64 protein-coding genes, 2 pseudogenes and 1 other annotated feature (2 of these 67 running past the window's edge) are annotated in these 57,100 nt (G+C 31.2%); of the genes and pseudogenes, 8 read left to right on the top strand and 58 right to left on the bottom strand.

Annotation, left to right across the window (positions count from 1 at the left end; translation table 11 throughout):
* The 3 genes in view from KQI68_RS03380 to KQI68_RS03370 are tightly spaced (each overlapping or abutting the next) and all read right to left on the bottom strand, a layout consistent with a single transcriptional unit that may run on beyond the window.
* On the bottom strand, positions 1-527 hold the 5' portion of the coding sequence (locus tag KQI68_RS03380; protein ID WP_216548719.1) for an ABC transporter ATP-binding protein. Its footprint begins 265 nt before the window's first position; only the first 527 of its 792 coding nucleotides appear in the window; it begins with the start codon at positions 525-527; its stop codon lies off the left edge, out of view.
* On the bottom strand, positions 524-1,549 hold the full coding sequence (locus KQI68_RS03375) for a FecCD family ABC transporter permease (protein ID WP_216548718.1): 1,026 nt from the start codon (positions 1,547-1,549) through the stop codon (positions 524-526). The genes KQI68_RS03380 and KQI68_RS03375 overlap by 4 nt, the downstream gene beginning before the upstream one ends.
* The gene (locus KQI68_RS03370) at positions 1,546-2,682 is read right to left on the bottom strand and encodes an ABC transporter substrate-binding protein (protein ID WP_246541230.1); all 1,137 of its coding nucleotides are present in this window, start codon (positions 2,680-2,682) and stop codon (positions 1,546-1,548) included. The genes KQI68_RS03375 and KQI68_RS03370 overlap by 4 nt, the downstream gene beginning before the upstream one ends.
* A gap of 202 nt (positions 2,683-2,884) precedes the next feature.
* On the opposite strand from KQI68_RS03370, the gene KQI68_RS03365 reads away from it, so the two are divergent.
* Both KQI68_RS03365 and KQI68_RS03360 read left to right on the top strand, forming a co-directional pair.
* A complete protein-coding gene (locus KQI68_RS03365) occupies positions 2,885-3,682 on the top strand; it encodes an electron transfer flavoprotein subunit beta/FixA family protein (protein ID WP_216548716.1) in 798 nt (265 codons plus the stop codon).
* 8 nt (positions 3,683-3,690) lie between these two features.
* Complete coding sequence (locus tag KQI68_RS03360) at positions 3,691-4,686, top strand: electron transfer flavoprotein subunit alpha/FixB family protein (RefSeq protein ID WP_216548715.1); 996 nt, start codon at positions 3,691-3,693, stop codon at positions 4,684-4,686.
* A gap of 138 nt (positions 4,687-4,824) precedes the next feature.
* On the opposite strand, the gene KQI68_RS03355 is transcribed toward KQI68_RS03360, so the two are convergent.
* Genes KQI68_RS03355 through KQI68_RS03330 form a run of 6 tightly spaced genes read right to left on the bottom strand, consistent with a single transcriptional unit; the run spans position 4,825 to position 10,199 of the window.
* The gene (locus KQI68_RS03355; RefSeq protein WP_216548714.1) at positions 4,825-5,517 is read right to left on the bottom strand and encodes an LrgB family protein; all 693 of its coding nucleotides are present in this window, start codon (positions 5,515-5,517) and stop codon (positions 4,825-4,827) included.
* The gene (locus KQI68_RS03350; protein WP_216548713.1) at positions 5,507-5,860 is read right to left on the bottom strand and encodes a CidA/LrgA family protein; all 354 of its coding nucleotides are present in this window, start codon (positions 5,858-5,860) and stop codon (positions 5,507-5,509) included. Before KQI68_RS03350 ends, KQI68_RS03355 begins: the two co-directional genes overlap by 11 nt.
* A gap of 17 nt (positions 5,861-5,877) precedes the next feature.
* Positions 5,878-6,846: an electron transfer flavoprotein subunit alpha/FixB family protein gene (locus KQI68_RS03345; protein ID WP_216548712.1), complete on the bottom strand. Its 969-nt coding sequence runs from the start codon at positions 6,844-6,846 to the stop codon at positions 5,878-5,880.
* Between the two features lie 8 nt (positions 6,847-6,854).
* On the bottom strand, positions 6,855-7,625 hold the full coding sequence (locus KQI68_RS03340) for an electron transfer flavoprotein subunit beta/FixA family protein (RefSeq protein ID WP_216548711.1): 771 nt from the start codon (positions 7,623-7,625) through the stop codon (positions 6,855-6,857).
* Positions 7,626-7,627: 2 nt separating this feature from the next.
* Positions 7,628-8,764 (bottom strand): acyl-CoA dehydrogenase family protein, encoded by a 1,137-nt coding sequence (locus KQI68_RS03335; RefSeq protein ID WP_216548710.1) that lies wholly within the window; start codon positions 8,762-8,764, stop codon positions 7,628-7,630.
* 22 nt (positions 8,765-8,786) lie between these two features.
* A complete protein-coding gene (locus KQI68_RS03330; protein WP_216548709.1) occupies positions 8,787-10,199 on the bottom strand; it encodes an FAD-binding oxidoreductase in 1,413 nt (470 codons plus the stop codon).
* Between the two features lie 149 nt (positions 10,200-10,348).
* Between KQI68_RS03330 and KQI68_RS03325 the strand changes: the two genes are divergently transcribed.
* Entirely contained in the window at positions 10,349-11,794 is a 1,446-nt protein-coding gene (locus KQI68_RS03325) for a hypothetical protein (RefSeq protein WP_216548708.1), read from the top strand.
* Between the two features lie 48 nt (positions 11,795-11,842).
* Here the strand turns inward: KQI68_RS03325 and KQI68_RS03320 are convergent, their stop codons facing one another.
* The 13 genes from KQI68_RS03320 to KQI68_RS03260 form a co-directional block, all read right to left on the bottom strand.
* The gene (locus KQI68_RS03320; protein WP_216548707.1) at positions 11,843-12,535 is read right to left on the bottom strand and encodes an LrgB family protein; all 693 of its coding nucleotides are present in this window, start codon (positions 12,533-12,535) and stop codon (positions 11,843-11,845) included.
* A complete protein-coding gene (locus KQI68_RS03315) occupies positions 12,528-12,878 on the bottom strand; it encodes a CidA/LrgA family protein (RefSeq protein ID WP_216548706.1) in 351 nt (116 codons plus the stop codon). The genes KQI68_RS03320 and KQI68_RS03315 overlap by 8 nt, the downstream gene beginning before the upstream one ends.
* Before the next feature lie 519 nt (positions 12,879-13,397).
* Entirely contained in the window at positions 13,398-13,784 is a 387-nt protein-coding gene (gene rplL, locus KQI68_RS03310) for a 50S ribosomal protein L7/L12 (RefSeq protein ID WP_216548705.1), read from the bottom strand.
* Positions 13,785-13,830: 46 nt separating this feature from the next.
* Positions 13,831-14,367: a 50S ribosomal protein L10 gene (gene rplJ / locus KQI68_RS03305; RefSeq protein ID WP_216548704.1), complete on the bottom strand. Its 537-nt coding sequence runs from the start codon at positions 14,365-14,367 to the stop codon at positions 13,831-13,833.
* Positions 14,368-14,374: 7 nt separating this feature from the next.
* Positions 14,375-14,502 (bottom strand) — a sequence feature (ribosomal protein L10 leader region).
* 39 nt (positions 14,503-14,541) lie between these two features.
* Positions 14,542-15,213 (bottom strand): helix-turn-helix domain-containing protein, encoded by a 672-nt coding sequence (locus tag KQI68_RS03300; protein WP_216548703.1) that lies wholly within the window; start codon positions 15,211-15,213, stop codon positions 14,542-14,544.
* Between the two features lie 409 nt (positions 15,214-15,622).
* The gene (gene rplA / locus KQI68_RS03295; protein WP_216548702.1) at positions 15,623-16,324 is read right to left on the bottom strand and encodes a 50S ribosomal protein L1; all 702 of its coding nucleotides are present in this window, start codon (positions 16,322-16,324) and stop codon (positions 15,623-15,625) included.
* A 39-nt stretch (positions 16,325-16,363) separates the two neighbouring features.
* Positions 16,364-16,789 (bottom strand): 50S ribosomal protein L11, encoded by a 426-nt coding sequence (gene rplK, locus KQI68_RS03290; RefSeq protein ID WP_216548701.1) that lies wholly within the window; start codon positions 16,787-16,789, stop codon positions 16,364-16,366.
* Positions 16,790-16,837: 48 nt separating this feature from the next.
* Positions 16,838-17,380, bottom strand: a complete 543-nt coding sequence (nusG, locus tag KQI68_RS03285) for a transcription termination/antitermination protein NusG (RefSeq protein ID WP_216548700.1) — start codon at positions 17,378-17,380, stop codon at positions 16,838-16,840.
* A 14-nt stretch (positions 17,381-17,394) separates the two neighbouring features.
* Positions 17,395-17,610 carry a preprotein translocase subunit SecE gene (gene secE / locus KQI68_RS03280; protein WP_216548699.1) on the bottom strand — a complete coding sequence of 72 codons (216 nt, stop codon included), beginning with the start codon at positions 17,608-17,610 and terminating at the stop codon, positions 17,395-17,397.
* A 9-nt stretch (positions 17,611-17,619) separates the two neighbouring features.
* The gene (gene rpmG / locus KQI68_RS03275) at positions 17,620-17,769 is read right to left on the bottom strand and encodes a 50S ribosomal protein L33 (RefSeq protein WP_216548698.1); all 150 of its coding nucleotides are present in this window, start codon (positions 17,767-17,769) and stop codon (positions 17,620-17,622) included.
* A 103-nt stretch (positions 17,770-17,872) separates the two neighbouring features.
* Positions 17,873-20,164: an ATP-dependent DNA helicase gene (locus KQI68_RS03270; RefSeq protein WP_216548697.1), complete on the bottom strand. Its 2,292-nt coding sequence runs from the start codon at positions 20,162-20,164 to the stop codon at positions 17,873-17,875.
* Positions 20,165-20,172: 8 nt separating this feature from the next.
* Complete coding sequence (gene trmL / locus KQI68_RS03265; protein WP_216548696.1) at positions 20,173-20,637, bottom strand: tRNA (uridine(34)/cytosine(34)/5-carboxymethylaminomethyluridine(34)-2'-O)-methyltransferase TrmL; 465 nt, start codon at positions 20,635-20,637, stop codon at positions 20,173-20,175.
* Entirely contained in the window at positions 20,630-22,186 is a 1,557-nt protein-coding gene (locus KQI68_RS03260) for an NAD(P)/FAD-dependent oxidoreductase (RefSeq protein ID WP_216548695.1), read from the bottom strand. Before KQI68_RS03260 ends, trmL begins: the two co-directional genes overlap by 8 nt.
* Before the next feature lie 84 nt (positions 22,187-22,270).
* On the opposite strand from KQI68_RS03260, the gene lepB reads away from it, so the two are divergent.
* Complete coding sequence (gene lepB / locus KQI68_RS03255; RefSeq protein ID WP_216548694.1) at positions 22,271-22,780, top strand: signal peptidase I; 510 nt, start codon at positions 22,271-22,273, stop codon at positions 22,778-22,780.
* 28 nt (positions 22,781-22,808) lie between these two features.
* On the opposite strand, the gene KQI68_RS03250 is transcribed toward lepB, so the two are convergent.
* Positions 22,809-23,840 (bottom strand): YeiH family protein, encoded by a 1,032-nt coding sequence (locus KQI68_RS03250; RefSeq protein WP_216548693.1) that lies wholly within the window; start codon positions 23,838-23,840, stop codon positions 22,809-22,811.
* A 131-nt stretch (positions 23,841-23,971) separates the two neighbouring features.
* On the opposite strand from KQI68_RS03250, the gene KQI68_RS03245 reads away from it, so the two are divergent.
* The 4 genes from KQI68_RS03245 (at position 23,972) to KQI68_RS03230 (ending at position 27,446) form a co-directional block, all read left to right on the top strand.
* Positions 23,972-24,850: a LysR family transcriptional regulator gene (locus KQI68_RS03245; RefSeq protein WP_216548692.1), complete on the top strand. Its 879-nt coding sequence runs from the start codon at positions 23,972-23,974 to the stop codon at positions 24,848-24,850.
* Between the two features lie 30 nt (positions 24,851-24,880).
* A complete protein-coding gene (locus tag KQI68_RS03240; protein WP_216548691.1) occupies positions 24,881-25,906 on the top strand; it encodes a YeiH family protein in 1,026 nt (341 codons plus the stop codon).
* 118 nt (positions 25,907-26,024) lie between these two features.
* Positions 26,025-26,768: an SDR family NAD(P)-dependent oxidoreductase gene (locus KQI68_RS03235; RefSeq protein WP_216548690.1), complete on the top strand. Its 744-nt coding sequence runs from the start codon at positions 26,025-26,027 to the stop codon at positions 26,766-26,768.
* A 282-nt stretch (positions 26,769-27,050) separates the two neighbouring features.
* Complete coding sequence (locus KQI68_RS03230) at positions 27,051-27,446, top strand: acyl-CoA thioesterase (RefSeq protein WP_216548689.1); 396 nt, start codon at positions 27,051-27,053, stop codon at positions 27,444-27,446.
* 212 nt (positions 27,447-27,658) lie between these two features.
* Here the strand turns inward: KQI68_RS03230 and KQI68_RS03225 are convergent, their stop codons facing one another.
* From KQI68_RS03225 to KQI68_RS03055, 35 genes and pseudogenes are all read right to left on the bottom strand, one after another.
* Positions 27,659-28,525, bottom strand: a complete 867-nt coding sequence (locus tag KQI68_RS03225) for a MetQ/NlpA family ABC transporter substrate-binding protein (RefSeq protein WP_216548688.1) — start codon at positions 28,523-28,525, stop codon at positions 27,659-27,661.
* 38 nt (positions 28,526-28,563) lie between these two features.
* Positions 28,564-29,394, bottom strand: a complete 831-nt coding sequence (locus KQI68_RS03220) for a MetQ/NlpA family ABC transporter substrate-binding protein (protein ID WP_216548687.1) — start codon at positions 29,392-29,394, stop codon at positions 28,564-28,566.
* A 44-nt stretch (positions 29,395-29,438) separates the two neighbouring features.
* Positions 29,439-30,092, bottom strand: coding sequence for a methionine ABC transporter permease (locus KQI68_RS03215; RefSeq protein ID WP_216548686.1), 654 nt, complete (start codon positions 30,090-30,092; stop codon positions 29,439-29,441).
* Positions 30,092-31,096: a methionine ABC transporter ATP-binding protein gene (locus KQI68_RS03210; RefSeq protein ID WP_216548685.1), complete on the bottom strand. Its 1,005-nt coding sequence runs from the start codon at positions 31,094-31,096 to the stop codon at positions 30,092-30,094. Before KQI68_RS03210 ends, KQI68_RS03215 begins: the two co-directional genes overlap by 1 nt.
* A gap of 355 nt (positions 31,097-31,451) precedes the next feature.
* A complete protein-coding gene (locus KQI68_RS03205) occupies positions 31,452-32,537 on the bottom strand; it encodes a 1-propanol dehydrogenase PduQ (RefSeq protein ID WP_216548684.1) in 1,086 nt (361 codons plus the stop codon).
* Positions 32,538-32,552: 15 nt separating this feature from the next.
* Entirely contained in the window at positions 32,553-33,404 is an 852-nt protein-coding gene (locus KQI68_RS03200; RefSeq protein WP_216548683.1) for a MerR family transcriptional regulator, read from the bottom strand.
* Between the two features lie 14 nt (positions 33,405-33,418).
* The gene (locus tag KQI68_RS03195) at positions 33,419-34,057 is read right to left on the bottom strand and encodes a DUF4125 family protein (protein WP_216548682.1); all 639 of its coding nucleotides are present in this window, start codon (positions 34,055-34,057) and stop codon (positions 33,419-33,421) included.
* Positions 34,050-34,961 (bottom strand): DUF4037 domain-containing protein, encoded by a 912-nt coding sequence (locus KQI68_RS03190; protein WP_216548681.1) that lies wholly within the window; start codon positions 34,959-34,961, stop codon positions 34,050-34,052. The genes KQI68_RS03195 and KQI68_RS03190 overlap by 8 nt, the downstream gene beginning before the upstream one ends.
* Positions 34,958-35,749 (bottom strand): tetratricopeptide repeat protein, encoded by a 792-nt coding sequence (locus KQI68_RS03185; protein ID WP_216548680.1) that lies wholly within the window; start codon positions 35,747-35,749, stop codon positions 34,958-34,960. The genes KQI68_RS03190 and KQI68_RS03185 overlap by 4 nt, the downstream gene beginning before the upstream one ends.
* A gap of 9 nt (positions 35,750-35,758) precedes the next feature.
* The gene (eutM, locus tag KQI68_RS03180) at positions 35,759-36,034 is read right to left on the bottom strand and encodes an ethanolamine utilization microcompartment protein EutM (RefSeq protein WP_216548679.1); all 276 of its coding nucleotides are present in this window, start codon (positions 36,032-36,034) and stop codon (positions 35,759-35,761) included.
* 28 nt (positions 36,035-36,062) lie between these two features.
* Positions 36,063-37,694 (bottom strand): acetaldehyde dehydrogenase (acetylating), encoded by a 1,632-nt coding sequence (locus tag KQI68_RS03175; RefSeq protein WP_216548678.1) that lies wholly within the window; start codon positions 37,692-37,694, stop codon positions 36,063-36,065.
* Between the two features lie 34 nt (positions 37,695-37,728).
* A complete protein-coding gene (locus KQI68_RS03170; protein WP_216548780.1) occupies positions 37,729-38,010 on the bottom strand; it encodes a BMC domain-containing protein in 282 nt (93 codons plus the stop codon).
* 172 nt (positions 38,011-38,182) lie between these two features.
* On the bottom strand, positions 38,183-38,731 hold the full coding sequence (gene pduL / locus KQI68_RS03165) for a phosphate propanoyltransferase (protein WP_343221650.1): 549 nt from the start codon (positions 38,729-38,731) through the stop codon (positions 38,183-38,185).
* 11 nt (positions 38,732-38,742) lie between these two features.
* Entirely contained in the window at positions 38,743-39,060 is a 318-nt protein-coding gene (locus KQI68_RS03160; protein ID WP_216548677.1) for a cupin domain-containing protein, read from the bottom strand.
* Positions 39,061-39,074: 14 nt separating this feature from the next.
* On the bottom strand, positions 39,075-39,341 hold the full coding sequence (locus KQI68_RS03155) for a EutN/CcmL family microcompartment protein (protein WP_216548676.1): 267 nt from the start codon (positions 39,339-39,341) through the stop codon (positions 39,075-39,077).
* A complete protein-coding gene (locus tag KQI68_RS03150) occupies positions 39,335-39,625 on the bottom strand; it encodes a BMC domain-containing protein (RefSeq protein WP_216548675.1) in 291 nt (96 codons plus the stop codon). The genes KQI68_RS03155 and KQI68_RS03150 overlap by 7 nt, the downstream gene beginning before the upstream one ends.
* Positions 39,625-40,464, bottom strand: coding sequence for an ethanolamine utilization protein EutJ (eutJ, locus tag KQI68_RS03145; RefSeq protein ID WP_216548674.1), 840 nt, complete (start codon positions 40,462-40,464; stop codon positions 39,625-39,627). Before eutJ ends, KQI68_RS03150 begins: the two co-directional genes overlap by 1 nt.
* Positions 40,448-40,981, bottom strand: a complete 534-nt coding sequence (locus tag KQI68_RS03140; protein WP_216548673.1) for a hypothetical protein — start codon at positions 40,979-40,981, stop codon at positions 40,448-40,450. Before KQI68_RS03140 ends, eutJ begins: the two co-directional genes overlap by 17 nt.
* On the bottom strand, positions 40,965-41,420 hold the full coding sequence (locus KQI68_RS03135; RefSeq protein WP_216548672.1) for a EutP/PduV family microcompartment system protein: 456 nt from the start codon (positions 41,418-41,420) through the stop codon (positions 40,965-40,967). The genes KQI68_RS03140 and KQI68_RS03135 overlap by 17 nt, the downstream gene beginning before the upstream one ends.
* The gene (locus KQI68_RS03130; protein ID WP_216548671.1) at positions 41,417-41,752 is read right to left on the bottom strand and encodes a BMC domain-containing protein; all 336 of its coding nucleotides are present in this window, start codon (positions 41,750-41,752) and stop codon (positions 41,417-41,419) included. Before KQI68_RS03130 ends, KQI68_RS03135 begins: the two co-directional genes overlap by 4 nt.
* Before the next feature lie 9 nt (positions 41,753-41,761).
* Entirely contained in the window at positions 41,762-42,712 is a 951-nt protein-coding gene (cutD, locus tag KQI68_RS03125) for a choline TMA-lyase-activating enzyme (RefSeq protein WP_216548670.1), read from the bottom strand.
* Between the two features lie 18 nt (positions 42,713-42,730).
* A complete protein-coding gene (cutC, locus tag KQI68_RS03120) occupies positions 42,731-45,271 on the bottom strand; it encodes a choline trimethylamine-lyase (protein WP_216548669.1) in 2,541 nt (846 codons plus the stop codon).
* 8 nt (positions 45,272-45,279) lie between these two features.
* Positions 45,280-46,719, bottom strand: coding sequence for an aldehyde dehydrogenase family protein (locus tag KQI68_RS03115; protein ID WP_216548668.1), 1,440 nt, complete (start codon positions 46,717-46,719; stop codon positions 45,280-45,282).
* Positions 46,720-46,730: 11 nt separating this feature from the next.
* Positions 46,731-47,006 (bottom strand): annotated as a pseudogene (locus tag KQI68_RS03110) (BMC domain-containing protein); the annotation flags it as partial.
* Between the two features lie 36 nt (positions 47,007-47,042).
* Positions 47,043-47,336: pseudogene (locus KQI68_RS03105) on the bottom strand (BMC domain-containing protein); the annotation flags it as partial.
* An 8-nt stretch (positions 47,337-47,344) separates the two neighbouring features.
* Positions 47,345-47,608, bottom strand: coding sequence for a hypothetical protein (locus tag KQI68_RS03100; RefSeq protein WP_216548667.1), 264 nt, complete (start codon positions 47,606-47,608; stop codon positions 47,345-47,347).
* On the bottom strand, positions 47,608-48,696 hold the full coding sequence (locus KQI68_RS03095; RefSeq protein ID WP_216548666.1) for a hypothetical protein: 1,089 nt from the start codon (positions 48,694-48,696) through the stop codon (positions 47,608-47,610). The genes KQI68_RS03100 and KQI68_RS03095 overlap by 1 nt, the downstream gene beginning before the upstream one ends.
* A 390-nt stretch (positions 48,697-49,086) precedes the next feature.
* On the bottom strand, positions 49,087-49,653 hold the full coding sequence (locus tag KQI68_RS03090) for a TlpA family protein disulfide reductase (RefSeq protein ID WP_216548665.1): 567 nt from the start codon (positions 49,651-49,653) through the stop codon (positions 49,087-49,089).
* Positions 49,637-50,515 (bottom strand): 4Fe-4S binding protein, encoded by an 879-nt coding sequence (locus tag KQI68_RS03085; RefSeq protein WP_216548664.1) that lies wholly within the window; start codon positions 50,513-50,515, stop codon positions 49,637-49,639. The genes KQI68_RS03090 and KQI68_RS03085 overlap by 17 nt, the downstream gene beginning before the upstream one ends.
* Entirely contained in the window at positions 50,508-50,630 is a 123-nt protein-coding gene (locus KQI68_RS03080) for a CD1871A family CXXC motif-containing protein (RefSeq protein WP_425516607.1), read from the bottom strand. Before KQI68_RS03080 ends, KQI68_RS03085 begins: the two co-directional genes overlap by 8 nt.
* Positions 50,631-51,073: 443 nt before the next feature.
* Positions 51,074-52,201 carry an ABC transporter permease subunit gene (locus tag KQI68_RS03075; protein WP_216548662.1) on the bottom strand — a complete coding sequence of 376 codons (1,128 nt, stop codon included), beginning with the start codon at positions 52,199-52,201 and terminating at the stop codon, positions 51,074-51,076.
* Entirely contained in the window at positions 52,194-53,270 is a 1,077-nt protein-coding gene (locus KQI68_RS03070) for an ABC transporter permease subunit (protein WP_216548661.1), read from the bottom strand. Before KQI68_RS03070 ends, KQI68_RS03075 begins: the two co-directional genes overlap by 8 nt.
* On the bottom strand, positions 53,263-54,855 hold the full coding sequence (locus tag KQI68_RS03065; RefSeq protein WP_216548660.1) for a sugar ABC transporter ATP-binding protein: 1,593 nt from the start codon (positions 54,853-54,855) through the stop codon (positions 53,263-53,265). The genes KQI68_RS03070 and KQI68_RS03065 overlap by 8 nt, the downstream gene beginning before the upstream one ends.
* Before the next feature lie 67 nt (positions 54,856-54,922).
* A complete protein-coding gene (locus KQI68_RS03060; protein ID WP_216548659.1) occupies positions 54,923-56,254 on the bottom strand; it encodes a DUF3798 domain-containing protein in 1,332 nt (443 codons plus the stop codon).
* Positions 56,255-56,504: 250 nt separating this feature from the next.
* Positions 56,505-57,100, bottom strand: the 3' portion of a protein-coding gene (locus KQI68_RS03055) for a gamma-glutamyl-gamma-aminobutyrate hydrolase family protein (RefSeq protein WP_216548658.1). The gene runs 160 nt beyond the window's last position; 596 of the gene's 756 nt are visible here — the last part of the coding sequence; its start codon lies off the right edge, out of view; the stop codon is at positions 56,505-56,507.

The following is a 57,100-nucleotide window of genomic DNA, read 5'->3' as shown; positions in this document are numbered from 1 at the left end:
ATCTGATTTTTAAAGTCAAGTCCGCTTTCTGGCTCATCGAGTATTATAATCTTTGGATTATTTACTAGTGCTCTTGCAATTAAAACCATTTGAAGTTCTCCACCGCTCATTTCATTGCAACTCTTAAAAGATAACTTTTCTATTCCAATTCTCTTCATTATTTCTAGAGCGTCATCTCTATCTTTTTTACTTGGAGTTTCGAAAGCATTTAACTTTGAAGACTTTCCTAAAATTACCATTTCAAGTCCAGTGTATGCAAATACAAAATTTCTCTTTTGAGGAATATATGAAATTTCTGACCAAAGTTTTTTCGTATTAATATTCTTTATGTCTTCGTTATTAATTAAAGTTTTTCCGCTGTTCCATTTTAATAGTCCAGTTATGCATTTAATAAGTGTTGTTTTTCCCGCTCCATTAGGCCCCAAAACCGAAAGTATATTTGACTCTTCAAGAGAAAAGTTTATGTCTTTTAAAATAAAATCATCTTTATTAAATTTGAAAAATCCCTTTTCAACTTCTAATCTCAATGAAAACTACCTCCAGTCCTTCTTAATAATAGTATAAATATTGGAGCTCCTATAATTGCAGTAAGTATTGATATTGGAAGCTCGATTACAGAAACTGTTCTTGAAAGAGCTTCAATTAAAACCATAAATGATGCCCCTAGACTTAAACCAAAGGGAAGAGTGTAAACATTATTGGCACCTACAAACATCCTCGCAAGATGGGGAATAATCAAACCAATCCAACCAATTTGACCACAGATTGAGACGGCGCTTGCAGTTATAATGGTCGAAAGTAAGATAAAGGTAAATCTAGTCTTTCTTATATCTATTCCCAATGATTTAATTTCATCTTCCGATAAAGATAAAATATTTAGTCTCCATCTCATTTTGTAAATTAAAATTGAAGAAATTAAAATAATAGGACCAGCCAATAGAAGATTTTTATATGAAGCTCTGCCAAAGGAGCCCATCAACCAATATGTAATTTGCGGAAGCTTATCCATGGGATCAGCCATATACTTAAGAAGTGATGAGAAGGCATTAGACAGTGATGAAATTATAATCCCCACCAAAACAAGCATTATAATAGAAGACTCTTCTCTTTTTATAATTCTTATAGTTATAAAAATTGACAAAAGTCCTGTAATAAGTGCTATTAATTGTATGCCAAAGGAGTTTAAATTTAAAAGTATTGCAATAATTGCACCAAGACTTGACGCACTAGACACTCCAAGTACATCTGGTGTTGCAAGTGGATTTGAAAATAGGGATTGAAAAGTTATTCCAGCAACTGTAAGACCACTTCCCACAATAATTGCAGTTATAATTCTCGGAAGTCTAAGTTTTAAAATTACAGACTCCATAATTGGATCAATTTCTCTATTTCTTATCAAATTAGAAAAGAATTCAATTGTATCTTTGAAATTAATTTCCATTCTGCCCATATTAACTGCAGCAAGTGCAGCTAATATAGGTAGAATGATTAAAATTATATAGACATAAAAATGGATTTTTCCATTTTTTACGCAATAATTTTTTATCATATATTAAACATTTCCTTTAATTCATCTTCTGATAAATCATAATTATACCATTTAGAATAATATTCTTTGATTTTTGCATTTAAATCATATTCTTTAAATTCTTCAGGATAAGTTGATTTTGCCATCCATGCATATACAAGTGGTGCATCTGGATTTGGTGTAAACCAGTTCCACATTCCAAGTCTTGTGTTAAAAACTCTCTTATTCTTAACTGCATCTAAATTAGAAAAATCAATTCCTTCAACAGAATTATTGTAAACATCATCTGTTGTGATATCTAGAAGTCCTGGCCCATCTAAGAAAAGTACTTCTGGATTCCAGCTGTAAATTTGTTCAGCATTTACTTGTGGGTATCCCTTTTCTTCAGCGGCTACATTTTTTGTACCAATTCTTTGTTGCCAAAATCCTCCAAAAGATCCAGTACCTGCAACAATAGGCACTCCTTGATTGTATTTCCATAAAATCATAGAAGTAGGTCTTTTATCTTCAGGAACTTTTGCAATTCTTTCTTCAACTTCAGACACAATTTCTTCGCCAGCCTTTACATAGTCATCCATCTTGCCCTTTTCATTAAAGACATCTTCTAATAGTCTAAGCCATTCATTGTTTCTATTAATTGGGTCAGCTGGAGTTTCTCCACCTACAGTTGCAAAACCAATGAGTGGAATACCTGTCTTTGAAAGTGCTTCATATCTATCAGCATTTTTTGCATTGTAGAAGATTACATCTGGTTTTAATTTTATAATTTCTTCAACATTTAAATCAGATTGACCTTCCACAGTAGTTTCTGCATCTAAAAGTTCAGGTGCAATGTCTTTTAAAATTGATTTTGAAACAGCTGCTTTAAGTGAGCCTGCATATCCGACTATGTGAGGAGCCTCTCCCTTATGATATGCCATATAAGTAGACATAATAGGCACTTGATCAATTACTATTCTCTCAATATTATTCGGAAGCTCAACTTCGTGACCTGCATGGTCTACTACTTTATGAGTTCCTGTGGACTCTTCTGTAGTTGTTTCTACTTTAGTATTATTATCAGTTTTTGCAACTTCATTTTTGTTTTGACAACCTGTTAAAAGTCCAAAACTAAGAGCAAGAACTAATAGTAAACTTAATAATTTCTTATTCATCTTACATCCCTTTCTTGTATTGAATAAATTTGCCATTTAAATTTAATTAAACAGTTATTTCCATTATAAACCATAATATAATAAATCAAAAGTTGTTTATCGATAATGTTTTTCAATATTTGCAATTAGAAATTTATATATCCTTTGTATTTTCAATTATTAGGGGGTATACTAATAATATATGGGAAATAAAGGAGGAACTATGAAAATATTATTATTAATGAAAACTGTTCCTGATACGACAAATGCAAAGATAGATCCTGAAACTAATAATTTAATTAGGGATGGAGTTAAAACAATTATAAATCCATCAGATTTATGTGGATTGAAATTTGCATTAAATGTCAAGGAACAAGTTGACGAAGATGTTGAAATTTCAGTTTTGACAATGGGACCACCAAGTGCTGAAAAATTCTTGCGTGAATGTATACAAATGGGTGCTGAAGAGGCATACTTGCTTGAGGGGTTAGAGTTTAAAGGCTCTGATACAATTGCAACTTCCTATGCACTTTCAGAAGCAGCAAAGAGCATAGGAGATTTTGATATAATCTTTGCTGGTGACCAAACAATGGATGGAGACACAGGACAAGTTGGATCTCAAGTTGCTGAAAATCTTGGCATGAATCAAGTCACTTATATAACTGATATAAATTATGTAGATGGGGAATACGAAGTAAAAAGAAATATTGGAGAAGGCGTAGAAACTGTAAAAATTAAAGCACCATTTGTGGCAACAGCTCTTAAAGGCTCTGTAAATAAACCATCTAAATTCGCTTTAAAAAGAAGTAAAATCGCAAAAGAAAAAGAAATTCACGATTTAACAGCAGAATCAGTTGGACTAGACCTTGATAAAATTGGTCAAAAGGGATCACTTACAATAGTTAAAGATTTAAGTGCTCCAGAAAAATCAGAAACTGGAATTATAATAGATGAAGGTTCAGCTGAAGAAAATGTAAATAAAATGATAGATATCCTTGTTGGTAAAAAATTATTAGTGTAGGTGATAAAATGAAAAAAGGAAATATTTGGGTAATAAACGAAAATTCTGGCAATTCACTTTCACTTATATCTCAAGAAATAATGTCTAAGGCGAAAGAACTTTCAAAAACATTAGATAAGGAATTTGTCGGAGTAGAACTTGGTTATGAAAACGACGAAATAGTAAAAGAATTAGCTCGCTACGGCGCAGACAAAGTAATACAAGTAGATGATGAAAATCTAAAACACTACAATACTTTAGGATTTGCAAAAGTTCTAGATAAATTAATAGATAAATACGATCCTGCAATAATTATGCTTCCTGCAAGTCACAATGGACGTGACCTAGCTGGTAGAATCTCTGCAAAAAGACATATTGGACTTGTAGCAGACTGCTCATCAGTAGAACTTACTGAAGACAAGGAAGACATCAAATGGGTTAGACCATCTTTCGACGGAAAATTATTCTGTGATGTTAGAATACTTTCAGAAACAATGATGGCTACAATAGGCAGAGGCGCTTTTGTAAAAGCAGATTACAACGAAAATAAAGTTGCAGAAGTAATAAAAGAAGAATCTGGACTTACTGCAGAAGATATAAAAACTGAATTCGTAGATTATGAAGAATCTGACATAGATCCAGCACTAGACAAATTATTAAATTCAAAAGTAGTAGTAGCTGGCGGCAGAGGACTTGGTGGCCCAGAAAACTGGCACTTAGTAGAAGAGTTAGCAGAAGCACTTGGCGGATCAGTAGGTGCAACAAAAGCTGTTACCGATTTAGGTTGGTGCGAAAAATCACTTCAAGTAGGAGTAACTGGCGCTAATGTAAAACCAGACCTTTACATTGCTCTTGGTATCTCAGGTGCAATTCAACATACTAAGGGAATGGAAGATTCAGCAACAATTATTGCAATAAATAACGATCCAGATGCTCAAATTTTTAAAACTGCTCATTATGGAATCGTTGATGATTTATTTAATGTAGTTCCTAAACTTATTGAAGAAATTAATAATAGAAAATAATTCATATAGACCTTGGCAATGCCAGGGTTTATTTTTTTGCAATAAAAGAACCTATCTCACTATGAAATAGGTTCTGGAAGTACGATTATTTATATTTTGTTTATATGTTATTATTTGATTTTGATTATTTAGAGTATTCTAGAATAAGATTTCTATAAACTTTATTGCAACTGGCATAAGTATAACTGTTACAAGTCCTGCCACTGCAATAGAAAGTCCACTCATTGCTCCTTGGATTTCTCCAAGTTTTCTAGCTTCAGATGTCCCTACAGCGTGGGATGAAGTGCCAATTGCTACCCCTTGAGCTGTTGGATCTTTAATTCTGAAGATTTTCATTATTATTGGAGCTATTACTGCTCCTGTAACTCCTCTTAAAACTACAAGCACTGCAGTGATTGCAGAATTTCCACCATATTCTTCCGATAAAGATATGGCAATGGCCGTAGTTATAGATTGTGGTGTAGATGAAACAACTAAATTTTCATCTAATCCCACAAACTTAGATACAACTATTGCAAATAAAAGTGAAATAATTGAACCTAATATAGTGCCAGTAAAGATAGGTACTAAATTTTTTTTGAGTTCACCGAAGTTTTCAAATAAATCAACTACCATGGCAACTGTAGCAGGCGCTATAAAAAATACTATAAAGTCTCCGCCTTGCTTATATGTTTCGTAAGGTATACCCGTAACCTTTAAGAATAAAATACACAAAGCTATAGATATAAGAAGGGGATTTGCAATAGGAGTTTTTAACTTATTATTAATAAATTTACCTATCTCATAAGTTGCAAATGTTAAAATTATACCAAAATATTTATTATCTAACATTGTTCCTCCTTTGCAATAATTCTATTATCTTTCCTGTTAGACCCATAGTGATTGCAGTACCTGCTACAACTACAAGAACAAGCACTAAAGTCTTGCCTTTTATTTCATCGTAGCTATTAATAATACCTACTCCTGCTGGCACAAAAAGAATTGCTAAGTTATGAAGTATTCCATTTGAAGTTTTCTTTACATCATCTGGTTTTATAATCTTCAAGGTGAAAGCTATGAAAAGATAAATCATCCCATATACAGCTTCAGGAATTGGAAAGCTAATAAAGTGTTTTGTTATAATTCCTAAAAATAAGCAAGTACATAGGATAACAAATTCTTTTAAATAATTCATAACTACCTCCTATCTATTTAGTTGTTTCTTATTTTTTTAACTTCTTCAATAAATAATGGTAAAATTTTCGCACAGTCACCTACTATCCCAATATCTGCGATATTAAAAATAGGTGCATCTTCATCCTTATTGATTGCTATAATAAAGTCTGAATTTTCAATACCAGAAACATGTTGAACAGCTCCACTTACTCCACAACCGATGTAAAGTTTAGGTGAGACAATCTTTCCTGATTGTCCTATTTGTGAGTTCTTAGGAAGTACGCCATCATCGATTACAGGTCTTGTTCCTGATATTGGTGCATCAAAGGCATCAGCTAATTCTTTTACAAGTGGGAAGATTTCATCAGATGATGCCCCTCTACCACAAGCAATAATTATTGGTGCATCTTCTAAATTAATTTCAGCTTCATTAGAAGTTACAATATCTCTAATAATCGCTTTTAAATCAGCTAGTTTTTCTATATTTTCTTCTACCACTTCACCTTTTCCATTAAGGTCTTCTCTCTTATTAAATGCTCCTGATCTAGTTGTTATAATTCTAGGTGCTTTTTTAATAGTAGAAATATTTAAAACTGTTGCACCATAAGCTGGTGTAGTGTATTTTATTCCATCATTTTCAACTTCAATATCCATTACATTTGTAACAGATACAGTGTCAAATTTGGCTGCTACATTTGCTGCAATGTCTTTTCCATCAAGTGTTCCCGGAATAAATACATCTTCAATTTCGTATTTTTTAGAAATTTCAAAAATTACATTTGAATATTCTTCCATATTGTAGCTTTCTCTTTCTACTATTACGATTTTGTCTGCACCTGCATTTTGTAGATTTTTTATTTCATCATCTGAAATTTTTTCTAATAATAAGGCTATTGATTCTTTAGAATTTTCTTTAGCAATTTCAGAAGCTTTGGATAAAGTTTCTAAGCTAAGTTTAACAGGCGCTGAATCTTTAAGCTCTACATAAGTTAATATATTATTCATGATTCCTCCTATAAAACTTTTTGTTCTACCATTAATTCAATGGCTTTTTGAACTGTAGTCTCAGCATCTTCTTCTTGAATTTTAACACCAGCTTGTCTTTTTTCTGGTTCAAAATCTTTAATTTCTTCAAGAATTAAATCAAAGTTAACATCAGAAACTTCTATGTCTTCAATTTTTTGTCTTCTTGCTGCCATTTTACTTTTTATAGTAGGATATCTTGGTTCGTAGTTTGGTTTAGCAATTGTAACTACACTTGGAGTTTTAGTTTCAACTTCTCTGTATCCACCATCAATTTCCTGTTTAGTAATTAAATTATCTTTTTCAAGTTTCATTTCAATTACAGATGTAACTACGCCTAAATTAGCTTTATTAGCAAAATATACTCCAACTTGTGAAGCTTCCTTGTCAGTGGTTTCTTTACCAAAACATACTAAATCAAAAGCTCCAAGCTTATCTTCAAGTTGTTCTTTTGCATTTAATAAAATGTCTGTAATAACTTTAGTGTCAAGATTTTTATAGTCATCGCATTTTATTAAGTAAGCACTATCAGCTCCAACTGCAAGACAATTTTTTAGAGAATTTTTAACTTCTTCATCTCCAATAGAGACAACAACTACTTGTCCTTCAACTTCTTCTTTAAGTCTTACAGCCATTTCAAGCGAATAAGTATCAAATGCATTTACAACTGGAGTAATATCAGCAGTAGCTGCCTTATTGTCAACAACAGTAACTGCAACTGAATCATCAGGTACTTCTTTTATACAAACTAATATATTCATTATTAACCTCTCAATAAATTATTTGCTACTACAATTCTTAAAATTTCATTAGTGCCTTCGAAGATTTGGAAAATCTTAGCATCTCTTAAAAGTTTTTCAACTGGATATTCTCTTGAATAACCATATCCACCGAAGATTTGGATAGCTTCTTCAGCTACTCTCATTGCTATATCTGATGCATAGCATTTAGCTATTGCTGATTCTCTATTGTATGATAGTCCTTCATCCATTCTAGTAAGAGAATGAGCTACCATTTGTCTTGCAACTTCAGTTTGAATATCCATATCAGCTAATTTGAATTGTAAAGCTTGATTTTTAAGAACTGGTGCTCCAAATTGAATTCTTTCGCTACCATATTTCTTTGCTTCATCGATTCCTCTTTGAGCAATACCAACTGCAATACATCCCATCCAAGTTCTCGCTTGGTCAAGAGTTTTCATTGCAATTTTGAAACCTTCGCCTTCTTTACCGATAAGGTACTTAGCAGGAATTCTACAATCTTCAAGAACAACATCTGTAGTATTTGAAGTTCTAATCCCCATTTTGTCTTCTTCCTTACCAGCGCTCAATCCCTTAGTTCCAGCTGGTACTAAAAACATAGAAAGACCTTTAACTCCCTTAGATTTATCAGTTGAAGCAGTAATACAATAGTAAGAAGCAACAGCCCCATTAGTGATAAAACATTTTCTACCATTAAGTACGTATTCGTCTCCATCTTTTACAGCTGTAGTTGTTCCAGCACTTGCATCAGAACCAGCTCCTGGTTCAGTTAGACAAAATGCTCCTAGTCCACCTTCCATAGTTATATCAGCGATATATTGTTTTTGTTCTTCTGTGCCTGCAATAAGAACTGGTTTCATTCCAAGACCTGATGCTGAAATTGTTGTTGCAAATCCTGCATCAGCCTTTGCCATTTCTTCGAATAAAGCTGCAATATCAACTCTAGAAAGACCTGGTCCGCCTAATTCTTCTGGTACTTCAAGAGCAAAGTATCCTTGTTCCTTTGCTTTTTCATATAATTCTTCTGGCCATTCTCCAGTTCTGTCAGCTTCTTTACATACTTCTACTACTTCTTTTTCGCAAAAATTCTTTACATCAAGCAATAAATCCTTTGCTTCTTCTGATATTAAATAAGCCATATTAATCCCCTTTTCTAATTAATTAAATTACCTTGTTTGGATTTAAAATATTGTTAGGATCGAATACCTTCTTAATTCCTCTCATTAATTCAGTATTTACATCTCCTTCAAATTTATTTAAGAATACTTTCTTTCCAAATCCAATGCCATGTTCTCCTGAAATTTGTCCGCCAAATTCATAAGCTTTTCCATAAATGTCATGCATAAATTCATCAACTTGCTTAACGAATTCTTCTCTGTCCATTTCATTTGAACAAGTGTAGATGTGTAAATTACCATCACCTGCGTGACCAAAAGATTTAACTTCAAAATCATAGCCTTTCGCTTTTTCGTTAACATAATTTACATATTTAGCAATTTTATTAATTGGAACTACAACATCACATTCATCAAGAAGTTTAGTTTGAGATTCAATTGCTTCTAAGAATGATGATCTAGCTGCCCAAGCTTCTTTGATTTTATTAGGAGTATCTGCAACAAGTACATCAATTGCTCCTGCCTCTAATAAAACTTCAGCTGCTTGTTCAATAATATCATTTAATTGATCTTCATCTTCACCATCAAAAGTGATTAATAAATATGCTCCAATTTCGATTCCTTCTAATTCTCTTGGGAATGTTGACTTTCCAATATAGATTTCAGAAAGATTTACAATTTCTTTTTCCATAAACTCAATAGCTTGTGGATTTAAATTGTGTTTAAATAATTCAGGAACTGTAGAAATACAGCTATCAAGATCTTCATAAGGAACGATTAAAGATATAGTTTCCTTTGGTGCTGGAATAATCTTTAAAGTTAGTTCTGTGATGATTCCAAGAGTACCTTCAGAACCAATCATTAAGTCTTTTAATGAATATCCTGTAGATGTTTTAGAAACTGTTGCACCAAATGTTGTAATTTCTCCTGTAGGAAGAACTACTTCCATAGAACGTACATAGTTTCTAGTTGTGCCGTATTTAACAGCTCTCATACCACCAGCATTAGTTGCAACATTTCCTCCTAATGTAGCAAACTTTTCACCTGGATCTGGTGGATACATATATCCTTTAGATAGGCAGTCTTCAGCTAAATCATTAAGTAAAACCCCTGGTTCAACTTTAACTACCATATTTTCTTCATCGTATTCTAAAATCTTATTCATTGACTGCATATTAATCATTACGCCGCCGTGTCTTGCAACACCAGCTCCAGTAAGACCAGTACCTGCTCCTCTTGGGATTACAGGAATAAGATTTTCATTACAAATTTTTACAATTTTTGCAACTTCTTCTGCATTTGTTGCATCAACAAGCACCTCTGGTTGCCCTTCGCCATAAATAGGCATTTCATCGTGAAAGAAATCAATATTAATTTCTTCACCAACAAAAACTCTACCACTTACAGATGCTTTAATTTCTTCAATTACTTTTTCTGTAACAGAATTATAGTTAGCCATAATACCTCCTAAGAATTTTTATAAGTGTATTAATTATATAACTTGAAAAGTCCTTTTTAACGTTTTCACCCTTGACAAAATTTGAATTTTAATTACATTTATTGACTTTTAGTCAAGTTATAAATATAATTATAATATTGGAGGAAAACATGCTTACATACAATCAGGTTTTTAAAGCTTTAATCGACTTATCAAACACAAAACTTTCAACAATCGCATATAAATTAGGTTATGATATTTCTTATATCAGTAAGTGGAACAGTGGTAAAAAACTTCCTTCTTATAAAAATATATATGATATAAATAGAAAACTTTCTTTTATCTTTACTACTGCCCTATTAGAAAACGAAAAAGTAAATGACTTTATTACAATTTTTCAGATAAAAAACTTAGAAATGCTAAAAGAAAATACAGAAGAAGCATTAAAGGCTATAATTTTCAAACTACTAAATGATTCTTATAACCCTGTGAATACTAATAATACTTTCAGAAATCATTCTTCTAATAATTTCATTTTTAAAAATAACAACTTATACAATGAATTTAAAGAAGTTTTAAAAAAGATAATAATTGAAGATAAAGACTTGGACATTTGGGTAACATTTGACATAAATAGTCAATATGGGAAAATTTTATTACAATCACTAAAAAATCATGCAAAAACAGATTCTAAAATTAATCTTCATATATTTTGTAATTTGGAAAATTTAGATAAGAATGAATTTTTAAAAATAATCACTGAAAATCCGTCGGTTAATATAGAGTTGTTTGAATCAAAAGATGATTTGAATACAAATTTCATTTTGATTAAAGATAAAATTTATTTTATGTTCAACGAAAGAATAAATGAATATTATTCTATGAATTATGGAAATGAAATTGAAACATTGTTTGAATTTAGTTCATATATTAATAATTTATTTGAAGGATCAAAAAAAATAATCAGTCTTAGTTCTCAAGATGAGATTGCCGAAAAAAATTACAGAAAATACTTTTATTCAGACAATGAATTTTTATTTCTCTCAAATTATGGATTTGAGTTTTTAATTCCAAATAATATACTTGATAAAGTTCTTAAAACAGATGAAATAAAATATGAAAAAAACAAATCAGAAATCTTGGATATTAAACTTCTATGGAAAGAATTATTTGTAGATTCAAGTATTAATTTCTTAACTACAAGAACTAGTCTTCTAAATTATTTAGAATCAGGAAATATACTTTACTGTTCTATAAACACGACACTAACTCCAGAAAATATAGAGGAGCATCTTCAAAACATAATAAAAGCTATGAGAAATAATGAAAATATTAACTTTTATATAATAAACGACGATAGATTTTTAAAATCAAATGGACTGGATAAATTTAATTTTTTTGTAAACGAAAACAATATGTATTTTAAAAAGACTAATCACAATAGCTCATCTCCTACATCAATAGTAGAAGATGTAAACATTCACAATAATATTTATGAAACACTTCACAAAATTATGAATAGCTCCTTTAGTATAAAATACAGTGCAGATGAATTAGAAAGTTTCTTTCAAAAATATTCTAAAATATTTCAGAGAATTTCAGATAAAAATAAGTAAAAAAATAGCGGCTTAAATAAGTCGCTATTTTAATTTATATTAAATAGATTAAAAAAATAGATTTACTAATTCCATGGCAAAAGGCATTAAAAGCACTGTGACAAGTCCTGCCATTGCTATTGATAGTCCACTCATTGCACCTTCAATCTCTCCAAGCTTTCTTGCTTCTGAAGTCCCAACGGCATGAGAAGATGTTCCTATTGCAACTCCAGCTGCAGTTGGATCATTAATTTTAAAGACTTTCATAATTATTGATGCCATAACCGCTCCTGATACTCCCCTTAATACTACAAGTACTGCAGTTATTGAAGAGTTTCCTCCGTATTCTTCTGTAAGAGGCATGGCTATAGCTGTTGTAATTGTTTGAGGTATTGATGAAACTACAAGATTTTCATTGAGCCCAGTAATTTTCGATGCAATAATTGCGAATAAAATAGAAATAACAGAACCTAAAATTGTTCCCATTAATACTGGCACTAAATTTTTCTTAAGCTCGCCAAAATTTTCAAACAAATCTACAACCATGGCAACTGTGGCAGGTGCTATAAAAAACATTATAAAGTCCCCACCAATTTTATAATCTTCGTATGAAATTCCCGTAACTTTTAAAAATGCTATACAAAGAGCAATTGATATTAAAAGAGGGTTTGCAAGAGGTGTTTTAAGTTTGCTATTAATAAACTTACCTATCTCATAAGTTGCAAAGGTCAAAATAATTCCAAAATACTTATTGTCAAACATCGCTTCTCCTTTGCAGTAATTCAACGACTTTTCCAGTTATTGCCATAGTAATTGCAGTTCCTACTATTACTATAATTACAAGTACTAAAGTCTTTCCTCTAATTTCATTATAACTATTCATTATTCCAACACCTGCCGGCACAAAAAGTATTGCTAAGTTGTGCAAAATTCCATTTGAAGTCTTTTTTACATCATCTGGCTCAATAATTTTTAATGCAAAAGCTATGAAAAGATATACCATTCCATAGACAGCTTCAGGAATTGGAAAATTAATAAATTGTTTTGTTATTATTCCTAAAAACAAGCAAGTGCATAGTATAACAAATTCCTTTAAATAATTCATTTTTTCTCCCCTTATATTTAATAAATTTACATAAAATTATATCAAACTTAATTATATTAAATAAAATAATATCAATCAATTTAAAAGTGTAATAATATGGAATTCGAAAATTGAATATAAGCATAAAAAATAGGCAAGTTCATTGCCATTTTGTATAAATATTAGTTTGTTGAAAATAGTTATTTCTTATACTAAAATATATTTAAAAGAGGACGGCGTTTAAGACGGTCGCCCGGATTATGATTTTTTTAAATACCACCAAAGCGATAGAGGTGGTATTTTTATTTCCTAATTCTTCTTAAAAAACACTAGTATGGCAATAAGCATTATAATTTTTACCAAAACTGATAACAATTCATAATCGCTCATAAGTTGCTCTTCCCAATATTATTATTGGGCGACCATCTGTATGTACTTACATAAATTATATTATAAAATAAATTTATAAGCTACTCCCATAAAAAGAAACCCCCAAGAATTACTCCTTAGGGGTTTTATTATAATCTAAAATAAATTAAATTATTTTACTTCTACAGTAGCTCCAACTTCTTCAAGTTTAGCTTTGATTTCGTCAGCTTCTTCTTTGTTTACGCCTTCTTTAACTGCTTTAGGAGCTCCGTCTACAAGAGCTTTTGCATCTTTAAGTCCAAGTCCAGTTAAGTCTTTAACAACTTTGATAACTTTAACTTTTTCTTGTCCTGCTTCTGCAAGAACTACATCGAATTCAGTTTTTTCTTCTGCAGCTGCTGCTGGTGCTGCTCCACCTGCTGCTGGTGCTGCTGCAACTGCTGCTGGTGCTGCTGCTGATACTCCGAATTCTTCTTCTAGAGCTTTAACTACTTCTGATAATTCTAATACTGTAAGACCTTTAATTTCTTCAATAAGATTTTGTACTTTTTCTGACATTTTTATTCCTCCGTTAATTTTAATAATTTTTTAATTTAAGCATAAATTATGCTGCTTCGTTTTCTTTCTTTTCTGCGATTTGAGCAAGAACTCTTGCAAATCCAGATAGTGTACCATTCATTACATTTGCTAGTCCTTGGATTGGAGCGTTTAAGCCACCAAGTACTTGTGCAATAAGAACTTCCTTAGATGGTAATTTAGCAAGTGCATCTACTTCTTCTACTGATAAAACTTTTCCATCTACAAATCCAGCCTTTACTTCAAGTGCTTCGTGATCTTCAGCGAATTCAGCTGAAATTTTTGCTGCACTTGCAGGGTCTTCCATACCAAAGGCAATGGCGCTTGGTCCCTTTAAAATTTCATCAAGTCCATCAATTCCTAGATCTTGGAATGCACGTCTCATCATTGTGTTCTTATAAACTTTGTAATCTACATTAGCTTCTCTGTATTTACTTCTAAGTTCAGTAACTTCTTCTACGCTAAGTCCTCTATAGTTTACTAAAACTATTGATTGTGCTCCCTGAATCTTTTCTTTAATTTCGTCAACAAGGGCTTGTTTTGATTGTAATTTTTCCTCTTTCAATTTGTCACCCCCAAATAAAAAAATCTCACGCCGCCGTGAGATTAAAAAATTCATAATAAAAATTCCGAATTCTCAACCTCGGTAGGATATTAAGGCATTGCCTCCTACTGTCTGCGGCTATTAACATAATTATTATACAGATAGGATATATATTTGTCAAATGTTTTTTTTATTTTATCCAAATAGCTTTTTTGCAGCTAGTTCTAATTCTTTTCTTTCTTTTGAATCAGCATATAATCCTTCTTTGTCATCTATACCTTTTACTACATCTATAAAGAAAAGCCCATCTCGATTACAATAAAAGATTATTCTTTTTACTCCATCCATTTTAAATCTTGCATAAGCGTCTCCTTGTGGATATAATTTTTCCATTTCAATTTTCCCACTCGATATCGCCGCTATAAATGATATATAATGTTTCTTTGTCATTTCGTGTTCAATTCTTACGTAGTATTCATTTTCTATTTTTTCAATAAAAATCTTATGCATCTCATCTGTTTCTTCTGCTATTTCTGGTTCAAGTTTTATACCATGACAATGAACAACAGTATTTCCAACAGAATGTATAATATTTCCACAAACTGGACAAATATAAAATTTTGATTTCATAATGTTTGCTGCTCTATTGCTATTATTAACTACCACTCCTGAAATAAGTTCAGAAACGGAAACTGAAAAAGCATCTGCTATTGGTTCTAGCAATGTAATGTCGGGATACCCATTACCTCTTTCCCATTTAGAAATTGTCTTATCGCTTACACTTAGTTTTTCTGCTAATTCTTTTTGCGTCATCTTATTTTTTTCTCTAAGTTCTTTTATCATAAGTCCTGTAACGTATTGATTCATTTTTAACACCTCTTTTTTCCATTATATATTGTTATATAAATTATTCTACCTACTAAGAGTAGAGTGATTAGTTATATATTTTGCTTAGGACTTTATTTTTATTATCTTTCCTTTTTCTTTATTATTTTTATTAATTATACGTAAGGGACAGTACTAAATTTATTCATCGTGAAGACCGTTCTCTTCGTGTTTACTTTTATTTCTCTCTATAGCTAATCACGACTCCTTTGAAAATGCTCCTTTCTCAGTCGCATGTGTAAGGTTCTTCATCGATTCATATTTCGCTTCGCTCATATTCATCGTGAAGACCGAAAATCTCATGGCTTGCCATTCGATTTTCTACCATTAAAAAAAGAGTTGTCACAGAATAGAATCTATTCTGTGACAACTCTTTGTGTTTCAGGTGTTTTTATTTTTCCATTAATTTTTGGCCATTTATTTTAATTCCAGGTCCCATTGTTGAAGACACTGTAACTGATCTTAAATAACGTCCCTTTGCAGATGCTGGTTTAGCTTTAATAATAGCTTCAGCAATTGCTTTAAAGTTTTCTTGAAGTTTTTCAACTCCGAAAGATACTTTACCAATTGGTACATTGATTATAGCAGCTTTGTCAACTCTATATTCAACTTTACCAGCTTTAGTTTCTTCTACAGCTTGAGCTACATCAAATGTAACTGTTCCTGATTTAGGGTTTGGCATAAGTCCCTTAGGTCCAAGTACTCTACCAATCTTACCTACAACACCCATCATGTCTGGTGTTGCAATAATTACGTCAAATTCAAACCAGTTTTCTTGTTGAATTTTATCTACTAATTCTTCTCCGCCTGCGTAGTCTGCTCCAGCAGCTTCTGCTTCTTTAATTTTTTCACCTTTTGCAAGAACAAGAACTCTAACTTCTTTTCCTGTTCCGTTTGGAAGTACTACTGTACCTCTAACTTGTTGGTCAGCATGTCTTGGGTCAACACCAAGTCTAACTGCAAGTTCAACTGTTTCGTCAAAATTAGCTTTAGCTGTCTTTGTTACTAAATCTAGAGCTTCGTTTACATCGTAAAGATTAGTTCTATCGATGAGTTTTGCACTCTCGTTATATTTTTTTCCTCTTTTTGGCATATTTACCTCCTTGTGGTACTACCGGGAATTCCCTCCCACTTATCTTTCTACTTCTATACCCATACTTCTAGCTGTTCCAGCTATCATTTCCATAGCAGCTTCAATACTTGCTGCGTTTAAGTCAGGAAGCTTAGTCTTAGCTATTTCTTCTACTTGAGCTTTTGTAAGTTTTCCAACTTTTTTCTTGTTAGGCTCACCACTTGCTGTATTTAAGTTAAGAGCTTTCTTAATTAAAACTGCAGCTGGTGGAGTCTTAGTGATAAAAGTGAAAGAACGATCTTGATAAACTGTTAGAACAACAGGGATAATCATACCTGCTTGGTCTTGTGTCTTTGCGTTAAATTCCTTTGTAAACTGCATAATGTTTACACCGTGAGGTCCTAGCGCAGTACCAACTGGTGGTGCTGGAGTCGCTTTTCCTGCAGGAATTTGTAATTTTACTAATGCGATGACTTTTTTTGCCATTTTATTTCCTCCTTGTGGTATATGCGGGTTTACCCTCCCACACTTTTCTTACTCTTTAATAATCTGATTGAAATCTAATTCAACAAGTGTATCTCTTCCAAATATGGTAATACTAACTTTAACTTTTGCCTTATCTGTATTTAAGCTTTCAATTTTGCCAACCATATCCTTGAATGGTCCATTGATAACTTTTACAGTTTCTCCAACTTCATAAGCTCCAAATAATTCTTCATTATCTGTAACGCCTAGCATCAACACTTCTTCATCAGTTAAAGGTACTGGCTTAGATGCTGGCCCAACAAAACCTGTAACTCCTCTAGTATTTCTAACTAGATACCAAGTTTCGTCATTCATTATCATGTTTACAAGCACATAAGAAGGAAACATTTTTCTTTCCTTTGCTTTGTTAACTCCATCCTTTGTTTCAACATATTCTTCCATAGGAATTTTAATGTCAAGGATTAAGTCTTCCATGCCTCTGTTTGCAACCATGGCTTCCATATTGTCCTTTACCTTTTTTTCATAACCTGAATAAGTGTGAATTACATACCATTTTGAAACTTCATTGTTATTTAATTCTTGTCCATCCAATGATAACACTCCAATCAATAAATAAATCCAAAGATAAACATTACAATTCTATCATATGCTAAAAGTAGTAGTGATGATAGGATTACTGCAACGATTACTATTGTAGAATATTTGATTACAGTTTCTTTTGATGGCCATACAACTTTTTTGAATTCAGATTTCACTCCTCTAAAGTATCTTCCTAGACCGCCTTTAGTTTCTTCAGTCTTGTTTGTACTTTTAGTAGCCATAAATCCTCCTTATTTAGTCTCTTTATGAGCTGTATGATCTTTGCAGAATTTACAATATTTCTTTAGTTCCAATCTTTCAGTAGTATTTTTCTTGTTTTTATAAGTCACATAATTTCTGTTTTTACATTGTGTGCACTCAAGAACTACTCTATCTGCCATAAAAACACCTCCTAGTGCTAAAAAAAAGAGCCGCCTGTGGCCCTTCTAATTTACTCGAATATACTATCACAAAAATCTTAATTTGTAAAGAAATTTAGACATTTTATAGGGATTTTTTTGTGAAATTTAAAATTATTTCTTCCATCTCATTTATTTCTTTAAAATCTTCTATATTCCAAGCTTTAGGCATGAGAGATTTATATGGCTCCATTGAAAATCTAAGATCGATTAATAAAACTCTTCCTCTATCTTCTTCTGTTCTAATTACACGCCCTGCAGATTGCACTGCCTTAATCATGCCAGGATAAATATACGAGTATTCATAACCTCTTCTGTATTTTTTATCAAAATGACTTTTTAAAATATTTCTCTCATAGGAAATCCCTGGTATTCCCACAGTTATTATAGCAGCTCCATTAAGTCTATCTCCTATTAAATCTATTCCTTCAGAGAAAACCCCGCCCATTACTGCAAAGGCTGTTGTGTTGCTTGAAAATGTAAAGTTTTCTAAAAATTCTTCCCTTTCAATTTCATTCATATCTCTTTTTTGAATTATTGCATTATCAATTTTGGAATACATCTCATAAACTTCTTCCATAAAACTATATGATGGAAAGAAAAATAAATAATTTCCTTCTTCTTTTGAAAATATCTCCAGGTTTTTAACAATTTCATAAATTGAATCTCTTCTATCTCTATATACCGTTGAGATTTTTGTATTCCTGAGCACTAATAAATTTTCAGAATCAAAGGGAGAATCAATTTTATAATAATTTGTCCTTTCACCTGCCCCAAGTAACTTTCCGTAGTACTTAATTGGAGTTAGAGTTGCAGAGAAGAATACTGACGCCACCGGAGTTTTTAAAATTTCTCTAAATATTTCAGATATATCAAGGGAAATTATCTTTACTTCATCTTCTAATTTTATTGAGACAAAATCCCTATTGTAGTACTCCAAAATCTTTATATATTTATAAAGTTTAAAATAAATATCAAGAGCTTCGTCATAGTGTTCAATTTCTTTATCTTTAATTAAAAAATCATTCATTGAAAAAACTGTCTTTTCAATTTCTGCATTTAGTTTATAAAATTCTTCATAGGAATAAAAAATTCCATTGCCTAGATTTTTGTATTCCTCTATTGCAAGATTAATGTGCTTTGTCGCAGATTTTCTATTTTTTGGAACTATTTCTGATAAAAGCACCAAGTCATCAAGAGTTAAAGAAGCCGAATACATGTCTCTTCCTCTATCAACGAGGTTATGTGCCTCATCTATTAAAAGAGAAAATCTAAGCATTGAATTTTCAAAAAATCTCTTAAGATAGACTGATGGATCAAAGATATAATTGTAATCGCAAACTATAAAATCTGAAAAGTCTAATAAATCAAGCTGATACTCAAAGGGACAAACCATGTGAAGTTTTGCAAATTTTTCAATATTCTTTCTGCTAAAATTATCTACATTGTCAAAAATATCAATTATCGCATCGTTGACTCTGTCAAAATGTCCTCTCGCATAGGGACAATCTTTGGGATTGCATTTTACTTCATCATTTATGCAAATTTTATCCTTTGCTGTAACAACTGTGATTTTTAATTTTAAATTTTTATTGAGAAGTTTCTCCAAGGCATTTTTTGCAGCTTCCTTTCCAGTGGAACGAGCTACGAGATAGAATGACTTATCTAGCTTATCTTCTCCAATTGCCTTAATAGTTGGAAAAATCGTAGACATTGACTTTCCAATTCCCGTTGGAGCTTCTACAAATAATTTATTTCCATCAGAAATTGTATTGTAAACAGAAACTGCAAGTTCTCTTTGACCCTTTCTAAAATTTTTAAAGGGAAATTTCATCTTCTTAATTGATTCTGTCCTAATTTCTCGCCACTCAACAATTCTTCTAGAAAATTCTAAATATTCAAAAAGTGTCCCCATAAAGAAGTCGCGAAGTTCTCCAAAGGTAAAGGACTTTCTGATTTTTAAAATTTCTTCTGATTCAAGCTGATAATAAGTAAGCATTACATCTAGAGAATCTAGCTCCTCATTTTTCGCATAGATGTATCCGTAGCATTTTGCCTGTGCCCAGTGCATTAGATTTTCTTCTTTTTCAAGCTCTTTCAAATCTCTTGTAGTGGATTTAATCTCATCAATTGTCACAACATCAGCTACCTCAATGCCATCTGCTCTTCCTTCAACGACAAAAGTTATGTCTTCAATTTCCTCAGAAGTTCTTAAAAATACTTCTGATTTATAATTTTCTGAATACAAACTCTGAACCTTTTGATGAGCTCTTATTCCTTCAACTGCTCTTTTATTTGAGAAGAATCTTCTGTCGATATCGCCACTTCTCTTAATAAATTCTATTAAATTTCTGACTGATATCTTTATTTCTTTCAAATTAACACCTATTCTAAATCAAAAAAATCAAGTTGCCTCAAAGCTTCAAATAAAATTATATTTGCAGAATTTGATAAATTTAAACTTCTGTGATAATCCTTTAGCATTGGAATTTTTATTGCATAATCCATATTTGCATGTATTAAATCCTCTGGAAGTCCTCTTGTCTCAGGTCCAAAAACTATAAAATCTTCATCTTTATATTCCACATCTGTGTATTTCTTTTCTGCTTTTGTAGTTGCTAGATAAAAATTTGAATCTGGATATTTTTCTAGAAGCTCATCATAAGAATCATAATAATTTATGTCAACTAAATGCCAATAATCAAGTCCCGCTCTTTTTAAATGTTTGTCATCAACAGAAAAACCAAGTGGTTTTATTAAGTGAAGTCTAGTATGTGTAAGTCCACAAGTTCTTGCAATTGCCCCTGTGTTAAAGGGAATTTCTGGTTCGTAAAAAACTATATTAAGCATTTCTTTCTCCTTCTAAAATTTCTATGGCACATTTAATTCCATCAAGTGCTGATGAAACAATTCCACCTGAATATCCTGCACCTTCTCCAATAGGATATAAGTTTGAGAACTTTGGCGTTTTATAATCTTTTCTAAGGATTCTAATTGGAGATGAAGTTCTAGTTTCAACTCCCGTTAATATTGCATCGCTATTTGCAAATCCTTCCACTCTCTTGTCCATATATAAAAATGCAGATTTAATTGCATCATTAATTGAATCTGGGTAAATTTCATTTAAATTTACTAACTTATAACCTGGTCTTATTGTTGGAATTACTCTTCCAATTTCTTTTGTTGTCTTATTGTCAAGATAATCTCTAACTTTTTGAACTGGAGCAAGTCCATCTCCTAATTCGTATGCTCGTCTTTCAATTTCATCTTGAAATTTCATCCCATCTAAGTTTCCACTTCCGTAAGTATTTTCATCTACACTTGCAACAACTGCTGAATTTGAATTAACTCCATCTCTTGCATGATAGCTCATCCCATTAACGCAAAGTTCATTCTTCTTAGAAGAGGAATTTACAACATAGCCACCTGGGCACATGCAGAAAGTATATACTGAATGAGATTTCTCTTTATCCGTATAATTTAGCTGATAAGTAGCTGCTGGAAGTTTTTCGCTGCAAAATCCATATTGCGACTTTTCAATTTCTTCACGCAAGTGTTCAATTCTAAAACCCACAGCAAAGTTTTTGCTCTCGATTAAATCGTATTTATCAAGAAGTTCAAAAGTATCCCTTGCAGAATTTCCAATTGCCAAAATATATACGTCAGCAGAATATTTATCTTTGTCTGTAATTATAGATGCAATATCTTTATTATCCATTTCAAAATCTATAAACTTTTCACTAAATTTATAAATTGATCCCATGGATTTTATTTCTTCTCTCATATTTTTTATAACTTCTCGTAAAATGTCTGTACCTATGTGAGGTTTTGCTTCATATAAAATATCTTCAGGTGCTCCATTTTCAACAAAGATGTCAAAGACATGACTCACTCTTTTGTCCTTAGAGCGTGATGTAAGTTTGCCATCGGAGAAAGTTCCAGCTCCGCCCTCTCCAAATTGGACATTGCTCTCTTCATCGAGAATACTCTCATCATGAAGTCTGTCGATGTCTTTGATTCTCTCGTCAACTGGTTTTCCTCTTTCGATTAAAGTAACTTTTACACCTTTCTTAGAAAGAAGATAAGCTGCAAAAAGTCCAGCAGGTCCTGTGCCTACGATTACTGCTGTCTCGATGTTATTTTTATTTTCTACTTCTAATTTATCTTCAGTAAATTCAGCAATATTATTTTTTAATTTTTTTATAATTTTTTTATCTATATCATTAATATCTAAATCAACTAGAACTTGATAAACAAAATTAATGTCCTTTCTCGCATCAATTGATTTTTTATAAATTTTATAATTAAATTCCCTCTTGTTAATCATATCTATAATTTTTCTTCTTAAGATAGATTCATCTTGGTCATAAGGAATCTTAATATTTCTTAAAATTATCATTTATTTCACCAAAAATATTATATCATTAATTATATTTTACTGTTTAATAATTCTAAAAATGCTATAATTAATGCGAGGTGAACAATGAAAAGTTTAATTTCTTACATAAAATATATTTTAATTGCATTTGCCATTGCTTTAATAGTTCGAAACTTTGTTTTTAATATCTCTATAGTAAATCAAACCTCGATGTATCCCACTTTGAAACCTAAAGATGTTTTGATTTCAAATTCTTTTTATAGATTTTCTAAAAATCACAATCGTGGAGATATAATAGTTTTTAAATCAAGTGAAGATAATAAACTTCTCATTAAAAGAATTATTGGCCTTCCAGGTGAAACTGTTGAAATATTAGATGGAGATGTTCTTATCAATGGAGATTTATTAGAAGAAAATTATTTAGAAGACCCTTATACACCATCAGAAATTGAAAAATTTGAAGTTGGCGAAGATGAACTTTTTGTAATGGGCGATAATAGAGATGGATCTTTTGACTCGAGAAATTTTGGGCCAATAAAAAATTCAAGTGTGAGGTCGAAACCTATCGTAAGAATATTGCCAATTAAAAATGCAAAGTTTATAAATAAAAAATAAGATACTGAAAAAACAGTATCTTTTTTATTTACCAAATATGCAATATATGTTGAAGTGCCAAGCTAACTATTGTAATTCCTATAAAGCATGAAAATCCAAGAAGTATTGGCTTGCCTCCACTTTTTACAAGTTTTACTATATCTGTGTTAAGTCCAATTGCAGCCATCGCCATTACTATAAAAAACTTTGAAAGTTCTTTAAATGGATGAAATACTTCTATATCTACGCCCATATTTACTGCAATTGTTGTAATTAAACTTGCAATTACAAAATAAATTATAAAAAACGGAAAAACTTGCTTGATTGAAACTCTTCCTTGTTCATCTATATGATCATGCTTTACTCTATAAATTGCAATTGAAAGTGTTATTGGAATTATTGCAAGAGTTCTTGTCAGTTTAACTGTAACAGCTTCATCTAAAGTTTGAGTTCCAAGTTTGTATAAATTGTCCCAAGTTGATGCAGCTGCTGTTACACTTGATGTGTCATTAACTGCGGTTCCTGCAAATACACCAAAAGCGTGACCGCTTGTTGTGGAAAAGCCTATTAAATGACCAAATGTTGGAAAGAGTAATGCAGCTAGTACATTGAAGAAAAATATTACAGAAATAGCCTGTGCAACTTCTTCTTCATTTGCATCAATTACAGGAGCAGTTGCAGCTATTGCTGATCCACCACAAATTGATGACCCAACTCCAATTAATGTTGCTATATCTTTGTCTAAGTGACCAAATTTATACCATAAAAATGCAATTACAAGTGAAGTTGTAATTGTGCAAAGAATTATAGGAAGCGACTCCTCGCCAGTATGTATTACAACTCCCAAATTCATTCCAAACCCTAAAAGCACAACTGCATATTGTAAAACTTTTTTTGATGTAAATTTTATTCCAGCACTAAATTTCCCCTTGTCCTTCATAAAAGTTCCAATTACCATTCCTGCTAAGATTGCAATTACTGCTCCACCTATTACAGGAAATTTCTTTCCCAAAAAATTACAAATTAATGCAATTATAAAGCACAGCAAAATACCACTGCCATTTTTTCTTAAAAAACTCATTTCTCTATCTCCCTTATTATTTTATGTAAATTTTCACAACATTTTTAAATTATAAACCTTTTATCTCATAAAGTATAATTATAAATCTTTACTTTATCATAAATATTTGTTATGATTGATGAGGTGATGAGATGCTAGATTTTAGAATTAAAACTTTTTTGACAGTTTGTCATTACATGAATTTTACAAGAGCGGCTGAAGAACTTAGTTTGACGCAGCCTGCAGTCTCAGGTCATATTAAACATTTAGAAGAATATTATGGCACTGACTTATTTAAAAGAGATAAAAAACATCTCGCCCTTACAGAAGAGGGAAATATTTTATACTTATATTTAAAATCCATGTCAAATGACGAAACTAAAATTAAAAATCTAATTGGAAATAGTAATAAAAACAAAAAATCAATTTCTCTTGGTCTTACTAGAACCATTGGAGAGTTTACGATTTTTAATCGCTTAATTGATTTTATAGCAAAGGAAAAAGAAAGAGATTTTTATATTTACTATAAAAACACAACTGATATCCTTGAAGATTTAGACAATGGAAATATAGATTTTGCCTTTGTGGAAGGATTTTTAAGAGGTCAAAATTATTATGTTGAAAAATTTAAAAATGAAGATTATATTTGCGTTGCCAATAAAAAACATGATTTTAAAAATAAAATTCACAGATTAAAAGATTTACTCGACGAGAGGATTATAGTACGAGAGGAAGGATCAGGTACTCTTGCCTTTTTACAAAATCTTTTAAATATGCAAAATTTATCTGTAAATGATTTTAAAAATATTATTCAAGTCAACAACATGCATGCAATTGTAGAACTTTTAAAATCAAATTCAGGCATCAGCTTTTTATTTGAATCAGCTGTTAAGGATTTATTAGAAGATGGGACAATTATAAAAGTTGAGTTGGAAGATTTTAAAGTTTCTCACGATTTTTCATTTATTTGCAACAAGAATTCAATTTTCATTGATGAGTATTTGGGAATTTTTAAAAAGTTTTTATTATAATCTAGTCTCAAAAAAATTTAGGAGGATAAAATGACAGAGAAAAGTGTATTAGATTATCTGCCAGGTATAGCTCTTAGTTTTGTAATTGCTATCGTTGCTAGATTAATCGAAGGAGTAGTTCCTTCAGGGATGATTGGTGCATCAGTAATTGCACTGTTTTTAGGGATTTTAATTAATCATTTTTATACGCCAAGCTCTAAATTAGAAGTTGGTATTGGATTTACTTCAAAAAAGATTTTAAAATTTGCAATTATACTTCTTGGAGCATCTCTAAATATCAATATGGTGCTTCAAGTTGGTAAATTATCATTATATGTAATGGTGTTTACTTTATTTACTTGCTTCGGCGTAGGATATTTTTCAGGAAAAGCCCTAGGCCTTAATTGGAAGATGAGTAACTTAATTTCGGCAGGTACGGGAATTTGTGGTGGATCTGCCATTGCAGCTATTGCTCCAGTAATTGATGCCGATGATACAGATATTGCCTTTGGAATGAGTGCTACATTTATTTTTGATATGTTTATGATTATTCTTTTCCCTATCATGGGAAGAGCACTGGGACTTACTGACATGGCATATGGACTTTGGGCTGGAACTGCTGTAAATGATACATCAAGTGTTGTTGCTGCAGGTTATGCTTTCTCAGAAGCAGCCGGGGACTTTGCAACAATGGTTAAGCTTACGAGAACTCTATCTATAATTCCAACAGTAATTATATTTGCTATTATTCATGCAAGACTTCAAGCAAAGCAACATAAGGCAAATGGCGGCGCAGAACTTAATATTGTAAAGATTGTTCCATGGTTTATCTTTGGATTCTTAGCACTTGTTGCTATAAATAGTTTAGGATTTATTTCTCCAGAACTTTCTCATACTTTAAAATCAATTTCTAGGTTTTTAATGGTTGCATCACTTGCAGCAATTGGACTTAACACAAGCTTTAAAGCTATGAAAAAAGCAGGCCCTGCACCAATGATTCACGGATTCTTTATCTCCCTACTTGTAATAGTAGTAGCTCTTGGAGTTGAAGTTGCAATGGGACTTGTTACATTTTAATAAAAATTTTCGGCATAGAGATACGCCGATTTTTTATTGCAAACTTATATTAATATATAGAGTTTAATTTACAAGTAATGTATAATTATAATCAAATAATATAATTTAGGAGGATAAAATGTTAAAAGATAAAATTGCAGTTGTTACTGGTGGAACAAGAGGAATTGGATTTGCCATAGTTGAAGAATTTTTAAAAGAAAATGCAAGGGTTGTACTATTTGGATCACGTGAAGAGTCAGCTACAAAAGCAGTAGATAAAATTAAAAAAGAAAATCCTGATGCAAAAGTTGAAGGAGCTTGGCCAGACTTATCTGACTTCAATTCTATTCAAGATGAAATAAATAAAATCGTAGAAAAATATGGAAGAATTGACATTCTTGTAAATAATGCTGGTGTTAGTGATAATGTATCAGTATATGAATACACTGCAGAAAAATTTGCAGATGTTATGGAACTCAATGTAAATGGAGTATTTAACACAACTCTTGCAACACTTCCTACAATGAAAAAACAAGGCGGAGGCTCAATTATTAACACATCTTCTATGGTTACTAAATTTGGTCAAACTCTTGGAGTTGCATACCCTACAAGTAAATTTGCAGTAAATGGTCTTACTATTTCTCTTGCTAGAGAACTTGGCCCAGACAATATTCGTGTAAATGCAGTTGCTCCTGGAATTACTAATACAGATATGGTTAAAAATCTTCCAGATGAACAAATTAAACCTCTTATCAATATGATTCCAATGAGAAGAATTGGAGAAGCTGAAGATATTGCAAAGGCAGTTGCTTTCTTAGCTAGTGACAATGCAAGTTTTATAACTGGAGAAATCCTAAGAGTCGATGGAGCTATGATTGTTTAATCTAACAAAATAATTTATAGCTGGCAACAAAAATTTATATTAAGAAAATTTTCTAAAAGCTGGGGTTAAATCTCCGGCTTTTTTTTATACTTTATATTCCAATATTACAATTTAAATTTTCTTTTTAAAACTTTTGTGAAAATTTTTATTCAAAAAGTAGTTTTTAATTCATTTTATTCCATAATTCGGAATAGATTCCTTATATTGAAATAATTAATTCCATTTGTTATAATTCAATTAGAAAAAAATATTTTAAAGTTTTAAAAATTGGAGGACAATAAAATGGTAGAAGTTAGCACTTTTCAACTTATTAAAATGGGAGATTTAAATCACCACGGTACACTTTTTGTAGCAAAGGCTCTTGAATGGCTTTCAGAAACAGGATTTATCACAGCATGTCACGCTTACGAAGATCCAAATGAATTAGTATATAGAGGTATGGATGACTTTAAGTTCCTAAAGCCAGCTGATAAGGGAGAAATCTTAAGATTTACTGGTAAAATTATTAATGTGGGAACAACTTCTCTTACAGTATCAGTTAAAGCATGTTCTTTTGCTGATAAGGACAATTCTGATCCATATTGCATGGGAAAAATTACTTATGTAGTTATCGATAAAGAAACTAGAAAGAAAAAAGCACATAATATTCCAAAAGAAATAATGTGCGAGCATAAATAAATAAAAAAGATGTGTCAAAAGTTACAGCTTATACTTTTGAAAAAATAAAAACCCACTATAAAAGCAAGCCATATTTAGCTTTATAGTGGGTTTATCTATAATTTAAGATGTAACAAAAAATACTGCTTTTTAATTTATCATTTAGACTATTATTTATAATAAAAATAAAAAGACTTAACTAAAAGTTAAGCCTCTTTAATAATAATATTTAATTATTTTCCAAATGCTGGGATTACAGCTCCTTTGAATTTTTCTTCAATAAGTTTTTTAGCTGCATCAGAGTTTAATACTTCGATTAGTTTTTTAAACTTAGGAGAATCTTTTTCATCTTTTCTTACTGCAACTAAGTTTGCATATGGTGAATCTTTTGATTCTAAGAAGATTGAATCATTAACTGGGTCAAGTCCTTGTCCAATTGCAAAGTTTGAATTGATTACAGCTGCTCCAGAATCTTTATAAACTTGAGCAATTGATGGTGCATCCATTGCTGTAAATTTTAAATTCTTAGGATTTTCTGCTATATCTTTTTCAGTTGAGTTAAGATTTGTCTTATCTTTAAGTTTAATTAAACCTGCATCTTCAAGTAAAATAAGAGCTCTTGCTCCATTACTTGGGTCATTAGGCATAATAATTTCTGCTCCATCTTCAATTTCATCTACTGATTTGTATTTGTCAGAATAAAGAGCCATTGGTTCAATGTGAACAAATCCTAGAACATCAAGATTAGTAATATTTCTTTCTTCAGTGAAACTATCTAGGTATGGTTTGTGTTGGAAATAGTTAGCATCTAAGTCACCAGCTTCAAGTTGAAGATTTGGTTGTACATAGTCGTCAAAGTTTACTACTTCTACATCAAGACCAGCTTTTTCAAATTCTGGTTTTAAACCTTCTACAATTTCACCGTGAGGTGTAGGTGATACACCGATTACGATTTTGTTGTCATCAAGCTTTTCAGTAGCTTGTGCTGGTTCTTCTTTTGCATTAGCTTCCTTAGTTTCTTGTTTTGCACCGCCACAAGCTGTTAGTGTAAGTGATAGGACAAGAGATCCTAGTAAAAATAATTTTTTAAAATTTTTCATATATATCCTCCTTAAAAAAATTATTACCTAATTAAAATTTAGAATGCTGGTAGTACCGCACCTTTGAAAGTATCTTCTATATATTTTCTACTTTCTTCAGATTGTAATACTTCTACGATTTTCTTATATTTTTCTTCATTTTCATCACCTTTTCTCACTGCAACTACATTTGCATATGGTGAATCTTTAGCTTCTGTGATTATTGCATCCTTTGGATCAAGTCCATTAGAGATTGCAAAGTTAGGATTTATAAATGCAAGGTCTGCATCTTGATAAACTCTTGGTATGTTTTGAGCATCAACTGCATTGAATTTTAAATTCTTAGGGTTTTCTGCAATATCAACTTCTGTTGAATTTAGATTGTTTTTGTCTTTTAGTTTAATTAAACCCTTATCATCTAGAATTAAAAGTGCTCTTGCTCCATTTGTTGGATCATTAGGAATAATTATTTCTGCTCCATCTTTAAGTTCTGAAATATCTTTAATCTTTGTTGAGAATCCTAAAAGTGGAGTAATAAATATTTTTGAGTTTTCAATTGAAACAATATTTGTGTTTCTATCTTTATTAAAGTTATCTAGATAAGGTTGATGTTGATAAAAGTTTACATCAAGGTCTCCAGAGTCAAGTTGTAAATTTGGTTGAATATAATCAGAGAAAGTTACAACTTCTAAATCAATTCCTTTTTCTTTAAACTGAGGAATAAGTGCTTTAATTAGTTCTCCATGTGGAGTTTCTGATGCTCCAATTGTCACCTTTGTAAGTTCTGTTGATTCAGCTGCTTTTGCACTATCAGCTGTATTTTTGTTTCCGCAAGCAGTTAGAAATGCTACAACTGCAATTAATGTCACTAAAATTTTTGTCTTCTTCATCTTTTTTCTCCTTTTTCTTTTGATAATCAGTCTTCCCTTACAGATTATCTTCTTTTGTCAATTTTCTTTGCCAGCGCATTTCCTACAAACTGCACGATTTGCACTAAAATTATAATTACTACTACTGCTGACCACAATATAAGTGGTTCATTTCTTTGATAGCCATATCTGTTAGCTACATCTCCAAGGCCTCCGCCTCCCATTACACCAGCCATTGCTGAATAACCTATTACATTTATAATAGTCATAGTAATACCAGTTATAATCATTGGCATCGCTTCAGGGATAAGCACCTTAAATATAATCTCTCTCTTTGTAGATCCCATAGATTTTGCAGCTTCAATAATTCCGCTGTCAACTTGAATAAAATATCCTTCCATTAATCTTGCAACAAAAGGTGCTGCAGATACAGAAAGCGGAATAATCATTGCCGCTGTACCATAGGATTTTCCAACTATAAGTCTAGATAGTGGAAAAACTACAATCATTAATATTACAAAGGGAAATGACCTTAGAATATTTATAATTCCATCTAAGACAGAATAAAATTTAGCTGATTCTGTAAGTCCCCCTGGCCTTGTCGTTGTTAAAATAATTCCCAAAGGAATTCCAATTAAAAGTGCTATAACTGTTGATGCAAATACCATAATAAGCGTTTGAGGTATTGCAGGTAGTACAATATCAATAATTCTATCCATTATAGCACCTCCACATTTACATTATTATCTTTCAAATATTGGATGGCCTTTAATCTTTCAGACTCATCTCCCAATATTTGAACAGTTAAATAACCTACATTTTTTACATTAAGTCTATTGATATTTCCAGAAAGAATAGAAAAATCAACATTAAATTTCTTTACGCATTGAGAAAGGATTGGCTCGTCGTAATTGTCATCTGCATAAGAAAGTCTTAGCACATCTCCCTTGTAATCACTTGCGTTAACATAACCTTCATCAACTTCATCTTGAAGATTCTTAATAAAAGATCTTGTCACATGAGTTTTAGGGTTTTTAAATAGTTCAGTTGTTGTATTTTCTTCTATTATATTTCCACTTTGCATAACAGCAATTCTATCACAGATATCCTTTGCTACTTCCATTTGATGCGTAATCATAATAATTGTAGTGTTGTATTCCTCTACAATCTTTTTAAGAAGCTTTAGAACTGACTCAGTATTTGCTGGGTCAAGAGCTGAAGTTCCTTCGTCTGATAATAAAATAGAAGGATTTGTAGCAATCGCCCTTGCTATTGCAACTCTTTGTTTTTGTCCACCTGATAATTCAGAAGGATAGGATTTTTTCTTTTCTTTTAAATCTATAAAAGAAAGTAGCTCATCAACTCTCTTATCAGTTTCAGATTTTGAAACACCTGAGATAATTAAAGGATAAGCTATATTTTCTTCAACAGTCTTTTGCATAAAAAGATTAAAAGATTGAAAAATCATTCCTATATCTTTTCTGGCAAGTCTTAAATCTTTTTCATTAAGATCAATAATCGATTTGCCATCTATTAAAATATCTCCACTTGTTGGCTCTTCAAGTCTATTTATGCACCTTACCAGTGTAGATTTACCTGCACCAGAAAGGCCGATGACTCCGAAGATTTCGCCTCTGTTAACTTCAAAAGAAACATCATTAATAGCTCTAAAAGTTCCCTCATCAGTTTTAAATTCTTTAACTAAATTCTTTACTTCAATCAATAATTTATCTCCCCACTAAATAAAAAAAGAGCTTCCATCCATATAAAGGACGAAAGCTCGTGTTACCACCTTTGTTTATTGCTCCCTCGCGAAAAGCAACCTCATCAAGTACTATCATACTCTACTTCTGTAACGGGAAGTCCCGTATGCATCTAATATCGACACATCCTAGAAAAGGCCATGTTCCCAATAAACCAATCCACTTCTTTCACCAAAACGAAGCTCTCTTTGCTCATAATTTAAAGGTACTCTTCTTCTCAAAAAGTTTTTCAAATTGTTTTTCAAATTTAAATAATATTATAATGTCTATAATTTTTATTGTCAATATAAATTTTTAAATTTTTTTTAATAAATTTTAAAAAATATCTCTAAATATATTTTTTAAATTAATTATCGTAACAAGTCCTGGATTTGTTGCTGTACATCTATCGTTATAGGCTACTTCTGCCATGTAGTCAATTTTTTCGAAATATTCTCTTTCATCAATTTTATTAAGTCCTCTAAGATTTTTTGGTATATTGAATTTCCTATTTAATTCTTCAATTTTCTTAATAAAATCATATTCGTCGTGTAATCCAAGTTCAGTTGCTATATTTCTTAGTTCATATCTTGCACTTTCACTTTTTTCTATATTGTATTTCATAATGTATGGAAGCAATATTGCATTTAATCTTCCGTGTGATATGTGAAATACTCCACCTAATATATGTGCAACTGAGTGGTTTATGCCTAGTCCTGCATTTGTAAAGGCTATTCCTGCAATTGTTGAAGCTTCTATCATGTTTTTTCTAGATTTCATTCTTAATCCGTCTTCATATACTATAGGTAGATTTTCAAATACAAGTTTTATCGCTTCTTTTGAAAGTATTTTAGAAAATCTATCTGCATTTTTTGATACTAAGCTTTCTATTGCATGTGTAAGAACATCCATACCTGTATCTGCTGTTATAAAGTTAGGAACTGATTTTGTAAAACTTGGTACAAGTACTGCTATATCAGGTAAAAGTAAATCATCTATTAGTACTTCTTTCTTTTCTCCAATAGTAACTATTGAAAAATTCGTAACTTCTGATCCTGTTCCAGCTGTTGTAGGTATTGCTATAAAAGTTTTTTTATCACCAGTTTTTTCATATGCTTTATATACTATGGCTTTTGATGCGTCTATTGCAGACCCGCCTCCTACTGCAACTACTAAGTCACAATCTTCTTGTAAAAGTTTTTCTATTCCTGAATTAACAAGTTCTATAGTTGGATCTGGTTTTATTTCATCAAATATTTTATATGTGCTTTCTTTTTTTAGCCTTTGCGTGATTTTTTCAATCATTCTACTTTCTACTACAAAGGGGTCTGTAATAAAAAATACCTTTTTGTAATCAAGTTTTTCGAATATATCTAAACTATCATCTGTGTTATAGATTTTAGTTTTTACTGAAAATGTCATTAATTTAGTCCCTTTCTAATTATTGTAATTTGTGATAAGTATTAGAATTTCAGTTACAAATTCTTTTTCATTAGTAGTTGTCCAATAATCTAATACAAATCTTTCAATGGAACCTGGAAATAGCTCATATCCTTTTTCTTTTGCATAATCAAATGCTCGTTTATATGACTCTTTTATTGTTTTATGAGGTCCCAAATGATATGTAGATAAATAATATCCTTCTTCTATATTCGAAGAATTTTCTTTTTCTTCTATTTTTTTTACTGTTTTTTGAATACTAACTATTGGAGTATTTCTGTTGTTTTCTTCATCTTCAAGTCTTTTTTCAGTAGATGGGAAAAATACCATAACTGAATCTGTAATAGTTGTATAATTTTGTTTTACATAGTTTGCAAAATCTACATTTAAGATTAAGTTCTTGTAATCAAAGTCAAATTCCATTGGATATTTTATAACAGGTAGTTTTTCGTGATATTTTACTGTAATTGGAATTTCACATTTTAAAAGATTTATAAATACACCTTCATCTATTAGTTTATGCCAATCTTCAATTACCATTACTCTGTACTGAAGCTCTTCAATTTGCTTTTTAGTTCTAATAATTGCATTTTTAAAGCTTCTTAATTTGCTATAGTAGTCATCATTTTGTAAAAAATCTTTGATTTCTTTAAGATTAAAGTCTATAAACTGAAGATATTTTATAACTGGTATAATAGATGCTGTTTTTTCTGAATAAAATCTATATCCATTTTCCTTAATTAAATCTGGTTTAATTAATTCTAGCTTTTCATAATATCTTAATGTTCTAGTTGTAACTCCAGTTTTTTCTGCAATTTCTCCTATTGAATAAAGTCTTCCTGCTGTCATAATATACTCTCCTTCTAAGACAATATATCATTTAACTCCAATGTATTTTTATAAATATTTTCTACGAAATTTTCCGCTTTTATTCTTATTAATAAGTCTTTTATAAGCCAAATTGTCTTTAGATTAAAAAAGGAAATTTCAGAAATAAAATAAGCAATTGACGAAATTCTTTTGTTTACTGATTCTCTTGGTCTAGCTTTTTGTGAAGTTTTTGGGAATTTTCTTTCTACATCTTCTAGTCCAATACTAAATAATTCACTTACTTCTTTTAGTGCATATTGCTTTACAGGAGATGTTTTGGGAAGTATATCTTTAACTTCTTCATACTTTTTTAAATCTGTAAACTGCATCATCTTTGCATATTTTCCAAATACAGGATTAAAATCATTGCTCATATGTTTTTTATAATCTCTTTGAATACATAGACAAATATCGTCATCATATGTTAAATATTGAGCCATTCTATTTATTATAAAGTTTACAGGGCTGTCTTGGCATATAGCCCTTCCATGTAATCCTTTCACTTTATCAAAAAAATTCCACTCCATATTTATAATATCTTTTATTATTTCAAATTGATTTTCTTTCAATTTAAATTTGTAATATATTTTATTTAAATTATTTTCATCTATATATTCAAATACATTATACATTAAAATTTCCCTTCATAATTGGAAGCCTTAAAATAATTGGATCTTTTATATTTTTTGTTACATCTTCTGCTGCAGCTACTAAAAAACTGTCTTTTGTAGATACAATTTCTCTTATTTTTAAAATATTTAAAATATAAGCACAAACTTTTTCTACTAAGTAATATAGTTTTTCTTCATCACTTTCATAAATAATGCTTTCTAAATCAATAAACAATTCCGTCGGATAATAATTTTTTGACTCTAAATATCTTTTTCTAAGTTTATAATATGGCATATAATTTTTGCTTAACAAATATAGTGCTCCAAATGTTGCATTTATAAATTCATTTTTTGAGAAAAATACTGCCATATCATCTTTTCTTTTTAAAGATCTAAATAAATTATATTGTCCAGATTGTGCCATTTGAAATAAGTATGCTGCTAATTTTTTGTAAACCACATCTTTTGGATAAAATTTCTGATAGTACTTTCTCATATTCATAAATAAATTATTTCTTCCATAGAAAATTTCTCCATTTGTAGCTACTGAAAGATAGGATTCTCTTATATTTAAGAAATCTACATTTGAAATTGGTGCATATCTTTTATTTGTATATTTTTGATAGAAATCTTCAGTACAAATAACACCCTTTCTACTATTTTGTACATAATTTCCATCAAAAAAACTTTTATAAATTTCCTCTAATTCATCTCTATATTTTTTGTAATATTTTTCTTCAATGAATATAGAAAAGCCCTTGTCAAAGTCATGATCTTTAGATATCTCATCATCAAGAAAGAAACATTCAGAACCTTCTCCAACAAGTCCTACATTTATCTTATTCAATAAATGTGGTGCTTTTTCATTAAGTTTTGGAAGACAATATTCGTTGAAGAAATTCTTAGATATTTCTATTCCCTTCATAGACTCATTTCCCTTTCTTTATGTACATTTTGTATATTTCTTTTTAATAATTTTGTGATTTCACACTCTCCAAATTTAGCGTAGAATTTATCATAAGCCAAACTGTAATTTTCTATACTTTTATCAAAATCTTTTAATTTAAAATAAATATTTGCTGCTGTTGAAAGTGCATTTGCATAATGAATATCTGTTGGATTTTCATATTTATAGTAATTTATCACTTTTTTTATTTCACTAAGAGCTTCTTCAAAATTACCTTCGAATAACATTACTTCACATAAATTAATCATAGATATTGCTATTTTACTTTTACTATTTACTAGTTTAATAGCTTTTTCTATGTCTTCTCTTGCTTTTTTATATTCTTTTATCCCTCTATAAGCAGAACTTCTGTTATTTAACATAGTTGCGTAAAGATAATTATCGTCTATATTTTGTAAAATTGACTCTGATTCATTTAATCTCTTAATTGCTTCATTGTAGTTTTTATCAACTATATCAACATCAGCTAGATTAAGAAGTATAGTTGCATATTCAGAAGAATTGCAACCATACTTTCTAACTGTTAAGTTTTTAATGATTTTATATATTTTATAAGCGTTTTTAGTATCAGCCTTTACTCTTAAAAAACTTGCAAGTTCATTTGCTATAAATATTATAGAGTCAATGTCTTTTAATTTTAAAGCTTCTTTAAGCTCATATATCATATATAAAAATATTTCATTAGCACTAGATTTACTAAACTTTATTTTTAGATTTTCATAAAAGTTTACTAAATCATATTTCATAATTTAATCTTATTTTGCATTTGGTAGAATATTTTCTACTTCTGCATGTGGTCTTGGAATTACGTGAACTGATAGAAGTTCTCCAACTCTTTGAGCTGCTGCTGCACCTGCATCTGTAGCTGCTTTAACTGCTCCTACATCTCCTCTTACAAGTACAGTAACAAGTCCGCCACCTACATGTTCTTTACCGATTAAAGTTACATTTGCTGCTTTTACCATTGCATCTGCTGCTTCAATACTTCCTACTAAACCTTTTGTTTCTACCATTCCTAATGCTTCGTTCATTTTTATTCTCCTTTATTTTATATTTATATTATTCGCCCTTAAAAGCGTGTACTAACTCATCTAGCATGTTTTGTAATGCTTCTAAATCTAAGCCTTCTTCTGTAACACTTGGTCTTTTATCGTCTTCATTGTCTTTACATACATTACAACCTGTGCCATATTCAAAATAATTTTTTGAATTACTATATTCTGGTAATTTATCTTCTTTAAAATCTTTAAGATTATCAAATGTTAAACTAGTAGTTCTATTGTTTTCAAACTCTTCTGGATGATATCTTCTAAATAATTCGTCAGTTTCAACTAATTTATCTGCATCTATCATTCCATATACTAATTTCTTTAAATTTATTAAATGTTTTGGACCAACATTTTCAGATACGCTTGATCCACCCATTGTTCCACAACCTAGTGTAAGTGCGATTGGAAGTCCAGTTGTAAGTCCTGTTCCACCCATTGTTCCACCAGTGTTTATAAGTATTCTACTTGCAGGTTTTACTGAGAATTTTCTTGCAATTTCTTTATCTTCTGTGTGAAGACTCATAGTGTGACCTATTCCATTTTGTAAAAGTTTAAATGAAAGGTCGCATGCTTCTTCCCAATCTTCTACTGTATAAAATCCTAATACAGATGTTAATTTTTCATAAGATAGTGGGAATTCAGGTCCAACTCCATATTGTTCTCCAACTAGAACTCTTGTGTTTTCACTCACATTTATATGAGCTGCATCTGCTATTACTTTTGCAGATCTTCCTACAAAGTTCGCGTTCATTGAAGTTCCGTTTTTAAACAGAAGTTTACATACCTTATCAGTTTCTTCTTTGTTCATGAAGTAAGCGCCTTGTGCCTTAAGTTCTCTGATAACTTCATCTCTATTGCATCTTTCAACGATAATACTTTGTTCAGATGCACAAATTGTTCCATTATCAAAAGTTTTTGATGCCATTATATTTCTAATAGCTTTTTTAACATCTGCACTTCTTTCTATATATGCTGGAGAATTTCCTGCTCCAACTCCTATTGCTGGCTTACCTGCACTATATGCAGCTTTAACCATTCCTGGTCCACCTGTTGCAATAATAAGTTTTACTTCTTTTGAATGCATTAGTTCATTTGTAGCTTCCATTGATAATTTTGAAAGTCCTTGAACTATATTTTCTGGAGCTCCTGCTCTTACAGCAGCTTCATTTACTATTTCAATTGCTCTAAGTGTACATTTTGCAGCTTTTGGATGCGGACTGAATATTATAGGATTACGAGCTTTAATTGCAATCATTGCATTATATAGAACTGTTGATGTTGGGTTAGTTGATGGTACAATTCCCATTACAAGTCCCACTGGATCTGCAACTGTTAAAGTTTGTGTCTTTTCATCTGCTTCTATAATTCCAATAGTTTGTTCGTTTTTTATTTGCTCATATAAAAGTCCACTAGCCATGTGGTTTTTATAAATTTTATCCTTAACTTTACCAAATCCTGTTTCTTCAACTGCAAGTTCAGCAAGTTCTCTTGCGTGTGATTCTCCAGCTTCTGCAATAGCCTTTATGATTTTGTCAATTTGTTCAAATGTATAATTTTTTAATTTCTCTTCAGCTACAAGTCCTTTTCTAGCTAAGTCTCTTGCACCTTGAATCGAAGAAAGGTCAAAATCAAATTCTGCCATATAAACCTTCTTTCTTGTCCCTAAATATGTCTAATTATTTTACTTGAGGTAAAATGCTTTCTACTTCTGTATGTGGTCTTGGAATTACGTGAACTGATAGAAGTTCTCCAACTCTTTGTGCTGCTGCTGCACCTGCATCTGTAGCTGCTTTAACTGCTCCTACATCTCCTCTAACCATTACAGTTACAATTCCTCCACCTACATGTTCTTTACCGATTAAAGTTACATTTGCTGCTTTTACCATTGCATCTGCCGCTTCAATACTTCCTACTAAACCTTTTGTTTCTACCATTCCTAGTGCGTCTAATTGTGCCATTTTTCTAATCTCCTTTTTATTTTCTTTTTTATTTGTATTTCTTCTTTGTGTTTTTTCTTCTACTTTTACTTCTTTTACTTCAGATTTTGCAGATTTTATAGTTTCTTTTTGTTCTGGTTTTGCTGAAGCTTCTTCTTTATTAATGTTAGTGTTTTTTTCTTCTGCCATCTATTTACCTCACAATTTCAACATAGCTCTTTGAATTAAGTCCTAGAGCATTTGCTTCTTCTTGGTCTATGTGACAATCTAAGTAACCGTTGTTTCCAACTCTTACACTTACATTTTCAAGGATTGCTGATCTAATACCTGTAGTTTTAAGATTTACTACATCTCCGTTTTTTAAATTTCTCTCACGACCTTGTTCTTCATTTAAATGAATATGTCTTTGAGCAACTATAACACCTTCTTTTAAAACTACAGTTCCATTTTTTCCTATAATTGTAATTCCTGGTGTATCTTTTAAATCTCCACTTAGTCTAACAACTGGCTTTACTCCCAGCTTAAATGCGTCAGATGTAAGAATTTCAACTTGAGTTTCTTTTCTTACTGGACCTATAATTCTCACATTTTCAATAACTGATTTAGGTCCTGCTAGTGTAACTGTTTCTTTAGCTGCAAATTGACCTGGTTGAGTTAGGTTTTTAATTGGAGTTAATTCATAATCTTTTCCAAAAAGTATTTCTAAATGTTCCTTAGTCAAATGTAAATGTCTACCACTTATTCCAACTGGAATTATGTTAAGTGATGTTTTTTTTCAGCCTCTTTGTTAATAAGCTTTTCTAAATCTTTTTCTGTCAAAAATTTGTTTTCAATTCCTATTTTTAAGATATTGTAAATTTCATCTTCAGATAAAGCACAGTTTTTTGTTTCACATATGTCTACTTTTTCCTTGTGCTTTTCTTCTTTACAGCTACTACACTCTTCAAAGGAAACATTGTTTTCTCTTGCTATATCTCTTGCAAGAGGAGTAATGATTGTGTCTTTATCTATATAAATAGATTTATTCTCTTCCTTTGCACGGTAGATTTCTTCTGCTGTAATAAGTCTCATACTTTTATACCTCCCTACCATTTACAATCTTCATCAACTATTCCAATGATTACAGCATCTATTGGAAGTGGCGAGTTAAATTCTTCTAGTGCAAGTCTTGCAGATGACCCTTGAGTGATTAGTACTGTCTCTCCATCTCCTGCGCCAATTGTATCAACAGCTACAATTCTCTTGCCCTTATCGATTCCCTCAGTAAGTTCAACTAACATGAATTTCAAACCATTTAGCGAATCATATTTTCTTGTTGACCAAATTTTTCCAACAAGTTTAGCAATTACCATTTTTTAACATCACCACCAGCTTTTATATTTTCTAAAGCAACTTTGACTTCTTCCATATCGCCTACTATAGCAAGTAGTACAAAGTTTTGCGGACATGATCCTCTCACATCAAAAACTTCAACGCCTACGGATTTTTCAGCAATATCACAAGCTCCAATCATTTCTATGAGCTTTCCTTGTACAAGTCCTATTGCTCCTGGGTTTTCTTCAATTTTATACCTGCTTCTTTCGCTAATAATTCTTAGCGTGTTTTCTCCAGGTGCTTTTATAAGTTTAATATCCATTATTCACCCTTCTTTGCAATTCCTATAGCAATTCCAAGAGGAATTACAAACATTGGATTTTTAGGTTTTAGAGTTTTTATTTTAATATTTTCTTCAATATAGCTTTCTATATTTTCTAGAAGTGCTGATCCACCGACAAGAATTATTTCATTAACATCTGTGCCATCAATGGCTCTATTTATTATTGAAATTATCTTGTCTATAACTGGCTTTAATATTGGAAAAATTTCCTTATGCCTTTTGAAATCTCTCTTTAAAAGCTCAGCATCTTCAAAAGATATTTTATTTGATCCAGATAATACTAATGAGAAATGTGTTCCTCCAGTTGCTTCATCGACAACTTTTATAACTTTTCCATTTTTTAAAATCGAGATTCCCGTTGTGCCACCTCCAATATCAACTACAGCTCCATCTTGTAAATTAAGAATCTTATTAGCTGCTGTTGGTTCATCAAAGACTTCACAAACATTAAAACCTGCTGCTTCAGCTACGTTTTTAACAACTCCACCATCTATACTTTCTGTGTTAGGAGGTATTGCAACTCCAGCATCAAAAAGTTCTACTCCAATTTTATCTTCAATTTCTTTTTTTAGTTTTTTTACTATGTCACATGCTCCAATATAATCTACAACCATTCCGTCTTTGATTACATTTGCAAATTCATATGCTCCACAAACAGGATTTTTATCTTCGTCTATGACTGCAAGTACTATAAAGGCTGTTCCTAAATCAATTCCTGTATATAACTTTTTAGACTTATCAATTTGAGGATTTTTAATTGACTTTTCAAATTTTTCTATAAGTTCATTTGTTTTTTTGAAATTAATTTTTATCACCATCCTCTATTTTCCTTATTGCCCAAAGATTTATCATATTTAATATTAATTTGATTTCTTCATTATCTCGAGTGTATTTATCTTTTATTAACTCTTGAAATTTGATAACTTTTAAAACTAATTCTAAATTTTTATCATCTAGATTCATTTCTAAAAATATTTTTTTTAAATCAATTTCTCTAAATCTTATTTCGCATTTTATCTTTTCATTTTTATAAAATCTATTTGAATAATCATTTAATTTTTCTGCGAAATTTTCATCTAATTTTTTTATACTATATGCAAATTCTTTGAGATTAATTGCAAAGTTTATATCTTTACATGATTTATTTTCAAAACATTCGTTGATCTTTTTATTAGTTTTATTGTCAACTTTTTTATTTTTATCAAATTCAATTTTAAAATCGATTAAAAATTGTCTTGCACCAGGAGTTAAGCGAGTATTTTCTTTAATTTCATAGAATGTAAAAGGATTTTCAAAATAAATATTTCTTAAATCATTTTCAGTAATGAACTTCACTTAAACTCACATCCTTTATAAAATTATTAAGTTCTACAAGACCTTTTCTTGTCTTATTTGATATCAGAAAAATATTATTTGCTCCAATTTCTAAAGCTTTTTTATATATTTTTTCTAATTTATCTTTATTTACTAAATCTATTTTTGTAATTATTGTTGCAGTTGGTCTAGTAAAAGACTTTCCAAAATTCGGAGGATAAACTACATCATCCTCTGCAGATAATATAAATAATGTTCCAATTGCATGATTTTGTGAAATCATGATGATTATATTATTTAAGTAATTTACCTCTAAGTATTCACTTGGAACTTCAATAGTATTTTCTCTGTAGTATAAATCTAATGAAGAAGATTTTTTATCTTTTTTTCCCTCTATAAAATCTGCTACAGTAGTTTTTCCTGAATTTTTCTTTCCAACAATTACCCATTTTCTTTTCATGATTTCGTTACTTCACAAACATTAAATCCTAAAATTTCCTTGAAATATCTCTGTACTTCTAAAAGTGCTGTAAAGACTCCTTCTACATCTCCATTTATTAAAACAGCACCATTAAATCTATCTACAAAGGCTATATCAATACTTGCAGCCTTTGCAGCTATGTCTGCTGCTATAATTGAACTTTCTGTAGGAGTTAGAGTCAAAATTCCAAGAGATCCCTTGTCTACACCAATTCTGTCATTTACATTTGGATCTGGCGAAGATATTAAATGAAGTAATGTTATTTGCTTGCCAGGAACAGTTTCTTGTATTATTCTTTGTAAATTTTCCATAATATACTCCTAGTGTCTAACAAGATTTACATTTATACCTTCTTCTTTTATCCAACTTTCTATATTGTCTAGATCTTCTTCTGATAGAGAAAAATCTCCTTCCATTGGATAAACCATGTCAAGTTGATCGTATTTTCCCACTCCATATCTGTGATAAGGAAGAATGTCTATTCCATCAAAGTTTTTAAAAAATCTATAGGGTTCAAGAAAATCTGAAACAGCTTTTATTTCTTCGTGGCTGTCATTAACTCCCTTTAATATAGGCATTCTAACTCTGACTTTTGATCCATTTTCTAGTAAATATTTCAAATTATTTAGAATAACTTCATTATTTACTCCTGTAAGTTCCTTATGTTTTACTGGATCCATTTGCTTTATATCGAATAGAAATAAATCAACATGTTCTCTGATTTTTTTAAGTTTTTCTATATCTGTATAACCGCAAGTTTCTATTGCAGTATTTACTCCTTCAATATGAGCACTTTCTAGTAGAGATATTAGACTTTCTGCTTGATTCGTGCATTCGCCTCCTCCAACAGTAAGTCCACCTCCACTCATTCTGTAAAAATCTTTGTCTTCATTTACAATATCCACAAGTTCATTTATTTTTTTATCTTCCCCTACTATTTCTATTGCATTTTGAAGACATGCTTTTTCACATTTTTTACAATTTATACATTTTATATCTCTACGGACTTTATGTTCACCATTATCCATATAGTGAATATTTTTAGGACATACGGGCACACATGCTCCACAATTTATACATGCATTTCTCTTTAGCATAACTTGATGATCATATCTAAGTCCTTCTGGGTTTGAACACCATTTACATCTTAAAGGACATCCTTTAAAAAATATTAATGTTCTAACTCCAGGACCATCATGAACATTGTACTTTTGGACATTAAATATCCTAGCACTTCTCTCAAGTTGAGCCTCTTTTAATCCTCTGTCCATTTATAATCCTTTCTGATTTTAGAAATGTTCTAGCATTGTACGACTTATGATTTCGTCTTGAACATCTTTACATAATTCTACGAAGAATGCAGAATAACCAGCTACACGAACTACTAAATCTCTATGTTTGTCTGGATGTTTTTGAGCATCTAACATTGTTTCATTGTCTAGATAGTTAAATTGCATTTCTCCATTTCCATACATACAAGCTGTACGAAGAAGTGTGATAAGTGCGTTTTCTCCTTCTTTAGAATCAAGTATTCCTTTTTGAATCTTAAAGTTGTGAACCATACCCATGTTCATTGAATCATTTGCCATTTTTGATACTGATTTAATAATAGCAGTAGGTCCCTTGTAATCTGCACCTTGAGTTGGTGAAATACCATCAGAAAGTGGAGTCCATGCATCACGTCCATTTGCAGATGCACCTGTCATTTGACCGAATGGAGTATTATTTGAAATAGAAAGAGTTCCGTGGCAAAGTCTTGAGTAAAGTGTTTTATACTTAGCGTGTTCTCTTTCAGTAAAAGTAATTACATCATTACAAATATCATCTGCGTAGTCATCATCATTACCATATTTTGGAGCATCTAGACAATCTCTTTTAATTTGTTCATATCCCTTAAATTCTGCTTTAAGTGCTGTGTTAAGTTCATCAAGTGTATATTTTTTATCATCAAATACAAGTTTTTTGATGGCTGCCATTGAATCTGCATATGTTGCAAGTCCTGACCATACAACTCCTGGTCCGAAGTTATACATTGCTCCACCTGCTGATACATCTTTTCCTGATTCCATACATCCTTCATACATAATTGACATTAATGGCTTTGGTGCCATATCTCTGTGACAAATTTGAGAAATAGTAGTTGCAGCTGCTGTAAGTTTTGTAATATATGAGATTTGTTCTTTAACTGCTTTTTCAAATTCTTCATATGTTTTGTATTGAGATAAATCTCCTAAATCTGGTGTAACTTGTTTTCCATACCATAGTGGAACACCGTGATTTAATACAAGTTCAATTGCTATTGGCCATTGAGTATAAGATGTTGAAGTCCATTGATAAAGTCTTCCTGATTTTTGTGGTTCAACGCAACCCATCATACAGTAGTCTCTTGCATCTTCTACACTTACACCCTTAGCAAGCATCATCTTAATGTGAGTATCGTCAAAGTGACATGCAGGGAATCCCATTCCACTTCTTACAACATCTACTATTTTTCTTAAATATTTTTCTGGTGATTTGTTGTGAATTCTTGTTGCAAGTGATGGTTGATAAATTTTTACATGTCTTACTGCATCCATTAATAGATAAGTTAAGTCATTTGTAGCATCTTTTCCTTCTCTTGTAACACCGCCAATTGTCATATTTACAAATGGTTGGTATCCTGCGAAGAATTTTGAAGAACCTTCACTTGTTATCCACATCATTTCACTCATCTTAATAAGCATACATCCTGCAAGATCAAATGCTTCATAATCATTCATTCTTCCAGACTCAATATCAGCCTTGTAGAATGGATACATATATTGGTCAACTCTACCAATTGACATACCAGTTTGATTTTCTTCAACAACTAAAAGGGATTCAATTGTGAATACTGATTGAATTGCTTCCCAGAAAGTTCTTGGTTTATGTGCTGGTACATATGCGTTAACTTCAGCAATTTTTTCAAGTTCTCTTTTTCTTTTTGGATTAGATTCTTTAGCTGCAAGTTCTCTAGCATATTCACTCATTCTTCTCGCATAAATCATAACCCCTTCAGTTGTGTCTACTACTGATTTATAGAAATAGATTTTGTCGATATCTTCTGGATTTGAATAATCAAGTTTTTCTAAATGTTCTTTTGCTTCATTTTGAATATCAAGCATTCCTTTTTTCATTAAAATTACATCGTATCCAGGATTTGAATCTCCACCACCATTTACTTGGTGATATGAACAATCTGATACAAATGATTCACCTGATAATTCCCAAACTCCTGCATCTCTATACTTTGCTTCACAAGTTTCGTCTAATGATCTTCCTTCCCAATATGGGAATAAAACTTCTCTACAATATCTTTTGTCTTCTTCTGAGATGTAGAATGGATCTTGTGGTCTTGTAGCTATTGTGTCAAGTTCATCTCTTAACCATCTCCAAGAAATATCTGGTGAGAATGCTCCACTTCTTGGTGCTCCACAAGGTGCTCCGACAATAAGTTCATTGTCTTGAATTACAAGTGGTGCTGTTTCACAACATTTCTTAAATGATTTTGCTCTTAAAACAATCTTTGGCATACCTGGATTTTCTTTTGCAAGTTCTGTTACAATTTTTGCTCTATGTAGAGTAATGGCAGGAACTTGCTTTAAGAAATTTTCTTTTAGTGCCACATGTCTTTGTGTTGGTCCGTCTGGTATTTCTGTTCCACAAGATTCATCATGACATATTGATGAAACTTTTTCTTCTGATAAGCTATTTGTTACTTTTTCAAACATATTTCGAAGATTTCTTCTTTCTTCTTCTGTCATATGTTCAGTAGCTTTAGCTAGTTTTTTTGAAAATTCTTTTAAGTCCATAATTTCTCCTAACTATCTTTTATATTTTTAATAACTTGTTTAAATAAACTACTTTCTTTGTCTAATTTTTTTATAAAATCATCAAAATTATTTGATCTATTGCCATTTTCCATTGCAATTTGCTTATATCTAATGAAATGATTTGGATTTAAACTTGTTGATTTCTGACCAGTTATCTGTCTACTAGTCACTATAAAACTAAGTGGTAAGTTGGAAGTTAGTCCAACTGTTCCAAATCCTGTAGACGTGTTAACTAAAACTCTTGCAACAGGTTTTTTTTCTATAAATTGTTCAATTACATAACTATCATTTGAATATATTGATAGACTTTGTCCCTTTTCATCATTTAGAATAAGCTCAACACATTTTTCACAAGCATTTAACCAATCATCTTCAATATACATAGATAATATCGGATGATATTTTTCTTTAGAATATGGTGAGTTTATTGATACATATGGCTTAGTCACCACTAGAACTTTTATATCTTCATTGGTTTTTATCTTTGCCATATCTAGAAGTTCCTTAGCACTTCTACCAATTAATTCTCTCCTGATTTTTAAATTCTCATCATAAATTATTTTTTGAAGCTTTATATGTTCATCTTTTGTTAAAAAATAAGCTCCATTATTTATAAAATAATTTTTCGCCTCATCATAAACTTCACTGTCTACTACAATTGCTTGTTCAACTCCTGGTAGTAAGCCATTATTAAAGCTTTTACTTCTAATTATTTCATTAGAAACTTTCTTTAAGTCTGCACTTTTATCAATGAAAACTATATTATTTCCCATTTCTGCTAGAAAATGATCTGCATTTTTGTTATTAATTTTTAACTTTTCATCACTTAATATATTTTCAATTATTAGAGAGATTTCTTCGCTTTCTACAAGAGTCTCGTTTGAAAGCTCTGAATTAATTTTTAGGATTGAAACTACATTTCTTATATATAAGTTTTCATAGCAAATTTCTGCTATGTCTTCTACCATTTTAATTATTGTATTTTTAACTTTTTTATTTGCTACAAATATTACTGGATTTCTTGTATGAAGAGCTAAGTATATTATTTGAAATGTTGTAAGTACACTTAAAGACGGAGCTATATAGGAAAGTGTTATTCCCTTAGGAAGTGCTACAAATACTTCATTTGTGTTTTCAGAATTTATAACATCAAATACCCTTGGAAAATTCGTCAACTCATTATCTATATTTTCAATATAAAAATCTGTAATTAAATACTCGTCATTTTCATTTCCATAACAACTCTCTTCATATGCTAAGTGAGTTAAATTTTTTAGATTTGCCTTCATATAAGCCTTTATAGTTTCCTTTAAAGATTCTATTTGTTCATCTTTAAATTCTTTTAAACTATCTCTAGCTATGACTGCATCTTCTATCAAAATTCTCGCTTCTTGGAGAGACAAAAGATCATAATCAATTATTTTCATAATTCCCCCCTTTATGGAAGTAAATTATCTATGCTGTATCTGTTTGTAATGCTATATAAATCTCTATGAGGACTTGGTATAACAAGTTTAGAATAAATTTCTGCTCCCATATTCTTTACAGCTTTCTCTCCAGCTTCTACTGCTGACTGAACTGCAGCTACATCGCCCTTTACAAGCATTGATATATATCCACTTGCCACATTTTCATAACCAATAAATTCTACATCTGCAGCTTTAATCATCGCATCAACAGCTTCTAATACAAATACAAGTCCAAAAGTTTCTATACCACCTATAGCACTTATTTTGTAATTTTCATCTACTTCTTCAATGCCGTGAACTGATAATACATCTGCTACTGCTTTTACTGGTCTTTTCATTACATTTTTTGCTGTAACTTTTCCAATTTTTTTTGCTGATTCTGCTCCAGAGGCTACTGCTGCCTCAACTGCTGCAATATCTCCTTTTACCATTACTGTAACAAGAGTGGATCCAACATTTTCATAGGATACAAGTTCTACATCTGCAGCTTTTAACATTTTATCTGCTGCTTCTATTGCAGGAAGCATTCCTAGTGTTTCTACTAAGCCTGCCGCTTCATTTCCTAAATATCTCATAAGACCTCCTATTTTATATATGAATTAATGGTTTCTTTTTGTTCTTCAGTCGCGCTATAATACACAACTAATTCATCATTTACTAAATCATAACCGTCTTCATTTATTAATCCATTTTCCTTAGCTGTCATTAGAGATTCTGTGATGATACTAAGTTTAAAAGCTTTGTGATCTTTAAACTCATCATAAATAGAATTGTAAATTTCTTTTGGTGAAACTTTGTCATGAGTTGTGAAATATTTTAATATTTCATAATTTAATGGTCTTCTCATTATTTGTCCCCCTTTTTAATATAATCTAGAGGATTAACACTCATTATAAAAATACCAAATGCCATAAGTAATGATGCAAGCCATGTAGTAGGTGCTAATTCATATCCAGGATTTTTTAATATAACTCCTAGAATAATCCAACAAAAGAAAGGTCCAAAGAATGCATATGTTCCATTAAGTGCCATTCCTAGTGCTGTTCCACACATTGAATTACCCTTATACCAAGTGTTAAATGTTAAAAATGTAAATAATCCACTAATTACAAATATTAAAATTGTCTTGTCTGTAAGTGCTGAGATTGAAAGATTAGCTATAAGTGAAATTCCACTTCCTTCAATGATTCCAAGAATTGGTAAAACTATTAAGAAGTTAAATACTGTACTAGTTGTTTGACGAATTGCTATACCAATCTCTGAATCTATCATTGCAGTTCCAAAACCTGCGATAGTTCCTTCTAAACCCCACCCAAAAGCTGCAATAAATGCCATAATCATTCCAAGTACCATACTTGGTTTTATTTCTCCAGATAAACCAGAGATGCCTATAATTGCACTCGCTATAAAACAAATAACAATGCCTAGTATAGTTCTTGGTTCAAGCTTTTGTTTAAAAATTATTCTTCCTAAAATTGCTCCAATTGATACATTAAGTCCTGCTATAGGAATAACCACTGGACCACCAGCAACTACTGCAATTACATAAGCAACCCCTGCTATAGGTGCTCCTATAATAGCCGCAAATACCATTATTAAACCTGGCTTTGTTTTTAAAGTCTTAATGAAATCTTCAAACTTTCCTTTAATAAGAGCATTTCCTAAAGCCCAAAAAGCTGAAATTAAATCATTTATTCCTGTGGCAAGAGTTCCAAGAATAAATGCTATAGCCATTGCTGAAAGTGGAGAATTTTCTCCATACCATCCAGCCCACACTCCATAAGCCGTTGCAGTTGTAACAAAAGCAGTATATAAACCATAAGTTACTCCTGATTGAATACCTATGCTTATGCCCTTTTTAAAATATGTACTATCTAATTCTTTTTTGGCAATATCAGCCTGGGTTACGTAATCTTGATTTACAACCTTCTCCATAACTACCTCCTAAATCTGCAAAGTTGCAAACATTTTCTTTATGTGTATTCTATTATTTGACCCAATGTCAAAGTCAATATGTAATTTTATAAAAATTTTTTATTTTTTAATATAAGCTAAATTATGCCATTCTTTTGATATTTTGTATTTTATAAATACTTTTACTTTATCGTAGTATCAACAAAAACTATTTCCTTGGGTCAAAGTTTTTTCATTGATTAAAATATACATATTTAGTGTATTTTTAGTTATTTCAAGAAAAATTATTTATGACAAATAAAAAACATGCCCTATAAGCATGCTAACTAATAAATAAAAACCACTCTATGGATTTTAGAGTGGTAAATTTTTGATGAAATTATTTAGAAATAAATTTTGTATTATATAGATTTATTTCTTGTCATTTGCAATTATTTCATCTATTCTTTTTTCAATTTCTTTTGAAGCTTTTTCTCCATTAATAGTTCCAAGAATTGGATCTCCAATTATATTACCATTTCTATCAACTAGAAAAGTAGATGGAAAAGTTGTAATACCTGTCATAAACTTATCTATTTCTTCTCCATTGTCAAGAGAAATATTTGTATAAGTAACTCCCTTTGATGCTAGAATTTTTTTAGCTTCATTTCTAATTTCTTCATTATCTTGAATGTCTGCACAAATCCCTAAAAGATTTACGTCTTTTTCTTTCCATTCTTTACTTTTCTTTTCTAAATCTGGCATTTCCATAATACAAGCCTTACAACCTGTAAACCACATATTGACAACTGTAACAGCATGGTCTTTAAATATTTCTTCATTAACTTTGTTACCATTCATGTCAACTCCAGTAAAGCTTGGGAATTTATTGTCTGTACTTGCAGTATCTTCTGACTTTTCCTTTGAGCAAGCTGCAAAACTCATTGCTAAAAAACATATAGCCATTAAAATACTTAATTTCTTAAACATATTCTTCATTTACATCCTCCGCATTATTTTTAAAAGAAGTTGAAATTGCATTTGTTGGGCATGCTTTTATACATTCTCCACATCTTATGCATTCTAAATCTTTTTGACATTTTGTGATATCCACATCCATTTTGCAAGTTCTCTTACACTTTCCACAGGATATGCATTTATTTTCTGACACATAGTATTGATAGAAGGAGAATTTATTTGTCAGCGCGTAAAATGCTCCCAGTGGGCAAAGAAATTTACAAAATGGTCTGTAGATAAATATTGATGAAATTGTAATTATTAAAAGAATTGTAAATTTAAAGGTAAATAATTTTCCAAGGATTGCTCTTATTCCACTATTTGCAATTGAAAGAGGTATTGCTCCTTCAAGTATTCCTTGAGGACATATATATTTGCAAAAATATGGAGATGCAATTTTAAGATTGTCTGTAAAAATCATTCCAAAAATCCACACAACTAAAACCAATATTATATATTTAAGGTATTTTAATAACTTAAATCTCTTTGTGCTGAATTTTTTTGAAGGAATTTTATGAACTAAATCTTGAAAAAATCCAAAGGGACATAGAAATCCACAGATTAGTCTGCCAAATATTGTTCCAAAAAAGAGAAGTAGTCCTGTAATATAATATGAAAAATTGTATTTACTTGAACCTACAACTGCTTGAAAGCTTCCTATTGGACATGACCCAAGTGCGCCTGGACATGAATAGCAATTAAGTCCTGGCACGCAAACTGATTTTAATTTTCCAGTGTAAATATTTCCCTTTAAAAAATTATCTAGCTTTCCATTTGTTATAAGAGCAAAAATTCCCTGTACAAAATTTCTCTTGCTTCTTAAAAAACTAAAAATTTTATCCAATTCCTATGCACTCCAAACAAATTTTAACTGCTTTTCCTAGAACTGTATCCACTTCTGATCTATACGCTCCGAAAAGAATAAATACAATTGATAGTACAAGAGCAATATAGCTCATTTTTCTTTCAATAATATTTTTCATCATCTCACCTCGAATGAAATTATATCAGATTAGGTATAAAGATTCTGTTAAGAAAATAGCTATAAAAATTATTTTTAAATTATTTTGATGAATTTTTAATTTTTATATAAGTTTTTATATTTTCTACTTGAAAAAATACCTAAAAAGTTTTCCATGGCGTTTCCGACTCCTTTAAAATTTGGGACTGCTGCGTGCCCTGTGGGTATCCCGTATTTCTTTATATAGATAAATTATTTATTTTTTATATTGCTTTTATTAATAATTTTATCTGAATTGGGACTGTCCCTCTACTTCAAGGTTCTTCATCAAATCAAGCTTCCCTTTGGTCGCTTTCATTGTGAAGACCACAAAAATCGTGACTTATCACGATTTTTGCTACCATTAAAAAGACCCTAACCTAATGGTCAGGGTCTAAAAAATTATTTTTCTGTCATTTTTTCTTCTCTCATCTTAAGTCTATTTGCTTCAAGCTCTCTCTTTCTTTCAAAAGCATGAAGGATAAGTGCAAGAGTTACAACTCCGTAGGAGATAAATGTTCTGAAATATTCTCCCATCATTGCATCTCCTGTTAGTACTCTTCCCGCTTGCGGAAGAATAATAAACATTAAGTGGAAAAGTGCTGTTCCAAGTATTACGTTAGGAATTGATGCCTTAGATACACTGGCTCCCCCTACAAGGATTGAAGCCGCTGCATAAAGTGCTGCTTGGTCTTGACCTGCATAAGTTGCAAGTGTTCCAATATTTTGTAGATAGATAATTTGACCATAACATGCTAGAACTGTTGACATTACAATTGATGCAATTCTAATTTTGTCAGAATTCATACCAGCATTTGATGCTACGAATTGATCTTGACCAACTGCTTTCATATCGTGTCCAAGTTTTGTATTTCTAAACCATACTATAAATACACAAAGTGCTGCAATTATTAATATTGTAACAACTGGTATGTCAAAAAGTATTTGATGCTTAGCTGTTATTGGAATGTTAATTCTAAATTTTAAAATATTGTCAAATCCTTGTGCACTCGCAAGTGTAATGGAGTTTTTAATACCATAACCTTGTGAAAGTACCATGGATTTAGTTCTCATTGGAATTAATGTTCCACAGAAATACAATAGGAAAAGCATATACCATCCAAGGATAAAGAATGCAAGCATCATTGATGTAATCATTTCTCTACCTCTTGCTCTATTTAAAACTCTTCCTGAAAATTGTCCAAGTAATACTGCAATTGGAGTTCCTATAAGTGCTGCAATAATAAGTCCAGTTGCACCACTAAATCCCCAGTCTTGAGCAAATATAATTCCTATTTGTCCAGCCATTGCACCAAGAGGAATACCGAAGTTAATTCCCATTCCTGCAATAATTGGAATGATTAGAGAAAGCACAAGGAATGTATTTCTTATCATTCTCTTTGAAAGCTCATTAGTAATAAATGATAGTGGTGGTTTTGCAATTGCAATACCTGCAACAACTATCATAATAAATAGTATAGGAACCATAAATCTGTATAAAAATTCTTTTGCGTTAAATTTATTATTCATCTTTGCTCCTCCTTGTTAGTGCGTAAATAATCATTCCGTTAGTTATTATCATTCTTAAGATTTCAGAAATATCAATATTTAATGCACCATTGATTACAGTAGGAGTAAGTGTGATTACGCCTTGGAATAAAAATGTACCTATTATTACATTAGGTATTGATGCCTTATTAATACTTGCACCACCAATTAAAAGTGCTGCAACTGTTTGGAATGTAAAAGATAGTGGAGCTTGGTATAGTTGAATAAATCCATATGATTGTTGATAAATGATAATACCAATAGCTGCGATAATAGTAGATAAAATTACAGAAACAAGTCTAACCTTATTGATGTGAATACCAGCTGCTCTTGCGTAGTTATCATTAGAACCTACTGCCGTCATAGCTGTACCTGTTTTTGTTTTAAAGAATGCCCAAACTAATAGTGCAATAATTGCAAATATTAAATACATTCCCACTGGAATACTAACACCAGCTATTTTAAAACTAAATAAATTATCTAGAATACCAGCTGTCACTCTAGTTCCATCTTCTAATACCTTTGACTGCATCCAATAGTCAGCAACAGGAACTTGTTGAGAAAGTCCTCTACCACTATAACTTAAAACTGAAACTGGATTCTTATAAGGAAGCACTAAATACATAATACACATAAATGCTGTAAATGAATAACCAACATAAGTTGAGATAAGCATTTCATCGCCCTTAATTCTATTTAATAAAAATCCATATAAAGCTCCGAAAACTGTTGCGATTACAATTGCAAATAAAATTGCTACAAGAATACCCATGTATCCTTTAAATCCAAATTCAATAGAAGTAACTCCGCCAAGGATTCCGGCTACTACACCAATTGGAATACCAAAGTTAAGTCCACATCCTGATTGAACCATTGGAACAAGTGATAAAACAAGTATTGAGAACATCCCAAATCTTGCCAACACATTTTCTACAGAGTCTTTAAGTGAAACTCCTGCAATTGGAGCGGCAATAAATAGTGCCAATAAGAATAGTCCAATTATAAGACGAGGTACCCCAATTTTATCAATTATGCTTTTATTTTTAGACATTAGATACCTCCTTTTCACCACTCATTAGAAGTCCAAATTTTTCTGCACTTGCATCTGGAGGAAGTATTCCAGCAATTCTTCCTTCACAAATAACAGCAATTCTATCACATATACTTCTAAGTTCCTCAAGCTCTGAAGAAACCATAACTACTGTTGTGTTATCTTCTCTATTTGATTTCTTTAAAGCTTCAAGAACAAGTTCTTTTGCTCCTATATCAATACCTCTTGTAGGTTCTGATACAAATAATAAATCAGGATCCATTGCAAAGGCCTTTGCAAGACAAACCTTTTGCTGATTACCACCTGATAATTGTCCAGCCTTTTGGTCTGAACTTGTTGTTTTTATTGCAAGAGACTTTACATAATCATCAGAAACTTTTCTCATTTGTGCTTCATCTCTAAATTTAAATCCTAAAATATTTTTAATGAATTTTTCTTGAACTTGCATTGCATTAAAGGAAATGTTCCAGAAAATTGGCTCTTCAAGTAGCAGTCCAACGCCTCTTCTGTCTTCAGATACAAATGCAATTTTCTTCTTTAGAATTTCTAATGTATTACCAAGTTGTAATTCTTCACCATTAAAAATAATTCTACCACCAACTGGATAAGTGCCTAGTATTCCATTAGGTATACCAAGTTTACCTTGACCAGCAAGTCCAGCAATTCCTAGGATTTCTCCTCTAATTATAGAAAGATTGACATCATAAATCGCTTCACCCGGCATATCAACCCATAAATGCTCAATATCCATGATAGTATCATTTTGGTCTAGCTCTTTCTTAGCAATATCTTCCCTAGTTTTACTTGAACTATCAGCTCTTCCAACCATCCATCTAGCAATATCTTCAATTGAAAGATTTTCATTTCTTCTATCTTCAATGATTTCTCCATCTCTTAGAACAACAACTTGATCGCATATAGATGTGATTTCACGAAGTCTATGAGATATAAAAATAATTGAGATACCAATACTAGATAATTTTTGAAGTGCAGACATTAAACTGTTAGCCTCAGTTTCAGTAAGAACTGCAGTTGGCTCGTCCATTATAATAAGTTTTACATCATCTCTTGTAATTTCTCTTGCTATTTCAATAAATTGCTTGTGACCTACGGGCATTTCAGAAACAAGTCCATTTGGATCAATGGATACTTCTAAAGTGTCTAGAGAATCTCCAGCGATTCTAATATTTTCTTTAGAATCAATACTTTCAAGTTTCTTTCCAAAAACCTTAGATACTACAGATGATTTAGTTTTTTCCATATCAAGTGTAATATTTTCGGCAACGGTAAAACCTGGAATCAAACTAAATTCCTGGTGAACCATTCCTATACCAGCATTTAAAGCATCTATTGGATTTTTAAAGTCAATTAATTTGCCGTCAAAATAAATTTCGCCATTGTATCCACCTGTATTTGCTATAACTTCCATTCCGAAGATTATATTCATAAGTGTTGACTTGCCAGCACCATTTTCGCCGACAAGTCCTAAAATTTCTCCCTTATTGAGAGAAAAGTTAACATCTTTTAATACAGAGTTTTCGCCAAAGCTTTTGCTGACATTTTTGACTTCGAGTAGTTCTGTCAAAAAAATCCCTCCATGATAAAATTAAAATCAACGGAAAAATACCGTTGATCTTAATTAATTTTTATAATTATTCTGCTTTTCCTTCAGCAGATTCTTGTGAAGCCTTGATTGCATCTAAGTCTACATTTAGATTTAGATATTTTTCAGGAACTTCTACTTTATCCATTCCTAGGTATCCTCTACCATATACATATGTGTCTTGAGATACTAGTAAGTGGTTTTCTTTAGTTTCTCCAGAAGCTCTGTCTATATAATTTTCAGCCATCCATTTTGCACCTTCAGTATAATTTTCGATAGATGAAATAATTTGATCTTTGTTAAGAAGGTCGTTGTTTCCTTTAAGAACTTCCATTACGTGGTCAAGAGCACCAAGAGTTACTGAGTATCCTAAAGAGTATGCCCAAGTACCCATTCTCTTGTCTCCACCTTTTTCGATAACTGCTTTTTCAACTGCAGAGTTGATTGCTTGCCAGTCTCCAGCCATGTCTTTGATATCTACTGAGAAAGCCTTAGGATATCCCATGATAGGAGATGGAAGGTCTTGTTCTACGAAGATTGCTCCACCTGCTGCAACTCCTCTTAGAAGTGGCTCAGTGTGTGCATCGTTTGTACAGAAAAATGCAGTATCTTTACCGTATTTGTCAATCCAAGGTTGGATGTTTTCTGCAACATATTGTTGAGCTCCAGGAACACCAATATCAGTTGTTGGGTCTGGTGCGTTTAGTGAAATAAATTCAAGGCCTAAGTCCTTACAAGCTTCTTCCATAATAGCACGTCTTAAAGCTAAAAGCTCGATAGACATATGTCTTGGGAAAGTAATGTGAGCAAATTTAGTAGCTCCCATTTCTTGAGCAGCTTTGATTATTCTGTATCCTCTAGAAATATTATCAGCATCAATAACTAAGTCAGAAGCATTTTCAACCATTACTGTATCTTCTTGAGCAACTAAGTTAACTAAGATGATGTCAGGTCTTTTTTCTCTGATTTGTTTAAATGCAGCTGAAGTTCCTGGAACAGATTGATTAACAATAACTGCCTTCATTAATGGATCATCAGCCATGGCTACAATCTTAGAAATTGTAGTTTCTTGTTCAGCTTCAAATCTGTCTGGATAAGTATCGTGCTTAATGATTCCGCCTTCATCAGCAGCCCCATAAAGTTCGATTGCCTTTTCAGCAGCACGGAACTCATCTTCACCTTGTGAAACTGTACCAGTGATAATTCCAATATGGAAATCTTCGCCGTCTTTTAGAGTTTCAAATTGAGCTGTAGAAGCAGCACCTGCCTCTTGCCCTTCTTCTGTCTTTGCACCATTATCTACTTTTTGACAAGCTGTAAAAGCCATAACTGCCATTAAAAGCATCATGATGCTCATAAACCTTTTGAATTTAAAATTCATAATAACACCTCTTCTAATTTATATAATATTGGTTTATAAATTATTAGGATTTTACCACATCAAAGAGCTAAGGTCAAGGATTTTATTAAGACAAATATTTAGCAGCCCAATGTGTGAATGTTTATCAATTAAATAAATATTAAATAAAAACTAAACCAATTTTTTCATATTAATTTAAACTAAAGTTAGTTAAATAATTTACTAGCTTTAAGCACAAAATTAAATTAAATTAAAATTCAAGAAAATTTAATTAATTATTGCTTTTGCAAGTCTTTACAAAATCTACAAAGAGGTTTTTAAAAGACTCGTCAAACCCATACATTATCTCAGGGTGCCACTGAACGCCGATAATATGATTTTTATCATCAATCATCTCCACAGCTTCGACAATTTTATCTTTCGAAGATTTTGCGGCAATTTTGAGCCCCTTTCCAATTCTATCAATTGCTTGATGGTGAATTGAATTTACAAAAACTTTATCGCTATTTAAAATATTTCTAAGTTTTGAATCCTTTTCAATATCCACACTGTGAACAGCTTTATATCTTGGAATTTTATTTTGACTTTGTTGATGAGAAAAATCTTTGTCTATATTCATAATCAAACTTCCACCAAGATAAGCATTTAAAATTTGCATTCCTCTGCAAATTCCAAGTAGAGGTATGCTTCTCTTTTGGAAAATATAATCTAATATATCAAGCTCTTGATCATCACGTCTACAAGTTAAAAGACCTGTGTATTCATCAACACATTGTTTGCATATGACAGGATTGATATCATTTCCACCTGATAAGATAACTCCATCTAGTCTATCCATGACATCAAAAGTATTTTGCTTTGAATCAG

Source organism: Peptoniphilus ovalis (assembly GCF_018919265.1).
Taxonomy (GTDB): domain Bacteria; phylum Bacillota; class Clostridia; order Tissierellales; family Peptoniphilaceae; genus Peptoniphilus_A; species Peptoniphilus_A ovalis.
Note: the sequence above shows the minus strand (reverse complement) of the source record. Positions and strands in the feature narration are given on the sequence as shown.

Excerpts from the sequence above, each read along its gene's own strand:
- KQI68_RS03330 (WP_216548709.1), bottom strand. The coding sequence starts at position 10,199 with ATGGCTAACTATAATTCTGTTACAGAAAAAGTAATTGAAGAAATTAAA.
- KQI68_RS03335 (WP_216548710.1), bottom strand. The coding sequence starts at position 8,764 with ATGGCTTATTTAATATCAGAAGAAGCAAAGGATTTATTGCTTGATGTA.
- KQI68_RS03365 (WP_216548716.1), top strand. The coding sequence starts at position 2,885 with ATGAAAATATTATTATTAATGAAAACTGTTCCTGATACGACAAATGCA.
- eutM (WP_216548679.1), bottom strand. The coding sequence starts at position 36,034 with ATGAACGAAGCATTAGGAATGGTAGAAACAAAAGGTTTAGTAGGAAGT.
- KQI68_RS03350 (WP_216548713.1), bottom strand. The coding sequence starts at position 5,860 with ATGAATTATTTAAAAGAATTTGTTATCCTATGTACTTGCTTATTTTTA.
- KQI68_RS03345 (WP_216548712.1), bottom strand. The coding sequence starts at position 6,846 with ATGAATAATATATTAACTTATGTAGAGCTTAAAGATTCAGCGCCTGTT.
- KQI68_RS03190 (WP_216548681.1), bottom strand. The coding sequence starts at position 34,961 with ATGAAGGGAATAGAAATATCTAAGAATTTCTTCAACGAATATTGTCTT.
- KQI68_RS03260 (WP_216548695.1), bottom strand. The coding sequence starts at position 22,186 with ATGATAATTTTAAGAAATATTAAGATTCCTTATGACCAAGATGAATCT.
- KQI68_RS03355 (WP_216548714.1), bottom strand. The coding sequence starts at position 5,517 with ATGTTAGATAATAAATATTTTGGTATAATTTTAACATTTGCAACTTAT.
- eutJ (WP_216548674.1), bottom strand. The coding sequence starts at position 40,464 with ATGGTGATAAAAATTAATTTCAAAAAAACAAATGAACTTATAGAAAAA.
- KQI68_RS03115 (WP_216548668.1), bottom strand. The coding sequence starts at position 46,719 with ATGAAAATAATTGATTATGATCTTTTGTCTCTCCAAGAAGCGAGAATT.
- KQI68_RS03195 (WP_216548682.1), bottom strand. The coding sequence starts at position 34,057 with ATGTATAATGTATTTGAATATATAGATGAAAATAATTTAAATAAAATA.
- KQI68_RS03370 (WP_246541230.1), bottom strand. The coding sequence starts at position 2,682 with ATGAATAAGAAATTATTAAGTTTACTATTAGTTCTTGCTCTTAGTTTT.
- KQI68_RS03250 (WP_216548693.1), bottom strand. The coding sequence starts at position 23,840 with ATGAGTTTTTTAAGAAAAAATGGCAGTGGTATTTTGCTGTGCTTTATA.
- KQI68_RS03325 (WP_216548708.1), top strand. The coding sequence starts at position 10,349 with ATGCTTACATACAATCAGGTTTTTAAAGCTTTAATCGACTTATCAAAC.
- KQI68_RS03130 (WP_216548671.1), bottom strand. The coding sequence starts at position 41,752 with ATGGAAAATTTACAAAGAATAATACAAGAAACTGTTCCTGGCAAGCAA.
- KQI68_RS03340 (WP_216548711.1), bottom strand. The coding sequence starts at position 7,625 with ATGAATATATTAGTTTGTATAAAAGAAGTACCTGATGATTCAGTTGCA.
- KQI68_RS03235 (WP_216548690.1), top strand. The coding sequence starts at position 26,025 with ATGTTAAAAGATAAAATTGCAGTTGTTACTGGTGGAACAAGAGGAATT.
- KQI68_RS03215 (WP_216548686.1), bottom strand. The coding sequence starts at position 30,092 with ATGGATAGAATTATTGATATTGTACTACCTGCAATACCTCAAACGCTT.
- KQI68_RS03360 (WP_216548715.1), top strand. The coding sequence starts at position 3,691 with ATGAAAAAAGGAAATATTTGGGTAATAAACGAAAATTCTGGCAATTCA.
- KQI68_RS03185 (WP_216548680.1), bottom strand. The coding sequence starts at position 35,749 with ATGAAATATGATTTAGTAAACTTTTATGAAAATCTAAAAATAAAGTTT.
- KQI68_RS03160 (WP_216548677.1), bottom strand. The coding sequence starts at position 39,060 with ATGAGACTTATTACAGCAGAAGAAATCTACCGTGCAAAGGAAGAGAAT.
- KQI68_RS03300 (WP_216548703.1), bottom strand. The coding sequence starts at position 15,213 with ATGAATCAATACGTTACAGGACTTATGATAAAAGAACTTAGAGAAAAA.
- KQI68_RS03375 (WP_216548718.1), bottom strand. The coding sequence starts at position 1,549 with ATGATAAAAAATTATTGCGTAAAAAATGGAAAAATCCATTTTTATGTC.
- KQI68_RS03090 (WP_216548665.1), bottom strand. The coding sequence starts at position 49,653 with ATGAAGAATATGTTTAAGAAATTAAGTATTTTAATGGCTATATGTTTT.
- cutD (WP_216548670.1), bottom strand. The coding sequence starts at position 42,712 with ATGGACAGAGGATTAAAAGAGGCTCAACTTGAGAGAAGTGCTAGGATA.
- rplK (WP_216548701.1), bottom strand. The coding sequence starts at position 16,789 with ATGGCAAAAAAAGTCATCGCATTAGTAAAATTACAAATTCCTGCAGGA.
- rplL (WP_216548705.1), bottom strand. The coding sequence starts at position 13,784 with ATGTCAGAAAAAGTACAAAATCTTATTGAAGAAATTAAAGGTCTTACA.
- KQI68_RS03200 (WP_216548683.1), bottom strand. The coding sequence starts at position 33,404 with ATGACAGCAGGAAGACTTTATTCAATAGGAGAAATTGCAGAAAAAACT.
- KQI68_RS03095 (WP_216548666.1), bottom strand. The coding sequence starts at position 48,696 with ATGGAGAAGGTTGTAAATCAAGATTACGTAACCCAGGCTGATATTGCC.
- KQI68_RS03080 (WP_425516607.1), bottom strand. The coding sequence starts at position 50,630 with ATGAGCTATATTGCTCTTGTACTATCAATTGTATTTATTCTTTTCGGA.
- KQI68_RS03205 (WP_216548684.1), bottom strand. The coding sequence starts at position 32,537 with ATGACATTTTCAGTAAAAACTAAAATCTATAACACAGATGATAGTTTA.
- KQI68_RS03230 (WP_216548689.1), top strand. The coding sequence starts at position 27,051 with ATGGTAGAAGTTAGCACTTTTCAACTTATTAAAATGGGAGATTTAAAT.
- KQI68_RS03220 (WP_216548687.1), bottom strand. The coding sequence starts at position 29,394 with ATGAAGAAGACAAAAATTTTAGTGACATTAATTGCAGTTGTAGCATTT.
- cutC (WP_216548669.1), bottom strand. The coding sequence starts at position 45,271 with ATGGACTTAAAAGAATTTTCAAAAAAACTAGCTAAAGCTACTGAACAT.
- KQI68_RS03175 (WP_216548678.1), bottom strand. The coding sequence starts at position 37,694 with ATGGCAGAATTTGATTTTGACCTTTCTTCGATTCAAGGTGCAAGAGAC.
- KQI68_RS03070 (WP_216548661.1), bottom strand. The coding sequence starts at position 53,270 with ATGTCTAAAAATAAAAGCATAATTGATAAAATTGGGGTACCTCGTCTT.
- KQI68_RS03225 (WP_216548688.1), bottom strand. The coding sequence starts at position 28,525 with ATGAAAAATTTTAAAAAATTATTTTTACTAGGATCTCTTGTCCTATCA.
- KQI68_RS03150 (WP_216548675.1), bottom strand. The coding sequence starts at position 39,625 with ATGGATATTAAACTTATAAAAGCACCTGGAGAAAACACGCTAAGAATT.
- KQI68_RS03170 (WP_216548780.1), bottom strand. The coding sequence starts at position 38,010 with ATGGCACAATTAGACGCACTAGGAATGGTAGAAACAAAAGGTTTAGTA.
- KQI68_RS03245 (WP_216548692.1), top strand. The coding sequence starts at position 23,972 with ATGCTAGATTTTAGAATTAAAACTTTTTTGACAGTTTGTCATTACATG.
- KQI68_RS03240 (WP_216548691.1), top strand. The coding sequence starts at position 24,881 with ATGACAGAGAAAAGTGTATTAGATTATCTGCCAGGTATAGCTCTTAGT.
- KQI68_RS03320 (WP_216548707.1), bottom strand. The coding sequence starts at position 12,535 with ATGTTTGACAATAAGTATTTTGGAATTATTTTGACCTTTGCAACTTAT.
- KQI68_RS03100 (WP_216548667.1), bottom strand. The coding sequence starts at position 47,608 with ATGAGAAGACCATTAAATTATGAAATATTAAAATATTTCACAACTCAT.
- rpmG (WP_216548698.1), bottom strand. The coding sequence starts at position 17,769 with ATGGCAGATAGAGTAGTTCTTGAGTGCACACAATGTAAAAACAGAAAT.
- KQI68_RS03060 (WP_216548659.1), bottom strand. The coding sequence starts at position 56,254 with ATGAATTTTAAATTCAAAAGGTTTATGAGCATCATGATGCTTTTAATG.
- KQI68_RS03135 (WP_216548672.1), bottom strand. The coding sequence starts at position 41,420 with ATGAAAAGAAAATGGGTAATTGTTGGAAAGAAAAATTCAGGAAAAACT.
- KQI68_RS03075 (WP_216548662.1), bottom strand. The coding sequence starts at position 52,201 with ATGAATAATAAATTTAACGCAAAAGAATTTTTATACAGATTTATGGTT.
- secE (WP_216548699.1), bottom strand. The coding sequence starts at position 17,610 with ATGGCTACTAAAAGTACAAACAAGACTGAAGAAACTAAAGGCGGTCTA.
- KQI68_RS03155 (WP_216548676.1), bottom strand. The coding sequence starts at position 39,341 with ATGGTAATTGCTAAACTTGTTGGAAAAATTTGGTCAACAAGAAAATAT.
- trmL (WP_216548696.1), bottom strand. The coding sequence starts at position 20,637 with ATGCTTAATATAGTTTTTTACGAACCAGAAATTCCCTTTAACACAGGG.
- rplA (WP_216548702.1), bottom strand. The coding sequence starts at position 16,324 with ATGCCAAAAAGAGGAAAAAAATATAACGAGAGTGCAAAACTCATCGAT.
- KQI68_RS03315 (WP_216548706.1), bottom strand. The coding sequence starts at position 12,878 with ATGAATTATTTAAAGGAATTTGTTATACTATGCACTTGCTTGTTTTTA.
- lepB (WP_216548694.1), top strand. The coding sequence starts at position 22,271 with ATGAAAAGTTTAATTTCTTACATAAAATATATTTTAATTGCATTTGCC.